Source organism: Rhodococcus sp. IEGM 1379 (genome assembly GCF_030056815.1).
In the GTDB taxonomy this organism is placed as follows: Bacteria; Actinomycetota; Actinomycetes; order Mycobacteriales; family Mycobacteriaceae; genus Rhodococcus_F.
On the sequence record NZ_JASHKR010000006.1, the window covers coordinates 57672 to 114990 of the forward strand.

Genomic DNA, 57319 nt, shown 5'->3' on the forward strand with positions numbered 1-57319 from the left:
AGCCGATTCGTGCCGGTAGACGGCTCGGTCTTGAATGCCCACAATTGGCGGTTGTGGGTTTAATCTGAACCTATGTTGTCTCCCCGGGTGCCGGAACTGAGTGCGCTGGACGTGCTGCGGTCAGTGGCGCGTCTGGGAAGCATGGGAGCAGCCGGTCGCGAGCACGGACTCAGTCAGCAGGCCGTCAGCGCACGGGTTCGGTCCGTTGAGCGGCAACTTGGAATCAAGGTGTTCGATCGAGCCGCCACTGGTGTGCGGCCGACGGCCGAAGGTGGGCTGATCCTCGAATGGGCCAGCCGCATACTCGTCACCGCCGAGGAAATGGCCTCCGGTGTCGCTGCCCTTCGTGGGGAGCGGGACGCAGCAGTCACGGTTGCCGCGAGCATGACCATCGCCGAGTATCTTGTCCCCGGTTGGACCGTCGCGATGCGTCACAAGTTCCCGAATGTCGTCGCATCGGTCAGTCTCCACAACTCTTCCGACGTGTCAGCTCAGGTCCAGGCCGGTAAAGCTGACATCGGCTTTGTCGAGGGACCGGACGTGCCGTCGGCGCTCGCGTCGTGTGAAGTGGCGCGAGATCATCTGGTGGTCGTGGTTCCGCCCGAACACGAGTGGGCGCGCGGCGCACCGGTTCCGATCGCCGAACTCGCGCGCACCCCGCTTATTCAACGCGAATCCGGATCAGGCACCCGCATGACCCTCGAGAATGCAGTGCCTGGCTGCGTACCGCCGATGCTCGAACTCACCTCGTGTACCGCCGTCAAAGCTGCCGTAGTCGCGGGCAATGCGCCGGCGGTGCTCTCGTCCCTTGCGGTCGCGGCAGATCTGACCGACGGCCGGCTCGTTGCCGTCAACGTCGAAGGTCTTCGGATGCCTCGACGCCTCCAAGCCGTGTGGGATCCGGTGCGCGGATTGCGCGGCGCGGCAAGAGATTTCCTCGATATCGCGCTCGGCTCCAACGCTGCCGTTCACTCGCACTGACGGGTTAGACCGCACCCTTGAAGCCGTGCTGACGCCAGGCCTCATACGTCACGAGTGCTGCTGCGTTGGACAGGTTGAGTGACCGTCGGCCGGGAAGCATCGGAATCCGCAGGCATTCGGTGATGTGAGCATCCGCCAATACTTCCTCGGACAAACCCGTCGGCTCGGGACCGAACAGCAAGACATCGCCGGGCTGATAGGCGATATCGGCATACGAGGTAGTTGCGTGCGCAGTGAACGCGAACACCCGCGCCGGGAGGACTGCATCCCAGGCGGCCGCAAGATTCTCGTGAACGGTGACGGAGGCGAGATCGTGATAGTCCAAGCCGGCTCGTTTGAGTTTCGGCTCGGACAGGTCGAATCCCAGCGGGCCCACCAGGTGCAGTTCACAACCGGTTCCCGCGACCATGCGGATCGCGTTTCCGGTATTGGGTGGAATTCGGGGCTCGTGGAACATGACTCTGAACACCACCGGAACCCTACCGTGCGGTGCTGTGCGGGCCACAGGTCGACATTTACCCATTATGACAACAAACCGGACAGTCTATGAGAACCTATCGGCTGCACTCCTCTCAGAATGGACATTTCATGAACCCTCCCGCCGGTTGGAACCCCGATCCCTTCGAGCCCAGCATCGACCGCTACTGGGACGGTCAGCAGTGGACGGGAGAGACCCGGCCCAATGGCGTCGGCGCGTCGACGAGGGTTCCCGGCGCACCGGGTGCACCGGTTCCGGATCCGGAGGCGCCGGCCGGGCAAAAGCGCAAGTGGCCATGGATTGCCGGTGCTGCGGGCGTGGCAATGGCCGGGTTTGTGGCGATCGGAGTTGCTGGCGGATCAGGGGAGTCCGAAGGGTCGACGAAGCCCGTAGTGACCTCTTCTGCGACAGTGGCCGCGACTACGACGAAAACGACGACTGCAACAACGACGAAGGCCACGACTACGGCGACGGTTCCGCCGACCACGACGACTACAGTCCCGCCGACAACAACGACCGTCGCACCAATGCCGTTGGTCCCCCAGGTGCAAGCGACTACGACGACGCCTTACGTTCCACCGGCACCTGCCTATGTGCCACCGCCGACTACCGAACCCGCGTACGTTCCGCCGCCTGCCAAAGCGCCGAATGCCGGAGTGAGCTACGCGAACTGCACTGCGGTGAAAGCAGCTGGTGCCGCACCCATCTACCGGGGCGATCCGGGGTACTCGTCGAAGCTCGATCGTGACGGCGACGGCGTCGCCTGCGAAAAATAGCCGGTTGCGGCGGTGTCGGTGCTTCGGTGCAGTATGTATCTCATGCTCCCCGAAGAAACCGACGTCGTCGGCGAAGACTATTCCGATGCGCGTTTGTCCGGCCAGACCTGGAGTCAGCGCACATTCACCAATTGCAATTTCCGCGATGCAGACCTCACAGGCATCAAGACAGAGTCTGTGGTCTTCACCGATTGTGATTTCACCGGAACCGACCTGGGGGAGTCCGTTCACGTCGGAACGGCGTTTCGGTCCTGCAACTTTGCGCGGACAAGCCTGTGGCACAGCACTTTCCGCAATTGCAGTTTGATGGGTTCAACCTTCGAGGGGTGCCGGATCCGGCCACTGACCCTCGAAGAGGTCGACTTCTCGCTCACCGCTCTGGGCGGCGCCGACCTGCGCAAGATCGACTTCACGTCGTGCCGGTTCCGCGAAGCAAACCTCGTCCGCACGGATATGCGAGGCGCAATTCTTGCGTCGGCAGATCTCACCGGTGCTCGTACCGGCGGTCTCAAGCTCGAAGGTGCAGACCTGCGGGGCGCACGTATCGACGCGAGTCTGTGGACTTCCGCCACAGTCGGAAACGCCAAGATCGAACTGATGCAGGCTGTGTCGTACGCGTCGGCACACGGACTGGTTGTCGATATCTAGCCGGTGTTGCCTAGCGAATGAACTCCCGCGCGAGTAGGTCCAGGAGTAGTCCGTCTTTCCAGACTCCGTGGCGATCGCGGGAGTATTCGCGCATCACTCCGACGTCCTTGAAACCCACGGATCGGTAGCAGGCGATCGCGATTGTGTTGTCGACTTCCGGATCGATGACCAACCGGTGGAATTTCAGGTCGTCAATGAGATGAGCGCACAGAATGCGGATGGTTTCACGGCCGAATCCTTGTCCGTGGACAGCTGGATCGAGGAACAGATCGAGTCCGGCGTGGCGGAAGTCCGGGTCGTCCTCGGCGTACCACTGAATGAATCCGATCAGCTGTTTGCCGTGGAAGACGCTGTATCGGATGGTGCCGGGTTCGGGTGTGCTCGGCCAGTCTGCGTCGACATCCCCTCGCTCCGCTCGACCGTCGGGATTCTGCCACCACTTCACCACGTCGGGGTCCCGGTGAATGGCCCTCAACCGGGAATAATCGTCGGGCGCGATGGGGGTGAGGAGCACCCTCGGACCGCGTAGTTCCGGAGCCGTTGTCACTCACCGACCTTAACCTGGAACAATGGTCGCCGTGACTGCAACGATCCTCGACGGCAAAGCTACCCGCGACGAAATCTTCGAAGACCTGAAGGTGCGGGTGAGCGCGCTGAAAGCAGCGGGCATCACGCCCGGCTTGGGCACCATCCTCGTAGGAGACGATCCAGGATCTGCTGCCTACGTCCGCGGTAAGCACAACGACTGCGCCAAGGTCGGCATCAATTCCTTGCGACGCGATCTGCCTGCGGACATCACGCAGGAACAGCTCAACGCCACCATCGACGAGCTCAACGCCAACCCCGAGTGCACCGGCTACATCGTGCAGTTACCGCTACCCAAGCACCTTGACGAGAACGCAGCCCTCGAGCGCATCGATCCCGACAAGGATGCCGACGGCCTGCACCCCGTGAACCTCGGACGGTTGGTTCTGGGTAAGGAAGCTCCGCTGCCCTGCACTCCGCGCGGAATCCTGCACCTCCTGCGCCGCTACGAGGTCCCGATTGCCGGCGCCCACGTTGTTGTCGTCGGCCGCGGCATCACCGTCGGCCGCCCCATCGGCCTTCTCCTGACGCGCCGCAGCGAAAACGCCACAGTTACTCTCTGCCACACCGGAACTCGCGATCTGGCTGCCGAAGTTCGCCGCGCCGACATCATCGTCGCCGCCGCCGGTGTACCCGGACTGATCACGGCAGACATGGTCAAGCCCGGTGCCGCGATTCTCGACGTTGGTGTCAGTCGGACCGACGACGGATTGCGCGGCGACGTTGCCGCCGACGTCAACGAGGTTGCCGGCTTCGTCTCGCCCAATCCCGGTGGCGTGGGCCCGTTGACGCGTGCGTTCCTGATCACCAACGTGGTCGAGCGTGCCGAGCGAGTCCTGGCCGGAGCCTGAATCTCATGACCTCACCGGTCGGCCTCGTGAAGAAGAATCTGCCCATGATCGTGGTTCTCACCGTGATCGCAGCAGCTTTTGTTCTTGTCCTGGCCGATCGGTGGCGCCGTGGCTCTCTGGTCTTGGGAGTGGCGGTCATCATCGGTGCTATTGCGCGATGGTTTGTATCGCCGGAACGCGTCGGGCTTCTTGCCGTGCGCGGCAAGAAGTTCGACACCGCAGCGATGGGTGTGATGGGCGCATTGATCGTCCTGTTGGCGTTGACGATCGACCCGCTCGGGACAGACTGAGTGAGCTGTCAGCTTCCGTAGAACGTCGATCCATCTATCTCGTGTAGTGGAATCCACTCGCTCTGCGTCTTTGCGGCAGCAGATCGGCGCACACCGGGATTGGCTACTTGGAACAACGACCACAGTTCTTCGAGACGGTTCTCGACAGGTGTTCCGGTCATCGCTACTTTCACGTCAGCGCTCAAGCGGGCCGCAGCCTGTGCTGCCAGCGACGACGGATTCTTGACCTGCTGAGCCTCGTCGAAGATCGCCGAGGAAGGGTGAGATGCGGTGCAAATCGGTTGATCTCGCGTCGCCAGTTTCCGATTACCGAGGTGGGACAGACAACGAGGTGGGGGCCGTGGGCGGCCCTGACCGCGATCATCGAAATGGCTTGCAATGTCTTGCCCCGGCCCATTTCGTCGGCGAGGATGCCACCTCCGGACTCGGTCAACGCTGTCAACCAGGCCACTCCCTGCATCTGATAGGGACGCAGAGTCGCCTGTACCTGGGCTCGATCGAGTTCGTCGCGGACGGTCAGTGCGTGAAGGAAGTGCGTCGCAGTCGACGTCGCACTCTTGATGACGGTGTCGTCGCGGTCGAGAGAGGCGTGCGCCGCCGTCGGCATGGACTGCAGTTCGCGGGTGTCGATCACCCGCTTCCAGGCGAGTACGGACTCGCCGATGCCGGCATGATCGTCGCGCAACGTCCGCAACGACTGCACTGCTTCGGCGAACTCGATCACCTGAACCGCGACTACGGTCGGCGCGATGACATCGTCGATCGGAACTGCCATTCGGTAGGTGGCCGGCGTTCCGACCGGGAGTCCCAAAGTTTCGAGTTCACCAGTCGGATCAGCCACACCCCAGAACGCGAACGCCATGTGTTCAGGCAGTTAGGTTGCCTGCAGTCGATCAGGGCGCGGTTGAGTTACGGGCGCCGATGTTAGCTGGGATCAGTGACCGGGCGCTAACGGATTCGCCGTGAAAAACGCTGATCACGTGTGGTTTTCCCGACATTGACGAAATGTGATAGATCCGCTCTGGCCGTATTGCGATGTTTCGGCTGGGTAACTGGCTAGCATTGTCCGCAGCGTCAGATGGCGCGCGGCTCGCGAACGAGGACAGTATGAAACGATGGAAAGCTTTCTCAGGTCAACACTTTCGAAGTCTGGCTGCGGTTCTTGCGGTCGGTGTCTTGGCACTCACCACGGCCACCGTTGCTGTTGCTGCGCCGGTCGGAGTCCCGGTCAATAATGCCGGCCACATCGCAATGTGGGGTGGAACCACCGAAAGTCAGCGTGACGGACTCCCGACCGGTGGCGGTTTCACCGCAATCGCTGCCGGTGACCATCATTCGGTGGCCTTGACGGCCGACGGTTACATCGCCGTGTGGGGCCAGAGTGTCTGGGGTGAACGTGAGAACGTGCCGACCGGTGGTGGATTCACTGCAATCGCGGCGGGAGAGGATCATGCCGTGGCACTTACCGCCGATGGTCGCGTCGCCGCCTGGGGAAGCGACGAATTCGGGCAGCAGGACGACTTGCCGGTACGCGGCGGTTTCACCAGGATCGCTGCCGGTACCTTCCATGCTCTGGCGTTGACCCCCGAAGGCAAGATCGTGACCTGGGGAAGTAAGGAATTCGAGCAGCGTGACGGTATCCCGACTACGGTCGGGTTCCGTGCGATTGCCGCCGGCAACTTCCATTCGGTGGCATTGACTTCCGATGGCCACGTCACCATGTGGGGCGGCGAGGACGAAGGTCAGCGTGACGGACTTCCGACTGTTGGCGGCTTCACCGCGATCGCAGCCGGTGAAGACAACACTCTTGCGCTGACCGGTGACGGTCACATAGTCGGATGGGGGAACAACGACTACGGACAGCTCGACGGGATACCGCAGGAGGGCGATTTCACCGCGATCGCCGTCGGCTTCCGACATTCCGTGGCATTGACCGCCGACGGTCACATCGTCGTGTGGGGGAACAACGAGAACGGGCAGTTCGACACACTCCCGACCGGCGGCGGCTATACCGCAATCGCCGCCGGTGCGTACCATTCGGTGGCTCTGAACTCACAAACCGAGGCCGCTCCGACGGGAAGCGGATCGCTGGGGAGTCTGACCGGAAGCTGAGTGCTCAGCGTGACGAGCGCGCCAATTCCATTGTCCGACGCAACAGTTCGGCTACGGCGCCGGCTTCCGTGAGAAAACCGTCGTGACCGTCCTTGGAGTTGAGAACTTCGAGGCCGGTGCACTTCGGGATTCCCGCTGCCATTTCTTCCTGAAGGCGCAGGGGGTAGGCGCGATCGGAGTCAACTCCGCCAACAACAACCGGCACGGTGATCGATGCCAATGCAGCAGCGATGCCACCGCGTCCCCGGCCGATGTCGTGGCGATTCACGGCCTCGGTCAGGAGCACGTACGTGCCGGGATCGAAACGCGCCACCAGCTTGTCGGCCTGATGCTCCAGGTAGCTCTGCACTGCGTACCGTCCACCGTCCCAAGGGTTTTCGTTTCCTTCGGCAGCGTTCTCGAAGCGGATGTCGAGTTCAGCCTCGGCACGGTAGGTGAGGTGCGCAACACGCCTCGCGATGCTGAGTCCCGCGCGAGGTGATCGTCCGGTCCCGTGATAATCGCCGCCCTGCCAATCGGGGTCGGACATGATGGCTGCGATTTGTGTTGTCTGCGTACCGATTTGATCGGCCGTAGCGCGTGAACCTGTTGCCAGAATCAATGCGGAGAGCAGGTTCTCGGGGTATGACACCGCCCATTCGAGAGCGCGCATTCCGCCCATCGACCCTCCGACAACCGACGCAAGCCGGTCGATGCCGAGGAGGTCCATCAGCTTCTTCTCCGCAGTGACCTGATCGCGGATGGAGATGGCCGGGAACCGGCTGCCCCACGGTTTGCCGTCTTCGGCAAGCGAACTCGGACCCGTAGTGCCTCGGCAACCGCCCAGGACATTGGTCGCGATGACACACCATTCGCCGGTGTCGACGGGTTCGCCGGGGCCGATCATCCCGTTCCACCAGCCGGGGGAGGGCTGAGTGTCTGTCACCGGACCGGTGACATACGAGTCGCCGGTCAGTGCGTGCTCGACCAGTACGACGTTGTCGTGGTTCGGCGTCAGCTCACCCCACCGTTGGACGGCGAGCGAGACTGAAGGCAGTACCGCGCCGCTTTCGAGTTGAAGCGATCCGATCTCGATGATCCCCATCTGGCCGCCGGCCGGCGGCAGGAGGTCGATTCTGGGCCGCGCTTCGTTTACCGTCACGAGGTTGCCGCCGCTGCCAGGCCGGTTTCGAGGTCGGCGAGGATGTCGTCGATACCTTCGATACCGACAGCGAGACGCACCAGGCCGGGGGTGACGCCGGCGGCGAGCTGCTCTTCGGGGGTGAGCTGCGAGTGGGTCGTCGACGCGGGGTGGATGACCAGGGAGCGGACGTCACCGATATTGGCGACGTGGCTGTGCAGGGTCAGGGCGTTGACGAACTTCTTGCCGGCGTCGACGCCGCCGGGTAGCTCGAAGGTGACGATGGCGCCGGTGCCCTTGGGGGTCAACTGCTTTCCGCGTTCGAACCACGGCGACGAGGGGAGTCCGGCGTAGGAGACGGACGCGACGGTGGCGTGGTTTTCGAGGAACTCGGCGACCTTCTGTGCGTTGGCGACGTGGCGTTCGATGCGCAGGGAGAGGGTTTCGATGCCCTGGGCGATGAGGAATGCGTTGAACGGTGCGACGGCGGCGCCGAGGTCGCGGAGTAGTTGGACGCGGGCCTTGAGGGCGTAGGCGGGTGCGCCGAGGTCGGCGAATTTGACGCCGTGGTAGCTGGGGTCGGGGGTGGTGAAGTTGGTGTGTCGGCCCTGGGTCCAGTCGAAGGTGCCGCCGTCGACGATGACGCCGGCGACGGCGGTGCCGTGTCCGCCGAGGTATTTGGTGGCGGAGTGGACGACGATGTCGGCGCCGTGTTCGAAGGGGCGTAGTAGGTAGGGGGTGGCGACGGTGTTGTCGACGATGAGGGGGAGGCCGTGGTTGTGGGCTACGGCGCTGATGCCGGGGATGTCGAGGATGTGGTTTTTGGGGTTGGCGATGGTTTCGCCGAAGAATGCTTTGGTGTTGGGGCGGATGGCGTCGGCCCACTGGTCGAGGTTGTCGGGGTTTTCGACGAAGGTGGTGTCGACACCGAGTTTGCGCAGGGTGTAGTGCAGGAGGTTGTAGGTGCCGCCGTAGAGGCAGGGGGAGGCGACGATGTGGTCGCCGGCTTCGGCGATGTTGAGGATGGCGAGGGTTTCGGCGGCTTGGCCGGAGGAGAGCAGGAGTGCGGCGACTCCGCCTTCGAGGGCGGCGATGCGTTGTTCGACGGCGTCTTGGGTGGGGTTCATGATGCGGGTGTAGATGTTGCCGGGTTCGGTGAGGCCGAAGAGGGCGGCTGCGTGGTCGGTGCTGTCGAAGATGTAGCTGGTGGTTTGGTAGATGGGTAGTGCGCGCGCGTTGGTGGCGGTGTCTGCGGTTTGGCCGGCGTGGACCTGTTTGGTTTCGAAAGACCAGTCAGCGGTGTTGTCTGTCATTTTGTACTCCAGTGGTCAGACGGATAGATGTCGGACGGGGGCGAATGATCGCCGCCCCGTGCTGGGGCCTATCTACAAGTGCGACACATACTGAAAAACCTCCGTAGGGCTCGGCCCGGTCTGGGGTCCGTCCCTGTCGGACCCGCGCTTGTCGCCTGAAAATGCAGTGGATATGCGCGTGCGCAGACCCACCTCAGGAGACCTGGTCATCACCCGGGGCACCCCACCGCGGTTGGAGGGTTGCCGTCCAGCGAGCCGGGGCTTGACGCTGGTACTCATGACCGAGTCGAATTCTACCGGGAGTGAAGGCGGCGCACGACGCGGGTCGAAGTGCGTGCCGTTACGTGTGGTGGTTGGAAGCGATGTGGCCCACTAGCAGGTAAAAGTTACCGGTCAGTAGAGACAAAGGGAAGGGGCTGCTGGTTGCGACTCTCAGGCTTAGCAGTACGCTTGTCTTGTTTGAGACTCATCTCCCGGGATCAGTCCACACCGTCTAGGTTTGATAATCGAACCGTTCGCGGACTCACTTACAAAGTGTGACCGCAACCGTGTAACCAGGGAAACTTCCTAGGAGGACGCGAAGCACCCATGTCCAAAATTAAGGTTGAGGGCACCGTCGTCGAACTCGACGGCGATGAGATGACCCGCATTATCTGGCAGTTCATCAAAGACAAGTTGATCCATCCGTACCTCGATGTGAACCTCGAGTACTACGACCTCGGTATCGAATATCGCGACGAGACGGATGACCAGGTCACCATCGACGCCGCCCACGCGATTCTGAAGCACGGTGTGGGCGTCAAGTGCGCCACCATCACGCCGGACGAGGAGCGCGTCGAGGAATTCGGTCTCAAGAAGATGTGGCGTTCCCCGAACGGAACGATCCGCAACATTCTCGGCGGCACGATTTTCCGCGCACCGATCATCATCTCGAACGTTCCGCGACTCGTCCCGGGCTGGACCAAGCCGATCATCATCGGCCGTCACGCATTCGGTGACCAGTACCGCGCCACAGACTTCAAGGTCCCCGGCCCCGGCAAGGTGATGATCACCTACACGCCTGAGGACGGAAGCGCACCGATCGAGCACGAACTGGTCAACTTCCCCGAAGAGGGCGGCGTCGTCCAGGGGCAGTACAACTTCACCACGTCCATCCGTGACTTTGCTCGTGCGTCGCTCACCTATGGTCTGCAGCAGAACTACCCGGTGTACCTGTCCACCAAGAACACCATTCTCAAGGCGTACGACGGTGCCTTCAAGGACATCTTCCAGCACGTCTACGAGACTGAGTTCAAGGCTGAGTTCGATGCCGCAGGTCTGACCTACGAGCACCGCCTCATCGACGACATGGTCGCTTCCGCACTCAAGTGGGAGGGCGGCTACGTCTGGGCATGCAAAAACTACGACGGCGACGTCCAGTCCGACACCGTGGCCCAGGGCTTCGGCTCACTCGGCCTCATGACGTCGGTTCTGCTGACACCGGACGGAAAGACCTGTGAGGCAGAGGCTGCTCACGGCACCGTGACGCGTCACTTCCGTCAGCACCAGCAGGGCAAGCCCACCTCGACCAACCCGATCGCGTCCATCTTCGCGTGGACTCGTGGGCTCGAGCACCGTGGCAAGCTCGACAACACTCCTGAGGTCATCGGCTTCGCGCAGGCGCTCGAAGACGTTGTCATCAAGACCGTCGAAAGCGGTCAGATGACCAAGGACCTCGCGATGCTGGTCGGCGGCGACCAGGGTTACCTGACCACTGAGGAATTCCTCGGTGCGCTCGATGTAAACCTGCAGAAGGCAATGGCAGCACGCTAGTTTCACAGCTTCATCGCATGGGACGCCCGGATATTCCGGGCGTCCCATCATGCGTTTGAAGGTGTTTGCGCTCTCACGTGAGTGAACTCACCCGCTCTCACTTGGAAGTTCAACCACCCTCGAGACAACAATTGACCGGTGACTTCGCCTACCGCCTCCGCACCCGCCATTTCTTCCGGTGTTCGTTCCGGCAGGCGCGCGGCCATGCTCGCACTGGCTCTGGGCGGTTTCGGTATCGGCACTACCGAATTTGTCGCTATGGGTTTGCTGCCGGAGATGGCAACAGGTCTAGGCGTCTCCGAGCCCACAGCCGGCCACGTGATCTCGGCGTACGCGCTCGGGGTGGTTGTGGGTGCTCCGTTGCTTGCAGCGCTCACAGCGCGCATCCCACGGCGCACATTGCTGATCGCACTGATGGTCGCCTTCACCGTCGGCAATGCGGCTTCCGTGTTTGCGCCGTCGTACGAGACGCTGATGCTGGCTCGATTTGTTGCCGGTTTGCCTCACGGCGCGTACTTCGGTGTGGCGGCGTTGGTCGCGGCGCACTTGGCCGAGGCAGGCAAACGTGCCAAAGCCGTCGCCATGGTGATGATGGGGCTCTCGGTTGCCAATGTCGTCGGTGTTCCGGCTGCAGCGTGGCTCGGCCAAACTGTGGGGTGGCGTAGCGCCTTCGCGCTGGTCGCGGTGATCGGTGTCGCCACGGTGGTGTCGCTGCTCATCTGGATTCCGCGGCTCGACGCGATGCCTGCCAGTAATCCGATCACCGAGCTCGGGGCGTTGGGCCGTCCCCAGGTATGGATGACCTTGATCGTCGGCATGGTCGGATTCGGCGGCATGTTCGCGGTCTACACGTATGTGAGCACCGCCTTGACCGATGTATCCGGGCTGGGAATCTCCTTGATCCCACTGGCACTGATGATCTACGGGATGGGCATGGTGGTCGGCAATTTCGTCGGCGGTTACCTGTCCGACCGCGCTCTCATGAAGGGCCTGTTCATCTCGATGGCGTCGCTCGCCGTTGTGCTCGCTATCTTCGTCGTCGCGGTCCGCAACCCGTACACCGCGCTGATCTTCCTGTTTCTCATCGGGCTGGCCGGTTCGTCGATGGTCCCCGGTTTGCAGACGCGTCTGATGGACGTCGCCGAAGACGCTCAGACTCTCGCAGCTTCGCTCAACCATGCCGCACTCAACATCGCCAACGCCTTCGGAGCCTGGATCGGTGGTGTCGTCATCGCGGCCGGATACGGATACACCGCGCCGGCGGCAGTCGGATCTCTACTCGCCGTCGCCGGTCTTGTTGTGCTGGCAGCGGCTGTAATCATGGCGCGTAGGGCGGCAAACTGAAAGATCGTCGGCACCATCGGCTACGGTGCTTGCCGTGCCTCAAAAAGCTGACTCCCACATTCTCGCGCCACACACGATCACCTCTGTGAACGTCAACGGCGTTCGCGCCGCTGCCCGCAAGGGAATGCTCGAGTGGCTCGAGAAGACAGACGCGGATTTCATCTGCCTCCAGGAAACTCGGGCGTCGGACAAGCAGTTGCACGAGACTCTCGAACCTGCCTTGTCGAACGGATGGTTCCTCGTCTCGGCTGAGCCGTCGGCGAAGGGACGCAACGGTGTGGCAATCCTCTCCCGCGTCGAGGCCGACGCCGTCCGCATCGGTTTCGGTGACGACGAGTTTCAGGACGCCGGTCGCTACATCGAGGCGGACTTCGCGGATCTGACGGTTGCGAGCCTGTATCTGCCGACGGGGGAAGCCGAAACTCCGAAGCAGGAGGCGAAGGAACGATTCATGAACTCGTTCGCAGCTCACCTGTCGGCCACGGCGTCAGAAGCCGAGACGCTTGGACGGCATGTCGTTGTCAGCGGCGACTGGAACATCGCGCACAAGGAAGCAGACCTGAAGAACTGGAAGGGCAACAAGAAGTCTTCCGGATTCCTGCCCAGCGAGCGTGAGTGGATGGACCTCCTCTTCGCCGAGGCATCTCCCTGGGTCGACGTCTTCCGGACGCTGCATCCCGATGTCGAGGGACCGTACTCGTGGTGGTCGTATCGCGGTAAGGCTTTCGACAACGACTCCGGCTGGCGTATCGACTACCAGGTATCCACCCGCGCATTCGCCGAGCGCGCCAAGGCTGGTGCCGTGGAACGCGCCGAGTCCTATGATCTGCGCTGGTCCGATCACGCTCCCGTCACAGTCTCGTACCGGTAGGCGATCAGATGTCCGAAGGCTCGAAATTGCCGAGTGCGAAGACCCTCAAAGCGATAGTCACCGTCGTCGTCGCGGTGGTGGCGATTGTGCTCGGTCTGGTGTTGTCCTCCAAAGACTCCGACAGTTCCGCATCATCGAACGTAACTGCCGCGTCGCAAGGGACCGGTACCTCGAAGACTGCGGTCACCGCGAGTGCAAAACCGAAACCCGGTGCGGGGCCGACAACAACTGCGAAACAGACGACCGCAAAAGAGTCGAGCAGCGACGCACCATCACGCGTCCTCGCGACCCTGGTCGAGATCGACGCCGGTCGTTGGCCGGATTCCGCGAACTCGGTCGGAACCAAGGGCGGCATCACCTTCCGCAACAGTGAGGGCAGGCTGCCGGCGGTCGGTGCGGGCGGCGGCCGCGTCGTCTATCAGGAGTGGGACGTGAACCCGAAGAAGAACGGTCAGGGCCGTGATGCCGAGCGCATCGTGACCGGCAACGACGGTTCCGCCTGGTACACATTGGACCACTACGACACCTTCATGAGGATTCGCTGATGTGTGATCAACGACGCGTCGATGTGGACCGATGGCTCGATCCGGTATCGGATGTCATATCGGTGGCCGTGCCGGCTGCCCCGGCGGTCCTCGACAGGTTGGCCCGCGACCTACGCACTGCGGACTATGTTGTCCGCATCGTTCGTGGCGCGCGCATGCTGACCATCTCGCAGGTGTACGACGAGTTTGCAGCGGCCTTCCAGTTCCCGTCCCATTTCGGGCGCAACAAAGACGCGTTCGACGACGTCATGCGCGATCTGGACGACGTGCTCGGCCTGGGCGCTGGGTTTGTCGTCCTGGTCAGCGATGCCGAATTGCTGCTGAGCGGCGAACCGGATCAGGTGGCCTGGTTCCGAGAGTCCATGGATTTTTACGCCGAAGAATGGGCCCCGACAGCGTTCCGGACTGCTTACCAGTTCGGTACCGATTGCGCGGATTCCTTTGCCGCCGAACTCGTCGAACTCGACTACCCGGACACCACAGCGCCGCGCTGAAACTACCTCGTGAAAAGATCGGAACCATGTCGACCTCTGCAGAACAGACGCCCACAACCAAGCCTCGCGTGCTTTCCGGCATCCAGCCGACGTCGGATTCTTTCCACCTCGGCAATTACCTGGGCGCGTTGCAGCAGTGGGTACCGTTACAGGACGATTTCGACGCCTTCTACTTCATCCCGGATCTCCATGCCATCACGGTCACGCAGGACCCCAAGGAACTGCGTCGACGCACCAAAGTTGCTGTGGCTCAGCTTCTCGCGATCGGTATCGATCCGGATCGCGCAACGGTTTTTGTTCAGAGTCAGGTTCCCGAGCACGCTCAGCTCGCATGGGTTTTGAACTGCATCACAGGTTTCGGCGAGGCCAGTCGGATGACGCAGTTCAAGGACAAGTCGTCCAAGCAGGGCAGTGACAATGCCAGCGTCGGGTTGTTCACGTACCCGGTTCTGATGGCTGCCGATATCTTGCTGTACCGCCCGCAGCGCGTTCCGGTGGGCGAGGATCAGCGTCAGCACCTCGAGCTGGCACGCGATCTGGCAGGCCGCTTCAACTCGCGCTACGGCAAGGCATTTGTCATCCCTGAACCGCAGATCATCAAGGGCACGGCCAAGATCTACGATTTGCAGGATCCTACCTCCAAGATGAGCAAGTCTGCGGCCAGCCCCGCCGGTCTGATCAACCTGCTCGACGACCCCAAGGTCTCCGCCAAGAAGATCAAGTCCGCGGTTACGGACAACGAGCGTGAGATCCGCTTCGATCAGGAGAACAAGCCCGGCGTCAGCAACTTGCTGACTATCCAGTCGGCTCTCTCGGGTGTCCCGATCGACAAGCTGGTGGCTGGTTACGAAGGAAAGGGCTACGGCGATCTCAAGTCCGATACCGCTGAAGTTCTGGCAGACTTCGTCACCCCGCTCAAAGCGAAGGTGGAGGGATACCTTGCCGACGAAGCTGAATTGGACCGCATCATCGCAGCCGGTTCGCACCGCGCTCGCGAGGTATCGTCGAGCACTCTCGCCACCGTCTACGAAAAGATCGGGTTCCTGACACCCAAGGGCTGATCGGACCGCATACACGACTTGAGGGGGAGCGCAGTGGCCGATGCAGGTGTCGCGGGAAAAGCACGTGTCGCGGAAAATGCAGTTGACGTCGAGAAACCGAGTTTCCTCGACAAACAGCGCGCAGCGCGTCCCTGGCTGGATCATCTGGTGCGGGCAGGTCTCCGATTCCAGAACCAGAAGGGTGACTACTACGCTGCCGGCATCACGTATTTCAGTGTGCTGGCACTGATACCGATCCTCATGGTCGTGTTTGCGGTTGCGGGTTTTGTCTTGGCCGGTCATCCCGAATATCTGGACTCGATTCAGGAACAGATCACCAAATCGATCCCGGGCAGCCTCGGCGACACAATCAACTCCTTGATTCAGTCGGCGATCGATGCCCGCGCCCGCGTGGGTGTGTTCGGTTTTCTCGGCGCGGCCTACGCGGGCCTCGGCTGGATGGCCAACGTTCGGGACGCGCTCACCGCGATGTGGGAGAGCAAGCGTGATTCCAAGGGCTTCGTGCGTACCAAACTCGGGGATGCGGGCGCACTTGTCGGTCTTGGCCTGGCTCTGATCGTTTCTCTCGGTCTGTCTGCATTGAGCAGCGGACCGGTTGCACACCAAGTCATCACGTGGCTCAACCTCGAGAACATCACCGGCGTCGGTGTCGGCCTACGGATCGTCTCGACAGTGCTGTCGCTACTGGCAACGTGGGCTGTGTTCTTGTGGGTAATCGCCCGATTGCCTCGTGAACCGGTCACTCTGCATAGTGCCGCCAGGGCGGCACTGATGGCAGCACTTGTGTTCGAGGTGTTCAAACAGGTTGGTGCGATCTATCTTTCGGCGGTCAGTAGCGGTCCTGCCGGAGTGGCTTTCGGTCCGATCATCGGTCTGTTGGTGTTCGTTTTCACAGCCTCACGAATGTTGTTGTTCTGTACCGCGTGGGCCGCGACCACGAAGGAAAGCCTTGCGCTGGCATACATTCCGCCACCGGATCCGGCAATTATCGCGCCGCGGATCGTTGTCGCGGACGGTGCTTCCTCGTCGCGTACAGCGGCATTGATTGCGACGGGCGTCGTTGCCGGGCTCGGCCTTTCGGGGTTCTTGCGTCGACGCCGCTGAGCGTCAGCGGCGTCGACGGCTCAATACGACAGAACCGAGAATCAACCCGAGAACAACCGCAGCTCCCGAGCCGATAATCGCGGTGCGGGCAGTCGTGCTGAAGTGACTGCCTGGCGTTGCTCCGGCAGTTGACATTTCACCAGGGGGCACCCGCTCGGTCATGGTTGCCACGTCGGATTTGTCGTAAGTAGACGTGAGATCGGTCAAGGTTCCGACGGTCATCGTGGGGGTGAGGCTGAATCCGAAGTCGAGAAGGCGGGCGGCTTGCTCCCACGGGCGGATCGGCTTCGCTTCGCCGCCCATCAACGTGACGAGGAGCGTTCGACCGTTCCGCTGGGCTGCACCGACATACGTGTGGCGGGCATCGTCGGTGAACCCGGTTTTGCCGCCCAAAGCTCCGTCGTAGTTGTAGAGCAACTGGTTGTCGTTGGCGAGAGTGAAGCCGGGGCGGTCCTGATCTTCGGGGATCGTCGGGTCCTTGGGGAATCCCGGAAACTCGACGGTTTCGGTATGGATGAGTTCCGCGAATGTCGGATTCTGCAGTGCCGCATGGAAGATCACTGCAAGATCGTAGGGCGAGCTGCTCATTCCCGGCCCGTCCAACCCTGAGGGAGTCGCCGTACGGGTATCGAGTGCGCCGAGGTCGGCTGCGAGTGCGTTCATCTTCTTGACAGCCGCAGCGTCACCGCCGAGTTGGCGGGCCAGCGCATGCGCGGCGTCGTTGCCCGAAGCCATGACGAGACCCTGCATCAGTTGGCGGTTGGTATAAGTTCCGTCCTTGCCGATACCGACTGCGCTGCCTTCGGCATTGGCATCCTCAGCTGTTGCAGTGACTACAGTGTCGAGGTTCAGTTCGTCCAGGGCGACCAGAGCCAGGAGCATTTTGATCGTGCTGGCCGGGCGGTAGCGGCCGTGAGGGTCCTTTGCGGCAAGTACTTCACCAGTGTTCGCGTCGGCGAGTACCCAACCGGAGGCGGCGATGTCTGCGGGCAAGGGGGGAGCGCCGGCAGGAAGGATGACACCACAGCCGCCGAGCTGATCTCCGCCGACGGGATCGGAAGGAACTGGCATCGGAGCGGGCGCAGTGGTTCCGGGCGAGGGAACCTCGGAGAGGTCGACGGCGGGAGCTGGGCGGCTCGTGAACGGGCAACTGTCGGTATTCGGCGTGGTGAACGGTGCCGACGTCGTTGGTGCTGGTGGGGGAGCAGGCTGAGCCCCGGCGATTCCCGACACCCCTCCGATTCCGGAAAGTACGGTTCCGGCAACAACCACTGCACACGCTCTACGCCACATCATCTCGATTCGAGGGTAGGCGAATTGTGCGCAACCACCGAATCGCCGCACATTCTGCAACAGTGGAACCGTCAGTAGTTCGATCGGTGCGTCTGGCAGGAGATCGGTATGGGCAAGGTTGTGGTGACTGAATTCGTGTCGCTGGACATGGTTATGGAGGCGCCTGGCGGCGAACCTGGCTATGCCCATACGGGGTGGGTGGTCCCGTATCAGGAGGGGGATCAGATCAACTACCCGGCTCTGAAGGGCCAGGTTTGCTGCTCACCGACCTAGCTGGATGCTAGAGCGGTGGCTGCTATAGGCACGGTTGATTGAGCGGCCCAATACTTTTCATGCCCGAGCGCGGCAATATTGCGGGCAGCATTGTGGTCCGCGTGCGCGGTCCACCCACATTCTCGGCACGCGAACCTAGCTTGACTTCTGCGATTCTTCACATCACAAAACCCACACCGCGAGCAGGTTCGGGACGTGTTGCGCGGGTCGATCACCTGCACCGGCACCCCGGCCATCTCCGCTTTGTAGGTGACGAAGTTGCGCAACTGGGCGTAAGCCCACGAATGCACCTGCGCTCGCTGCTTCTTGGCCAGCCGTACCCGATCACGAATCCCCGATAGATCCTCTATCGCGATAGCCCGATCGGTGCGTTGCGCCTGAGCAACAATTGTTTTCGACAACTGATGGTTGACGTCGGTGGCGAACCGTTGTTCCTTCCGTCGCCGAGTCTTCAACTTCCGCTTCGCGGACTTCGTACCCACCTTCTGCAACGCCGTCCGCATCACCTGGTTCTTCTTCCGCCGCGCGCTGACAGCACCGTCGGACCACCGCACATCAAGCTCAGCGGGATCATCGTCGGTAGTGACCGCCAGATTCACGATCCCGAGGTCCACACCCAACCAACCATCGACCGGATCCTTCGCCGGTACGACCTGTGTCGGTGCTGGTTGGTCGATGGTGGCGTACAGATAGAACTGGCCGTCGCGGTAGACCAGATCCGATTCCCCTTTGCGGTCCGCCAACAGCGTCCGCTGCCACGGCGCGCACACGAACCGCACACCCCGCATCCGCCCCGCCGTCGTCCAGATGGAGACGGTCGAGGAGTCCAGTTGCCACGACAGGCACCGATCGTCGAACGGTTGCGCCGCCAGCGGGCGGAAACGAACTGCGGAATCCGCCACACCCGCATACTGCTTCGAACCAGGTCGGCCGTAGTTTCCGGCTTTGAGGTTCGCAGTTCGGGTGGCGTAGGCAGCAGCGACTTTCTTGATCACTCGAACCGCCGGTTGTGCCGACAAACCGAGCGCCTTGATCTGCGTGTACACCGACTCGTGCAACGTGAACGCACGCCGATCAGAGGCAGGTTGAGCGACATCGGAAACGACGTCGGCAGCTCGGTTGCAGGTGAGCAGCGTCTGCTTCAACGCGGCAGCTTGCTCGTCGGTGACGGCGAGCTTGATCATCACGATCCGCTTCACCACGATCACCGCCTTCCTCGAAGGATTCACACTTGGATTGCCGCGGCAACCACTACGAACAGATCATGGCATTGGGGTACGACAGCCAGCCGAATTCAATACGGCGACAGGGACCCTTCGGCGGGCGATTATCTCAGGTACACCGCGACCTGCGGACACAGCACGAGCGATTGCAGGAACATCGGAATCGTGAAAGTTGACGATGCGGATGGGTCTTCTGTCACCGTATAGAGCCAAGGTGGCGTGGATGTGCCAGCCCGACATGCAGTATGTAGATACAGTCACCGGATCTGCGCGGATCTCGAGCCGCCAGAAGAATTTGGTGAATCATGCAGTGTATCAAGCTGAACGGCTGAACAGCGTCGTTGACGGAGGAGTCGAGATACGAGATGGGTAGCTTAGAAAGAAGGAAGCAGCTGTTGATCGGAGGGCGCCGTATTCGCGTCGCCGACCTGATCAAGGCAGGTCTGCTCGAACCGGGGCAGACGTTGGTTTTCTCGAGACCCCGCGCCGGAGAACGGTACGAGGCGATCGTAGAGAAGGACGGTGCGCTGAGAGTGGAGGGGCACCGATACACCAGTCCTTCAAGTGCTGCGTCAAACGTCGCCGAGGTGTCATTGGACGGGTGGCACGCATGGCAGGTCGGGGAGTCCGGTCGATACCTCCACCAGCTTCGTGAACAATTGCTCGAACAGCAGAAATCTCAGCTCGCGGATACGGAGCAAGACAGGCAAATTCGTGAACGGCAGGAATTCCTTGCAGGCGTCGATGGCAAGGGCAAGCCGCTGACAGTACTCGAATTCCTCAAACTCTGGAGGGCGACGACGCGCTCGCAGATCGTCACCGATGAGATCGACGCGGACCTGACCAATCATGACTTGGTCACGACACCGAACTATCTCAAGGTCGGCGTCGAGGACGTGATCGTTCTTCATAAGCGGCGCACAGACACTGACCAAGAGGAGGAAGATGCCGCACGCGATGATCCTCTCGGACTGGACGAGATCGGTATTACTCTCGGCAACATCAGCTCTGCGAATTCCGAAGTGGTGTCGGTGAGTCCGAATTCCTCTCTCGAAGAAGCGATCACGAAGATGTATCTCCACGATTACTCCCAACTGCCGGTGTTGGCCGGACCTAGGACTGTGAAGGGAGCGGTCACATGGCAGTCGATCGCGCGCGCCCGCCATCGCAATGCTGACGCCACACTCCGTGACGCCACGATCGAGGCGCGTGAGCATCCTTATGATAAGGAGCTTATTGACGTCCTGCCTGACTTGCAGAAATTTGACTTCGCACTTGTGCGGGGACCGCAGAATGAGATCTCTGGAATCGTGACAACCGCCGACGTGGTTGCTGCATACGGTGCATTGGCGACTCCGTTTCTCTTGATCGGTGAGCTCGATCAGATCCTTCGTCGGGTATTGATCAACAATGTCGACATAGATACCGTCAGTGCCATCTGCGTCGGGGATTCAGGCCAGGTGATCGAGGGTTTCGGACAATTGACAATGGGTCACTACGAGCGCGTCCTGTCACACGAGGACACCTGGAAGTCGTTGGACTGGCCTTTCGACCGCAAGACCTTCCTAAAGGGGTTGGCTGAACTCCGTAAGGTGCGCAACGACGTTATGCATTTCAACCGGGACGCTGTCCCGCCGCACACCATTACCCAGTTCCGGCAGATGATTGCGTTGCTTCGCGACTATGTCGACCGCTAGACGACAGAAGATGCTGAGACAGAGAATGTCGAATGCTCCAGCGTGACCAAGGCCAAGCCGCAGCGGGCGTACGTCTGATGATTGGGTAGCTTTGTGTCCAGTATTAACGGCTCAATCTGCAGCCATTCAATCTGCAGCTACGGCGTCGTCGGCGTCTGGCTGTAGGTCCGCTTCGCTCAGGCGCCCCTGGTCGCGTAGGCGTACGAGTAGCGGAATATTTGTGAGTCGGCCGAGGAAGTTTTGGTAGTCAGGAACCCGTTCGAGTGGATCTGTTCCGAGATCGAAATCGCGGCGGAGTGCGGCGGTTCCGGCGCGGATGGTGTCGCCAGCGGTGGTGTTGTCGGAGGTCGCGTCGATTCGTCCCAGCATTGCTGCAGCGCGGTCCCTGACGCAACCCGTGGGATGGTCGTCAGAGAAATCCTTGATGATTCGTTCCACGCGCCCTTCGCGTCGGGAGTCGATCTCACGTTCGCGGGCTAGCCGTAGGGTGTCCGTGAGTTTCTCGATGAGGGAGGCGAAGTTTGCATCGAGGTCGTCTACCCCATTGGGTTGGGTCTTATCAGCGTCGTGCTCTTTGAGGTATCCAAGGAGCTCCTTTGCGAAGCCGGCCTTACCGATCTCGGTTCCAAACGCTGCTTTGAAGGCTTTTGCGACGGCATCCCACATCGATTTGTTGGCTGCGTTGATTTCAGCCTTGATGGCAATGTCGGTGAGGCCATTTGCCTCGGTCTCGCTCAGGCTCAGGAGGTGTGTTGCGTAGCGGCGTGCCGAGATGCCCGCCAGCGTCAGCGGAACCAGATCTTCGGGTTCCGTTATGGTCACACCGGATTCGCACTTCGCGCCGACGTCAGATGCCCAGTCGCCAACCATGACGATGAGATCGTCGGTCACGGTGGGTCTTCCCTTGGCTCCGCCCTTCCGGATCTGGGCACGCGCGGTTTCGCCGGCCGGGTCACTATCGAGGAGGACTGCGCAAGCGGGTTTGAACTGATCGCGACCGCGCGCGAGATACAGCATGTACGCGACATTTGAGCCGCCTGGAACGAGAGTGACCTGGTTGAGGTCGAGGCACTTGCTGGGTGCTGTTCCGGCACGGCGGATCCGCGCGTTCATTCCCGCGATCAATATCTGATCAGCGATTCCTTCGACGAATAAGTTATCGCCTCCGATGAATGCGGTTTCAGCGACGAAGGCGCCCAATGATGTTCGGAGAGGCTCATAGTGATTCTGGGTTGCATCCTTGACGAGGCGGGTGCCTTCGTCGCGGGCGCCCTTGTCAACGACACGGACCCGGTGACCGGCGTTGCGGTTGATCAGAAATGGAGAGTGGGTGACATAGACGACCTGGTCGGTCCGGTCGGAGTCCTCTGGATGAGCGTGGGCTTCGAGTACACGCAGCAGGTCCTGTTGACCGAGCGCGGATAAGTAGGCATCTGGTTCGTCCATCAGGAGGACCTCGGGTCGATCCTCGGGTCGATCGTGGGATCGTAGTTGAACGTAGTAGCTGAGGAAGTAGGTGAGTCCGCGGCTGCGTTCACTAAAGGAATAGTCCGTGCCGGTGCGGTCGCGGATGGTGAAAACAAGTTCGTGCTCTCGTGGGGAGACTCGGAGTTGGAAATCTTCGTCCTGGCTCCACCATTTCGAGATGTTCAGGTGGCGGGCTATCGACTTGTTCATCTCCTGGATAAGTGCGTTGACGAGGCCCTCCTTCTCGTTTGCAATTGCCTCTTGGAGATCCCTGAACGCCGACGCGTCGATTCGAGCGACCTTGGTGAGCAGTAGTCGACCCAGTTTCTGCTGTTCAGTCTCGGCCGGATCGGTCGCCGTCAACATCGCGAACAACGCAACCGACCTGGGCGCGATGTCTTCGACTGATCTGATTTCGTTGAGAGATTCGAAGAGCTCGTACCGCTTCTTCCGGCTGGCCATGAGCTCGGTGGTTTGGGCGAGCGCGGCGATGGAAACTGAGTCCGGTTCGCGTTGGCGCTGGACGTAGTCGGTGAGTCCGACAAGATCCCAATGGCATTGGCGGAATGTGTTCTCGTTCCGGCGCTCTCGACGTCCTTGGGAGGCCCCGATCTCGAGTTTGCAGTGAACACGATGCTGGACTGGAGTCGAACGTCTGAGCCGAAGGAGCGCCGCCGGTTGCACAGCTTGGCACAACGATTCCACAGTAGGTTCGCGTGATTCCTGGTGCTCCGCGAATCACAACTCTGGCGGGTGAGGGAATCGTCGCGTATCTCCGGACCGAGTTGGGAGTAGTCCGGGGTACTACTCCCGAAGGGCTCACATGCGAGCTGATCCGAGCCGTGGCTTGGGCCTCGACGGGGGGACATGCACCGGTCAGCACGCGGGGATTGCTTGATCGACTCATGGAGCCGGCCTTGGCGATTGTACAGCGCAAGGGTGGTGTCGATGCGCGGCGCAACGAACTCCGTCGCATGATGAATACGCTGGCGATAGTCGGTGACCTCGTAGAACTACAGCGAGGTCAGTGGTTGTCGGCGAGCGGGTGCATCGTCCGTCTCGACGGGACTCCAACACCGACATACCTACTGATCAGCGGCATTCCACTTCGTGAGTTCGATGAAGGCGCGCGAGCAACTGTCGCAGTCGACGGTACGCGTCGCATCATCCGTGACGTGGGGAGTGTGAGCTTGTTCGGCCTTCCAGTCATCGAGTATCAGAATTGGGCGCGTACACCTCGAACGTCGTTGCAGGACTGGACGTGCGACACTCTTGCCTTGCCGCTTCGCCGACAAAACGACGAGTGGGCTGACGCGTGTGAAATGCAGTTGTATGCACCGCAGTTGGCAGCACTTCACAAGCCGCAGGCGCACCGTTGGACTTCGGTGGACAGGAGTTCTGACGGTAGGACTCTGGCGCGCCTCACGATGTTTGGAGATCCGATATACGCTGTCGTCGATGTCGCACGGGGTGCTGTTGCTGGGCGTCGTGAATGTGCCCCACACGACGTGCGCCGTCTGATGTATGGCCTCGACCAGCAACACGAGAACCCGACATCTGTCACAGTGGTTGACCGTGCAGGCACGACGTCCGTGCGGCTTCGGAATGCGTTGCCGTATGCGGAGGCGCGAGGCCTGCTGGCTCTAGTCGAGGATTCTGCTGACGCGCGTCCACTGGTGACACGACACGGTGCAGCGGTCCGCGCGATGCTCGACGGATTGGGAATTCACGTCAGCGACGGCGGAGGCGCAGAATCGGGATGACGTGAAAATACCAATGCGCGGTTGAAGAGTCCGAAGACTCCTCAACCGCGCACAGGGCAGAAGGGTTAGCGTGCGAACAACAGTGCGCGCTTGACTTCCTGAATCGCCTTGGTCACCTGGATGCCACGAGGGCATGCGTCGGTGCAGTTGAAGGTGGTGCGGCAACGCCACACGCCTTCCTTGTCGTTCAGGATGTCGAGACGCTCGGCAGCGCCTTCGTCACGGCTGTCGAAGATGAAGCGGTGTGCGTTCACGATGGCAGCGGGACCGAAGTAGCTACCGTCGCTCCAGTACACGGGGCACGACGTGGTGCAGCAAGCGCACAGGATGCACTTGGTGGTGTCGTCGAAACGCGCACGGTCGTGAGCACTCTGGATGCGCTCGTTGGTCGGTGCGTTGCCCGTTGTGATGAGGAACGGCTTCACGGCGCGGAATGCGTCGAAGAAGGGTTCCATGTCAACGATGAGGTCCTTCTCGACCGGCAAGCCACGAATGGGCTCGATGGTGATGGTGACCGGCTTGCCGTCCTTGGGGAGCATGTCCTTCATCAGGATCTTGCACGCCAGGCGGTTGACACCGTTGATACGCATGGCATCGGAACCACAGACACCGTGTGCGCAGCTACGACGGAACGTGAGGGTGCCGTCGAGGTAGCCCTTCACGTACATCAGCAGGTTGAGCATGCGGTCGGTCGGCAGAGCCGGAACCTGGAAACTGTCCCAACGCTGGCCGTCGCCCGACTCGGGGTCCATTCGCGCGATCTTGAGAGTCACCATCACAGCGCCCTCGGGGACCGGGGGAAGCTTCGGTGCTTCTGTTGCGTTCTTCTCGAGGGTAGCCATCAGTACTTCCGCTCCATCGGCTCGTAGCGGGTCTGTACCACCGGCTTGTAGTCCAGACGGATGTCGGAGAGCAGGCCGTCGCCCTCCTTGTATGCCATCGTGTGCTTCATGTACTCGGCATCGTTGCGATCCGGGAAGTCCTCACGAGCGTGTCCGCCGCGTGATTCCTTACGGTTGAGCGCGCCGACGACGGTGACCTCTGCCATTTCGAGCAGGAAGCCCAGTTCGATGGCCTCGAGCAGGTCGCTGTTGTAGCGCTTGCCCTTGTCCTGAACCGTGATGTGGTTGTAACGCTCCTTGAGAGCACGCACATCCGCGAGGGCCTGGGTGAGGCGCTCTTCGGTACGGAACACAGATGCGTTGTTGTCCATCGACTGCTGGAGTTCGGTGCGGATGTCCGCAACGCGCTCGTGGCCGTGATCGGACAGGATGACGCCGACCCAGTCTTCGACCATGGTGGCCGGAGCTTCGGGCATGTCGACGAACTCGGTGGAGTTGGCGTACTCGGCGGCAGCGATGCCGGCGCGACGGCCGAACACGTTGATGTCGAGGAGCGAGTTGGTGCCGAGACGGTTTGCGCCGTGCACGGAGACGCAGGCGCATTCGCCGGCGGCGTACAGGCCCTTGACGACCTCGGTGTTGTTGCGCAGAACCTCACCGTTGATCTTGGTGGGGATGCCGCCCATGACGTAGTGGCACGTCGGGTAGACGGGCACGGGCTCCTTGACGGGGTCCACGCCGAGGTAGGTGCGCGAGAACTCCATGATGTCGGGGAGCTTCTCGTCGAGAACTTCCTCGGGGATGTGCGTCACGTCGATGTAGACGTAGTCCTTGTTGGGGCCGGCGCCGCGGCCTTCGAGGACCTCGAGAACCATCGAACGCGCGACGATGTCACGCGGAGCGAGGTCCTTGATGGTGGGGGCGTAGCGCTCCATGAAGCGCTCACCGTCGGCATTTCGGAGAATGCCGCCTTCACCACGAACGGCTTCCGAGATCAGGATGCCCAGACCAGCCAACCCTGTCGGGTGGAACTGGTGGAACTCCATGTCCTCGAGGGGGAGACCCTTGCGGAAGATGATGCCCATGCCGTCACCGGTGAGGGTGTGCGCGTTGGACGTCGTCTTGTACATGCGTCCCGAGCCGCCGGTCGCGAAGATGATCGACTTGGCGTGGAAGATGTGCAGCTCGCCGGTCGAGAGCTCGTAGGCGATGACGCCGGTAGCTACCGGGCCGTCCTCGGTCTCGGTGATGGCGATGTCGAGTGCATAGAACTCGTTGAAGAACTCGACGTCGTGCTTGACGCAGTTCTGGTAGAGAGTCTGCAGAATCATGTGGCCGGTGCGGTCGGCGGCGTAGCACGCACGGCGAACCGGGGCCTTACCGTGATCGCGGGTGTGGCCACCGAATCGACGCTGGTCGATCTTGCCTTCGGGTGTGCGGTTGAACGGCAGACCCATCTTCTCGAGGTCGAGCACCGCGTCGATGGCCTCTTTGGCCATGATCTCGACAGCATCCTGGTCGGCGAGGTAGTCGCCGCCCTTGACGGTGTCGAAGGTATGCCACTCCCAGTTGTCTTCCTCCACGTTCGCCAGTGCGGCGCACATGCCGCCCTGGGCCGCGCCGGTGTGGCTGCGGGTGGGGTAGAGCTTGGTCAGTACGGCCGTGCGGGCGCGGGGGCCTGCTTCGATGGCCGCTCGCATGCCGGCGCCGCCGGCACCGACGATGACCACGTCATAACGATGTTCCTGCATGAAGTCTGTGCTCCCCTAGCTCGCCGAGATATTGGGGTCGAAGGTGAAGATGACGTACGTGCCCAGGGCCATGATCAGAATCATCGAGATGACGAGGATCGTGGTCAGCCAGAAACGCGTCGAATCCTTGCGGGAGTAGTCCGCGATGACCGTGCGCAGGCCGTTGCCGCCGTGAAGCTGTGCCAGCCAGAGCATCGACAGGTCCCAGACCTGCCAGAACGGGCTGGACCAGCGGCCTGCAACGAATGCGAAGTTCAGACGGTGAACGCCACCGTCGAGCATCAGCATGATGAACATGTGGCCCAGGACCAGGACGATCAGGGCAACGCCGGAGAAGCGCATGAACAGCCATGCGTACAGCTCGAAGTTGCTCCGTGACTTGGCACGCGGGGACCGCGGGTTGTCCAAGCTTGCCGGACGGTCGTAAGAGGTACCCAGGGTCTTGGCTTCGGGTCCGTGAGTAGAAGTCGCCATGTCAGTGCTCCGCAAACATGTTGATGAGGATGCGTCCGGCGCCCGGGATCATCACCAGGAACCAGATCGCCAGAATGGTCCAGAGCATGACGCGCTGGTACTTCGGGCCCTTCGACCAGAAGTCCACGAGCATCACACGCACGCCGTTGAGGGCGTGATAGAGGACCACACCGACGAGACCGATCTCCATGAGACCGACAACGGGGTTCTTGTAGGTATCGATGACGGCGTCGTATGTATCGGGGTTGACCCGAACGAGCGCTGTATCGAGAACGTGTACGAATAGGAAGAAGAAAGTTGCGACGCCTGTGATCCGGTGTAGAACCCAGGACCACATTCCGGGGTCGCCCCGGTAAAGCGACCTCGTGCGCTCCTTCTGAGGAGCGGCTTCAGTCGTAGTACTCATCGAGTGCTGTGCCTCCAACGTCATTGGTGGACGCGTCGAGCTTGCAGAGAGCTTCGAGGTACTCAGCCCGGGCTCGACGGGGTCCTGAACCGACTTGACTCAGACTCTAAACCTATGTGAAACGGGGAACTAATCAGCCGTGGGATTCGTACACGCACCAAACCTTTTGTAAGGTTTGCCTTCCCAATGTCACTTTGGCAGTTCCGGTCCGCTTTCTGCATCCATTCAGTCAGCGTGATTGTATTACGGACCATGGGTGAAATTGACTGGGAGTTGTTGCGCGACAACGCGAGACAGGTGATGCGTCGGGCCTATGCCCCCTACTCCGGATTTAGGGTAGGTGCCGCTGCACTGGTAGACGATGGTCGAATCGTCTCCGGATGCAATGTGGAAAATGTCTCATACGGTTTGAGCCTGTGTGCGGAATGTGGACTGGTGAGTAACTTAGCCGCGACCGGCGGTGGACGGTTGATTGCCTTCTCCTGTTGTGATGTCGACGGCAAGATTTTGATGCCGTGCGGCCGCTGCCGGCAACTCCTGCTCGAGCACGGCGGGGGAGAACTCCTCGTCGACACATCTCGAGGGCCGAGACAGTTGGCAGAGTTGCTGCCTGAAGCATTCGGACCCGAACAAGCGGAAAGGCTTCGTCGTGTTTGACGCCGTCTCCATCATCAGGGCCAAGCGTGACGGGCTGGAACTCTCGGGCACGGAGATCGACTGGGTTGTGCAAGCGTTCACCGAGGGCGTTGTCCCGGACGAGCAGATGTCGGCTCTCGCCATGGCGATCTATTTCCGCGGAATGACTCGTTCGGAGACCAGTCGGTGGACCCGAGCGATGATCGAATCCGGCTCCGCGATGGACTTTTCGGACTTGCCCTGCCCGACCGTCGACAAACATTCCACCGGTGGTGTGGGGGACAAGATCACGCTTCCACTCGCGCCGCTCGTCGCGGCGTGTGGGTTGGCCGTGCCGCAGCTGTCCGGACGGGGACTCGGCCACGCGGGCGGAACTCTCGACAAACTCGAAGCAATTCCGGGGTGGCGAGCGGACCTGTCGACTGCCGAGATGGTCGAGATCCTGTCGGACCCGAAGATCGGGGCGGTCATCTGTGCGGCCGGTATGAATCTTGCTCCCGCAGACAAGAAGCTCTATGCACTCCGCGACGTGACCGGATCAGTGGAATCCATTCCGCTGATCGCGAGTTCGATCATGAGCAAGAAGATCGCCGAAGGTACCGGTGCCCTGGTGCTGGACGTGAAAGTCGGGTCCGGGGCGTACATGAAGGAACTCGTCGACGCACGAGAGTTGGCCCGCACCATGGTCGAACTGGGCAACGACGCCGGCGTACGGACAACGGCGTTCATCACCGAGATGGGCACCCCGCTGGGACTCACTGCCGGTAATGCACTCGAAGTTCGGGAGTCGGTGGAGGTACTGGCCGGCGGTGGACCGTCCGACGTCGTCGAGCTGACGCTTGCACTCGCCCGGGAAATGTTGTCCGCAGCCGGAATTGACGACGTCGACCCCGCGCAGAAATTGGCTGACGGGAGTGCGATGGATCGGTGGCGCGCCATGATTGCCGCGCAGGGCGGCGATCCGGGTGCGACGTTGCCGGTGGCCCGACACACCGAGGTGATTACCGCCGAGCGTGACGGCATCCTCACCCGAATGGATGCGATGGGCGTTGGCGTCGCAGCGTGGACACTGGGCGCGGGACGCGAGTTCCAGGGCCAGGTCGTGCAAGCCGGGGCCGGAGTACAGATGCACGCAAAGCCCGGGGACCGGGTACGTGCCGGCCAGCCATTGCTGACATTGCACACCGACACGCCCGAACGCTTCGACGCCGCCCGCCGGAGCCTGGACGGAAGTTGGGCGATCGGCGCCGCCGAGGACTTCGTTGAGGTGCCCTTGCTCATCGAGCGGATATCGGGCGAATCGGGTTAGCTTATGACGCATGAACGCACCGGTGTTGGACTCGATCCGTAGGGCGCCCAAAGTTCTACTCCACGACCACCTCGACGGTGGCTTACGGCCACAGACCGTTCTGGAACTTGCGGAACACCGTGGTTATCAGGATCTTCCCGCCCACACTGCTCCGGAACTTGCACACTGGTTCAGGACCGCAGCAGACAGCGGATCCCTCGAGTTGTACCTCGAAACCTTCGCGCACACCGTCGCTGTAATGCAGACGCCCGAAGGTTTGTCCCGGGTCGCACGCGAGTGCGCCGAGGACCTGGCCGATGACAACGTGGTGTACGCGGAAGTGCGGTTCGCGCCGGAACAACACCTCGAGCAAGGTCTGACTCTCGACGATGTGGTCGAGCACGTACTCGAAGGATTCCGGGCCGGGGAGTCCGCTGCCCGCGCGGTGGGCCGGGAGATCCGGATCGGGTGTCTGCTGACTGCGATGCGTCACGCGGCACGCTCACGGGAAATCGCCGAACTTGCCGTGCGGTTCCGGGACCGCGGTGTGGTGGGATTCGACATTGCCGGCGCGGAAGCCGGGAACCCGCCGAGCCGTCACCTCGACGCCTTCGAGTACATGCGTGATGCCAACGCTCACTTCACGATCCACGCTGGTGAAGCCTTCGGATTGCCGTCGATTCATGAGGCCATCGCATTTTGTGGCGCCGACAGGCTGGGGCACGGGGTACGGATCGTCGACGACGTTTCTGCGGCAGACGACGGAAACCACAAACTCGGTAGGCTCGCGAACTACGTGCGCGACATGCGAATTCCGTTGGAGTTGTGCCCGACGTCCAATGTTCAGACCGGAGTGGTCGCGGCGTTGGCCGACCATCCGTTCGGGCTATTGGCTGACCTACGTTTCCGCGTCACCGTCAACACCGACAACCGACTCATGAGTGATACCAGCATGAGTCGGGAAATGGCGGCGTTGGTGGACACCTTCGGTTACGGCTGGGTCGACCTCGAGCGTTTCACGATCAACGCCATGAAATCAGCGTTCCTGCCGTTCGATCAGCGACTTGCCCTGATCGACGACGTCATCAAGCCCGGTTACGCGGTGTTGATCGGGTAACCGGGCCTGATCGGTAGGTCAGGCCTTGCGCACTTGACTGCTTGCAGGTCAGGCCTTGCGCAGTCGGGCTTCGAACTCGCGATCGAGGGTGCGCCAGGCTTCGGATTCGATGACGAACGGCGGGTTGGGTGCCATTCGTGAGGGGTCGGGATTGAGGAGGTACGAGACGTACCAGCCTAGTTCCGTGGAACCGGCCAAGGCTGAGTCGACGGAGTCGTCGCTCGCGAATTCTGCTGCATCGGTGAATAATTCGACTGCCAGTTCGAGTTGCTCGGCGTCGACGGCCCCGGGGCCCTCGGCCAGGTCGTCGGCAATGCCGGGCAGTACGTAGACGTTTTCGTCGGTGACCTCGATCTCGAGGGAACCGTCCACGGCGGCGTTCTGGATCTCGCCGTAGGTGGCAACCTGCGCCAGATCGTGTTCGTGGTTGTCGGCCAGGTACCGGGCGAGGCTGCGCTCGGACGTGAAGACCGTGATCAGTCCGTTCTGTCCGAGGAAGACTGCGCGATCATTCAGGTAGCAGCGCAGGGTGTAAAGCGTGTCGGCCGACGTGATGATGCGGACCGGATCAACGCCGACGGAGGCCCAGAAAGAGTCGTCGAAGTCGTCGTCTTCCTCTTCCTCGTCGAATTCTTCGTCTTCGCTCTCGTCGGCAACGTCGTCGGCATCAACGGTGTTCTCGGCAGCAGCGAGGAGTTCGGCTTCGGCAACAGCGACGGCGGCAGCATCGACATCGGGCGACTTGACCACAGTGTCGATGGCGTCGAGCACCTTGTCCCAGTCCTTGGCGATGGCAGCCCCGACCTGATCCCACACTTCGAGACCTTCACGGCCTTCGAATGTGCCGGCGCCGGTGGCGAGTGCACTCAGGATCGGGTGTCCACTGAAGAATCGGATGACCGGGTCGAGGTCGCAGACCTCACCGATGTTGCGGGCCATGTTGAGGGTCTCGTCGAGCTCTGCGACGACCAACGATTCAGGGTCACCGGCAGCAAGCTCAGGCACACCCACAAAATCGAAGGTGAAGTTCTCTTCCGGTTCGAGTTCCGCTGCAGAGAGGCCTGATACGACACTCCACGCGGGATGGTCGACCAAGTCGTTGTCGGTATCGGTGCGGATGAACGCTGCGAGTTCAGCGACCGACGCGAACCCGTAGAGGTCTTCCTCGTGACCGAGGAAAGCCTCCCACTCTTCGTCTCCCTCACGCCACCGTGGCGCCCACAAAGTGACGAGGTCTCCGTTGGTGAGCCCGATTTCGATAGGGACGATGTCTCCAGCCATGGGCGGAAGCCTATCCATCGAACCGCCGTAGGGACAGCGCGGGTAGCTCACACCTCGCCGAGTGAGCTGTGGAGCCGGTTCATGAGGCGCTCGCGTTCGATCCCGCTGCGGTGAACAGCCTCGTGGATGGTGGCAATTGTCAGAGCGGCCACTGCGCGGGAGTCCATCGCCGTCACTGCATCCGTGATGGTCAGTCCGACCAGCGTGCCGGTGCCGTTCACACAGGCCACGACGGCGCCGTCGGCACTGGACGCGGTTGTTCGGATAGCGTCGACGTCACCCACCGCGTCCTGCATGAGCCCGCACTGACTTTTGGCGCGTTCCATGATTCGGTCCATCTCGTTCATATCGCACGCATCCATGTCGTCGGGGCATCGGCAGCTTGTTCCGCGGCGTCCTGTGCCTCGGCGAGTTGCTCTCGGGTAGCGAGCCCGAGGGCGGTCAAGATGGCGTCAGGAACGCCGTTTCCTTCCAATTCGATGCGGTGTCGGGCACCGGCTTCGAGTCCGGCTCGACTCGCGAGAGCCAGGATGTTCCGAGCCAGATGAGACCCGCCGTACCGCAGTTCGTCCTGATGGATTCGGAGGTCGATCGGAACGGCCTGCTCGGTAGCTCGAAGGGCGATGGTGCCGCTGCGATTTGCGGCAACGGCAGTGATGGCGGTTGGCTGATGTCCAGGTGAATTCTGCATGTCCCTACTCATTCGGTCGGTCGGTAGAAGCCGTGAAAGCCCATGCCGATGTTGGAAGTTCGGACCGGACTGACGCTCACGGGGTCGCCGGCTTCGACCATCTGGCCGTTACCGATCACCATGGCGACGTGGCCGTCCCAGACTGCGAGGTCACCGGGCAGGAGATTGTTCTGATCGACCGGACTGCCGATGCTCTGTTCCTGAGCCAGTCGCGGAATATCGATTCCGGCTTGGCCGTACGCCCATTGCGTCAGCCCGCTGCAATCCAGGCCGACGCCCGGTGTTGTTCCGCCCCACGCGTACGGAACGCCTTGTTGCGTGAGGGCATTGCGTACCGCGGCTGCAGCCTCGGCGTTGGGGGCCGAAGCAACGGTTCCGTCGGGAAGGTCGATTTGGAGTCCGGCATCCGAACTTCGTGATGTTATGAGGGCGTCGACACTCGGTGCTGTGCCGGTAGCGCCGCTTCCCGACGCGAGGTCAGGAATCGCTACCGACGGAACCAACTCGGACATCTTGTCGGTGGATCCCGAGAGGTCGCCGCGCATCCTCTCGACAACCGAGATCGCTCGACCGAGATGTTCGAATGCGGCCGAAACAAGCATCAACTGGCCAGGCGGGGTCATCAATGACGGGCCGGCTTGCACTGCGAGCGTGAGAAACGACTGAAGGATGTTGTTCAGTTCGTTGACACCGGACGACACCGTTGTTGTCGCTTCGTCGACAATTCCGGCTATCGACGTCCCTCGATCGGTCAGGGCGCGAGTGGATGCCTGCGTCTGCTCGGTCATTGCGCTCGCCGCAGTCATTCCGGCAGTGGATGTTCCGCCGCCGGCAAGTTCGCCGAGCGCGGCGGAGCCCAATTGGTATGCGATTTCCAGGACATCCGACGCGATGCGGATCCCGACGTCGGGGCCGTTGGAGTCCGTGACTCCACTTCCCAGCGTCTGCAACAGGTCGATGATCGGCCGGGCCAGTGCTTCGACGGGGATCATGTTCGCGCCGCTTCTGCGATGGTCCGGCGAACTGTTTCGTCGGTTCCCCGGTAGAGGTCCTGGGCGTCGAATGTGGCTGCCGAGACGCTGGAAATGACGGCAGTGAGCCGGTCGAGGTCGTCGACGTGAGTCCGTTGCGCGTCCCCGGTGACACGAACGAAGTCTTCGGCGATCAACCCCAGGACTGCATTGAGTCCGGTGTGGTTGTTGCGGGCAGCGTCGGCCCGTGCCTGGGCAATGGTGTCGGCGACGATGCCCAGTCGTGAGCCGAACTCTGAAATATCCTCGGTATGAGCTACAAAATTGTCCAACTTCTCTTCCCCCCGTTGCGCGTACTCCCTTTCTTGGACGCTGCCGACGGGCCGGAGGTTCCCGTCTCGGGATGTGGTCAGCGCCGGAGGTTCCCGTCTCGGGATGTGGTCAGCGCAGTCGTTTGCTGAGCAACTATCCTTCTAGTCATGCAAACGCACGTGGTCGACCATCCGCTGGCAGCGGCCCTCCTGACGACAATGCGTGATGCGCGCAGCGACAACTCGACATTCCGGTCGGCACTGCGTCGACTCACACACATGCTTGTCTACGAGGCAATGCGCGACGCCGAGGTCGAGGAATTCCCCGTTGACACCCCGGTCGCAGCGACGACGGGTATCCGTCTGGCGAAGCCCCCGCTGCTGGTCCCGGTTCTTCGTGCGGGTCTGGGCATGGTTGAGCAGGCCAGTGCTTTGATTCCGTCTGCTGGTGTCGGCTTTGTCGGTATGGCGCGGGACGAAGTGACCCATGAGCCGGTGCCCTACTTGGAATCGTTGCCTGCCGACCTGTCGGGAATCCCGGTATTCGTTCTCGACCCGATGCTGGCGACCGGCGGATCGATGGTGCACACAATCGATCTGCTCGTCGCTCGCGGCGCTACCGATGTGACTGCGGTGTGCGTCGTCGCGGCGCCGCGCGGTGTCGACGCTCTGGCCGCGTCGGGTCATCCGGTGCGTCTGGTGTTGGCCAGTATCGACGACGGACTGGACGAGAACGCCTTTATCGTTCCGGGCCTCGGTGACGCGGGCGATCGGCAGTTCGGACCGCGCTGAGCGGCTGCTTTTACAGATTCATCGCGAAGGCCCGGAGCTTTTCAGCCCGGGCCTTTGCTGCTGCCTGGGCTTCGGCGAGCTCACTGCGATTGTTCACCGGAATCACGACTTCGAGATAAAACTTGAGTTTGGGCTCGGTTCCGGACGGGCGGACGACGACGCGCGTCGTAGCTCCGGTGAAGACCATCGCGTCGGTGTGAAGGGGCGATTCGGGGAGGAAAAGGTCTTCGACTACAACCTTTTCGCCGGCCAGTTCGACTGGCGGGTTGGCTCGTAGCCTGCGCATCCTTGCGCTGATGTCAGCCACCCTGCGTGAAACCTGGTCCCCGTGGTGATAGCCGAACTCGAGGGCGTAATCGCCCAGCACATCGAGCAACGTTCTGTTGGTTTCGGCAAGCGTGGCAACCAGATCGGAGACTAGGACGGCAGCGGAAATGCCGTCCTTGTCTCGGACGACGTCGGGGTCGACGCAGTGTCCGATGGCCTCTTCGTAGGCGTAGACGAGGCCGTCGCCGGCTCGGGTCAGCCATTTGAAACCGGTGAGGGTGCACGCGAACCGCGCTCCGCGCGCCGGCGCCAGTTTCGACAGTAATGTCGACGACACAATTGTTGTTGCTACCAAAGAGTTTGGTGGTGCGATGGAGACAACGTGATCGGCGAGGAGTACTCCGGTTTCATCTCCGCGGAGCATTCGCCACCCTTCGCTGTCTCGGATCCCGACGGCGCAGCGGTCGGCGTCGGGATCGAGGGCGATCGCGAGGTCCGCGTTCACCTTCTCGGCGAGTGCCAAAACCGCATCGGCGACGCCGGGTTCTTCGGGATTGGGAAATGTGACGGTCGGGAAATTCGGATCGGGGTCGAATTGTTCTGCTACGACGTGTATGTCGGTGAAACCGGCCGCCTGAAGTGCCGAAAGCGCAGTTTCCCCACCGACGCCGTGTAAGGGGGTGAGTGCGATCCGGATGTTGCGGGCAGATCCATGCGGGAGTGCCGCGACACGGCTTACATATTGCTCGACGAGGGTGTTGTCGGCTGACTTCACCGCGGTTCTCGGCACGTCCGACGCACCGCCGACTCGAGTGATTGCGCTTTCGATTTCGCGGTCGGCCGGTGAAACAAGCTGGGATCCGCCGTCGAGGTACACCTTGTAGCCGTTATCTGTCGCCGGGTTGTGTGAGGCGGTGATCTGAATTCCGGCGGAGGCAGCGAGCCTGCGAACCGCAAAAGCCACAACGGGCGTGGGAAGTGGACGGGGGAGGAGTATCACTTCGAATCCGGCCGCAGCAAGAACTTCGGCGGCAGCAGTAGCGAATGCTTCGGAACCGTGGCGGGCGTCGCGGCCGACGACGACGCGGGATCCGCCGTGGCCGTGCGCGCTCAGCCAAGATCCGAGTCCGGCGGTGGTGCGGATGACGACGGCAAGGTTCATGCCATGAGTGCCGGCGCGTACCGGCCCGCGCAATCCGGCCGTGCCAAATGTCAGCGGTGACGAAAACCGTTCGGCTAGTTCAGTTTCCGTCAATCTTTCCAGTTCTTCCTGGCTGGCCGGATCGGGATCCGAGTTGATCCAGTCCTGTACCGCCTTGTTCACAGTTCACTGACCAATTGGTGCAGCAGCTTTCCCACTCGGGCGGCAGATGCCTTGCCGGCGGCCAGCACTTCTTGATGGTCGAGCGGGGCGCCGGTGATTCCGGCGGCGAGGTTGGTAACCATGGATATTCCGAGAACCCGCGCCCCGAGTGCGCGGGCCGCGATTGTTTCGTGAACCGTCGACATGCCCACGAGGTCGGCGCCGAGTGTGCGCAGCATCCGGATTTCCGCCGGGGTTTCGTAGTGCGGACCGGGAAGTCCGGCGTACACACCGTCGGCAAGATCGGGATCGATGGACCGGGCCAAGTCTCGAAGTTCGGGGGAGTAGGCGTCGACGAGGTCGACGAATTCCGCTCCGACCAGCGGTGATCGGGCGGTCAGGTTGAGGTGGTCACTGATCAGAACGGGCTGTCCGACGGTGTAGTCCTCCCGGATTCCGCCGGCTGCATTGGTCAAGATGACGGTGTCGACGCCGGCTGCAATTGCAGTGCGGACGGGGTGGACGACGACGCCGAGGTCGTGGCCCTCGTACGCGTGTGCACGGCCGAGGAGGAGCAGCACGTTGGTGTTGCCGACGGTGACCGTGCGGATGGTGCCGATGTGGCCCAGAGCGGACGGCGGGGCAAAGCCGGGGAGGTCGGCCATCGACACTTCGGCGGTGGGCTCACCGAACTGGTCGGCGGCGTCGGTCCATCCGGATCCGAGGACTACGGCGACGGTCGGCGACGGGCTTCCCGTCATGGCGGACAGAGCGGCAGCAGCGGCTTCGGCGATCGTTCCCATGTGAGCAACCCTACTGGCGAGTCGGGTCGGTTCGTAGAGTGTGTTCTGGGGCGTTAGTCTCCCATCCATGCCTTATCTCGAACGCGACGGCGACGTATTCATCCTGTACCTCGGCAACGAGGGCGAAACGGACAACGAGAACCGCTTCAGTCCCGAGTGGATCGACGCGGTGCACAGCAAGCTTGACGAGGTCGAGGCGCACGAGGGCCCGGCCGCGCTGGTGACCACGGCAACGGGCAAGTTCTACACGAACGGCCTGGACACGACGTGGATCTTCTCCAACGCCGACGGTCTGCCGGGATACCTGGACAAGGTGCACGCCATCTACAGCCGTCTCCTGGCCTTCCCGATGGCGACTGTGGCCGCAGTCCAGGGTCATGCATTCGGTGCCGGTGCAATGTTCGCGACGGCTCACGACTTCCAGATCATGCGCAGCGATCGCGGTTTCTACTGCTTGCCCGAGGTCAGCTTGAACATGCCGTTCACCGTGGGAATGTCCGCGCTCCTCAACGGCCGCCTACCCAAGCAGACTGCTGTCGAGGCCATGACGACCGGCCGTCGTTTCGGAGGCGTCGACGCGCTTGCTGCCGGAATTGTCTCGGAGACTGTGGACGGTGAGGCAGTGCTCGCGGCAGCCGTTGCCAAGGCCGCTGCGCTGACCGCGACGCACGGTAAGAACCTGGCCGGAATCAAGGCCGGAATTCATCGTGACGTGTTGGCTGATCTTGGACGGGTGACTGACAAGAGCAACTTCTCGTTCGGGTGAGACAATGATCCGGTGAATCACAATGTCGACGGTGCAGTCAGGTCTGTGGAGACCGATCTGATTGCGTTGTCGCATTCGATTCACAGCGATCCGGAGCTTGCGTTCGAGGAATTCCGCAGCTCAGCTAAAGTTTCCGAGCTATTGGGGCAGCACGGCTTTGCGATCGCACGGGGCATTGCCGATCTCCCGACTGCGTTCGACGCGACCTACGGCAGCGGCGAGTTGGTTATCGCGATGTGCGCCGAGTACGACGCTCTTCCGGAAATCGGTCATGCCTGTGGGCACAACATCATTGCTGCCGCCGCTGTCGGTGCCGGTATCGCGTTGGCGTCTGTCGCCGATCAGCTCGGCATCACCGTTCGAGTGATCGGAACTCCGGCCGAGGAAACCGGCGGTGGCAAGGTGTTGATGCTCGAGCGCGGTGCATTCGACGGAGTGGGTGCGGCGATGATGGTGCATCCGGGGCCCATCGATATCGTCGGCGCTACATCACTCGCACTCTCCGACATTGCGGTCAACTATTTTGGTCGCGAAGCCCATGCGTCGGCAGCACCGGAATTCGGACTCAATGCGGCGGACGCTGCGACCCTCGCCCAGGTGGCGGTGGGCCTGCTGCGCCAGCACCTTTTGCCGGGGCAGCAGATTCACGGCATCGTCAGCGACGGCGGCGCTGCTCCGAACATTGTTCCGGCGCGCTCGGAATTGTTGTACTACCTGCGCGCCGAGACGGCGGAGTCCTTGGCAAATCTGTCCGAGCGCGCGGAAGCCTGTTTTGCTGCCGGAGCCTTGGGCACCGGCTGCACACACGAAATCCGCACGGTATCCCCGACATACACGGAACTGACACCCGACCCGTGGCTGGCAGATGTGTACCGCGAGCAGATCGCAGATCTGGGACGGGTGCCGTTGGCGCTCGAATGGGAACGCTCGCGTCCGCTCGGCAGTACCGACATGGGTAATGTCACCAACGTGATTCCAGGAATTCACCCGGTTATCGGTTTGGATTCTGCTGGGGCAGTGACGCATCAACCGGAGTTCGCCGCGGCCTGTGTCACGGAATCTGCTGATCGTGCCGTCATCGACGGTGCAATCGCATTGGCCCGCACTGCTGTCCGGGTAGCGTCCGATCCATCGGAACGCGCCCGCCTGTTGGAAGGAGTAGATCGCCGGTGAACGCGGCAATCGATACTTGGATTCACGCGCATACCGACGATCTTGTCGCGTGGCGACGGCACATTCACGCCAACCCCGAGTTGGCCCGCCATGAGTACGCGACAACGGAATTCGTTGCGACACGACTCGCGGCGGCCGGTCTCGCGCCGAAAATTCTTCCCGGCGGCACCGGTCTGACGTGTGACATCGGTCCGGACGGACCGCGGATCGCGTTGCGCGCCGACATGGATGCCTTGCCGATGCAGGAAGCGACGGGAGCCACATATTCGTCGACCGTCCCTGGTGTTTCCCACGCCTGCGGGCACGACGCCCACACCACGATTCTGTTGGGTGCCGGCCTGGCCTTGGCATCGCTGCCGGAACTGCCGGTCGGCGTCCGCTTGATCTTCCAGCCCGCCGAGGAAGTGATGCCGGGCGGCGCGCTCGACGTCATTGCTGCCGGCGCGCTCGACGGTGTGTCGAGAATTTTTGCTCTGCACTGCGATCCGCGACTCGAGGCCGGACAGGTCGGTATGCGACTGGGTCCGATCACATCGGCAGCCGATACCGTCGAAGTAGTTCTGGACTCGCCGGGCGGACACACGTCTCGGCCACACCTGACCACCGATCTGATCTACGCGCTCGGAACAGTGGTCACAGGCTTGCCCGGAATGCTCAGTCGACGTATCGATCCGCGCACCGGCACAGTCATGGTGTGGGGCGCGGTCAGCGCCGGCCAGGCTCCCAACGCGATTCCGCAGACCGGCATGATGACCGGCACGGTCCGAACCGGTGATCACGAAACGTGGGAACTGCTCGAACCGCTCGTCGAGGAAATCGTGCACGGACTGCTCGCCCCCACCGGCGTTCGCTATCACCTGAACTATCGACGTGGTGTCCCGCCGGTAGTCAACGACGAAGTCTCCACGCGTATGTTCGAGGATGCTATCGGCACGGTCGGGCAGGACGCCTTGGCGGACACCCCGCAATCCGGTGGTGGAGAAGACTTCTCGTGGTATCTCGAGACGGTTCCCGGTGCCATGGCGAGGTTGGGCGTGTGGTCGGGTGAAGGGGATCAACTTGACATTCACCAGCCCACGTTCGATTTGGACGAGCGTGCACTCGGCGTGGGTGTGAAGGTTCTCGCGGGACTGGTTCTAGGGCCTGGCTCTGGGGCCTGATTTTCGGGTCTAGTTCTCGGTTATTGCCGGTTCCCGTCGGGGGCACCGTTTTTCGTTGGGTTCGAGTGAAGGTACGGGCATGTCGATAGGTGTAGGAGTGCGAATCGGCTCAGTGGTGTCGACGGCGGTGGTGGCGTCGAACGACCCAGGTTCTGCTGATCCGGTTGTGATTGTGCGAGATACCGTTCTCAATCAACGCAAGGACGGCGGAACCGTGCTCGGCGGTGAGTCGGAATTGGGCGCGGGTCGCGAATTCGCCGAGAGTTGGAGTGGATTCGTCGGCCGCGTCGGAGATCCCAGCGGTGTTGCGGGAAGCGCTGATACCCGTTATCGCGCTGAGGATCTGGTGGCGACCTCGATTCGGTGCCTGTTGCAGGAATGTGAGCCGCTGCCTGATCGCGGTGGTCGTGACGGCGGTGCGCCCGACATCGTGGCAACGTACCCGTCGCGCTGGGATTCCTCGACGGCTGCGATCCTGCGGGATTCTCTGGTGTATGCGGGCCTCGAGCGCATCACTCTCGTCTCGGATGCCGAAGCGGTGTCGGCGTGGTTCGAATCCGAGATCGCGGCACTGGCCGGAACACTCATCGGGATCTATCACGTCGACGACACGGGAGCGGCCGTCACGCTGGTTCGCTCGGGTGTCGCGGCAGGCCGTGCCTTCGGCTTTGCCGGTGACGGAAGTTCTCCGAGTTCGCGGATCGCGACGGCTCTCGGTGCCTTCGGTTGGATGCCGGAGAACCTCGACGCCGTAGTTGTCACCGGCGACGGGGACATGGCCGGCGATAAAGCCGCGATGACGGCGATTGCCGTCAGTGTTGCTGAAAAGCTCAGTGTGCGTTGTGAACTCGGTCCCGGTCCGGAACAGTCTGCTGCGCTCGGTGCGGCAATCCTTGCGGCCGGCTTCACCTCGACATCACACCAGATCGTGCCCATCGGACTGCCGCCGTCACACGACGTCACCGAAGTTTTCGACAACATTCCTCGAGTTGCCACCGCGACTGCCGTCGCAGTGGAACCGGAAGCTGCAGTCGCCGTGATCGAGCCTGCCAAGCGCAGCTACGCACGTGTCGCGATCGGAGTGAGCGCGGCGTTGGTAGTTATCGCGCTGGCCGCCCTGGCGTACTTCCTACTGCTCTAGTCGGTCAAACCATTCCCGGGGCCCACGTTCCGGCTGTTCCGCGTCCGCAGTTCACGGACGTAGTCGGCCGGAGCGCCGGCGATCTCGGCAGCGTCGGCCATTACTCCGATGTACCGAGCTGACGGAAGGCCGCCCTCGTAGGCGTCCATGACGTACAGCCAGGCGAGTACTGCGCCGTCGCCCGTGTCGACTCGCACCCGGATCTTGCGGTGTAGGCCGAGCTCTGCGCCTTCCCAGCGGTCGAGGCTTACGACGTCCTCGTCGGGGACGTCGTAAAGAACGACGAAGACGCTGGAATCCGGGTCCTCCACCACAGTGGCGAGAGCACCTTCCCAGCCCATGTCCTCGCCGCTGAACGTCAGGCGCCAGCCACGCAACCATCCCGTCCCCGACATGGGGGAGTGTGGGCAGCGTAACAACATCTGCTCGGGGTGCATGTTGGAACCGTATGCAGCATAAATCGACACGGGCGCAAGCCTAAACGGTGGTGCAAGGGTGAAGCGAAGCGGACCACTGCACGCTAGTAATCTGGTGCAAGCACTGCGCGACGTCGTTCGCTGCAATAGCGTGACCCACGCGTGCTCGTTTTAGGTGAGTAGACCGGCGGGAGACCCCTGTCGGTCGCCTGATTACTTGGAGGACACATGACCCGGATCGTGATCATCGGCGGCGGACCTGCCGGATATGAGGCAGCGCTGGTTGCTGCCCAGCACGGCGCAACCGTCACCCTGATCGATTCGGATGGAGTCGGTGGAGCCTGTGTGCTCTTCGACTGTGTGCCGTCCAAGACCTTCATTGCATCGACCGGCATCCGTACCGACATGCGTCGGGCGTCCGATCTGGGCATCACGCTCGATCCCGAGCAGGCTACGGTCTCGCTCCCCAAGATTCACTCCCGAGTCAAGGCGCTCGCATTGTCCCAGTCCTCGGATATTCGCGCTCGCTTGCAGACGGTCGGCGTCGAGGTCCTCTCCGGTACTGCCGAGCTGACCGACCAGGAACTGGGTTTGGCCACTCACCAGGTGCGGGCGACCCTCGCCGACGGTGAGCAGCGCACCATCACCGCCGACGTCGTGCTGATCGCGACCGGTGCCAGCCCCCGGATCATCCCGGGTGCCGAGCCGGACGGCGAGCGCATCATGACGTGGCGCCAGCTCTACGACTTGGATGAGCTGCCCTCGCACCTCGTTGTTGTCGGCTCCGGTGTGACCGGCGCAGAGTTCGTATCCGCGTACACGGAGATGGGCGTCAAGGTCACGCTCGTGTCCAGCCGTGACCGCGTGCTCCCGGGAGAAGACGCCGACGCTGCCCTCGTACTCGAAGATGCACTGGCCGAACGCGGTGTGATCTTGGTCAAGCATGCTCGCGCTGACGCCGTCGAGCGCACCGAGGACGGCATCGTCGTGAAGCTGTCCGACGGTCGTACAGTCGAGGGCAGCCATGCCCTGATGACGGTTGGTTCGGTCCCGAACACGAATAACTTGGGCCTCGACAAGGTCGGCATCGAGCTGGACAAGGGCGGCTACCTTCGGGTCGACCGCGTCTCGCGCACCACGGCCTCGGGTATCTACGCGGCGGGCGACTGCACGGGACTGCTGCCGCTCGCGTCGGTGGCTGCTATGCAGGGCCGCATTGCGATGTACCACGCGCTCGGTGAAGGCGTCAGCCCCATCAAGTTGAAGACGGTGGCGTCGGCAGTGTTCACGCGCCCCGAAATCGCGACAGTGGGCGTGACGCAGGCGGCGATCGACGACGGCGAAGTTCCCGCCCGCACCGTCATGCTGCCGCTCAACACCAACCCGCGTGCCAAGATGTCCGGCCTGCGTCGAGGCTTCGTGAAGATCTTCTGCCGTCCGGCTACCGGCGTGGTTATCGGTGGAGTTGTGGTTGCGCCCAACGGATCCGAGTTGATTCTTCCGCTCGCCATGGCGGTTCAGAACAACCTGACCGTCAACGATCTGGCGCAGACATTCTCCGTGTACCCGTCGCTGACAGGTTCTATCACCGAGGCTGCGCGTCAGCTCATGCGCCACGACGACCTCGACTGATTCCTAGAATCTGAGAACTAGATTTCACATATTGGTGTGATGGTGGGATAGTCGAGGTGCCGGTCGAATCATGGATCGGTACCTCGGCGCTCTCCCTGCCCCGTAGACCCCTCGGCGGCTCAGAGTGTTATTCCTCTGATTTCCTCTTCCCCGTGCCTGGGAGTTTCTATGAAAAACGCCGCGCTGTCCGTTCGTATGGACGGACTCCGTAGTTCTGCAATCCGCGACCTACTCACCTTGACGGCTCGTCCCGACGTGATCAGCTTGGCCGGTGGCCTGCCTGATCCGGATTTCATTCCACGAGAACGTATTGCGCAAGCCGCGCACGATGCCCTCGGTGACGCGTCGTCCGTTCAGTACGGCGAGACCTCGGGCTTACGACGCCTCCGTGAGGTGATCGCCGTCCGTGAATCCGTCAAGATCGGCCGCGTGCTCGAATCTTCCGACGTTGTTGTCACGCATGGCAGTCAGCAGGGTTTGAGTCTGCTGGCTCAGGTTCTGCTCGATGCCGGTGATATCGTCGTCGTGGAAGATCCGGCGTATACCGGTGCGCTGCAGGTCTTTCGGACTGCGCAGGCAGCCCTGGTTCCGGTGCCGGTCGACGAGAACGGCATGGATACAGTGGCGCTGGAAGAACACCTCTTAGGCGGCTTGCGTCCTAAAGTTGTTCATACAGTGAGTAACTTCCACAATCCGCGTGGGTCCGTGCTTTCGGCGGAACGCCGCGCGCATCTCGCGCATCTTGCTGATAGATACGGCTTCTGGGTTCTCGAGGACGACCCGTACGGGGAGCTCTACTTCGATGGACCGCCGCCGCTTCCGGTTGCAGCGTTGTCCGAGAGAGTGATTCGGCTCTCCAGTGCGTCAAAGGTGCTGGCGCCGGCTCTGCGTGTCGGTTGGCTTCACGGTGATCGCCGGGTGTGCGAGGCGGTCGAGTTGATCAAGCAGGGCGCAGACCTGTGTGGTTCATCGCTCACGCAGCAGATCGCCGCCGACTTGTTCTCGGATTACGAGTGGCTCGACGCCCATCTGGACATGCTGCGTGCGTCGTACGGAAGCCGGGCTAAGGCGCTGGTCAGTGCGTTGGAAGACGGCTTCGGTGACACTGCGCGGTTCTCGGCCGTGCGCGGTGGGATGTTCTGCTGGATGGACACCACGGCGGAGGTCGACACCGCGTCCGTGCTCGAGATTGCCGTCGAGCATGGTGTGGCATTTGTCCCGGGCAACGCGTTCGCTGTGGACGCCGACCTGAGTCGATCGGCCCGCCTGTGCTTTGCGACGTATCCCGAAACGGTGCTGCAAGACGCCGCGCAGAAGCTGCGCGATGCCTTCGCTGCCGCAGTTCTGGTCTAGTCCGACCAGTTGTACGTGCGCTCGACGGCCTTGTTCCACTCGGCGTACAGGTGCGCACGTTCGGACTCCGCCATCGAAGGTTCCCAGGTCTTGCCGACGGCCCAGTTGTTTCGGATGTCGTCGGTATCGGCCCAGTATCCGACAGCAAGGCCGGCAGCGTAGGCCGCACCCAACGCCGTCGTCTCGTTGACCACGGGACGGATGACGGGTACGCCCAGGATGTCGGATTGGAACTGCATCAGGGTTTCGTTGACCACCATTCCGCCGTCGACCTTCAGTGCGGAGAGTGTCACGCCGGAGTCGTTGCGCATGGCATCGATGACCTCGCGGGTTTGATACGCGGTGGCTTCGAGGGCGGCCCGCGCCAGGTGGCCCTTGTTGACGAAGCGGGTGAGACCGACGATGACACCACGAGCGTCAGGGCGCCACCGCGGGGCGAACAGACCGGAGAACGCGGGGACGATGTAGGCGCCGCCGTTGTCCTCGACGGTCAAGGCCAGAGGCTCGATGTCCTTGGCACTCTGGATGATTCCGAGATTGTCGCGCAACCACTGAATGAGGGAGCCGGATACGGCAACAGAACCTTCGAGTGCGTAGACGGCCGGGGCGTCGCCCAGTTTGTAGCAGAGCGTCGTCAGCAAACCGTGCTTGCTGTGTACCGGTGTCGTGCCGGTGTTGAGCAGTAGGAAGTTGCCGGTGCCGTACGTGTTCTTGGCTTCACCTTCGGACAGGCAGGCCTGTCCGAAGGTGGCAGCTTGCTGATCGCCGAGGATGCCGGCGACGGGTACTCCGGCAAGGTTTCCGCGCGGGCGACCCTTGCCGTAGATCTCGGAGGAACTGCGAATCTCCGGCAGCATCGACATCGGGATTCCGAAATCGGTGCAGATGGACTCGTCCCACTGCAGAGTCTCCAGATCCATCAGCATCGTGCGTGACGCATTGGTGACATCTGTCACGTGTGTGCCCTCGGTGAGGTGCCACAGGATCCATGTGTCGACGGTGCCGAAGCACAATTCTCCGGCCTCGGCCTTCTCTCTCGCACCGTCCACGTTGTCGAGAATCCACCGGATCTTCGGCCCGGAAAAGTATGTCGACAGTGGCAATCCGGTCTTGGCGCGGTACTTGTCCGGTCCGTCTTCTCCGCCGAGTTCCTGGCAGAGTTGATCGGTACGTGTGTCTTGCCAGACGATGGCGTTGTAGACCGGCTTGCCGGTCTTGCGCTCCCAGACCACCGTTGTCTCACGTTGATTCGTGATTCCGACGGCAGCGATGTCGGCGCGTGTGAGGTCGGCCTTCGCGAGTGCGCCCGCGACCACTTCGCGGGTGTTGGTCCACAGCGCTACCGGGTCGTGTTCCACCCAACCGGCTTGCGGAAAGACCTGCTCGTGCTCCTTCTGAGCAACGCTGACGACGGAGCCGTCGTGATCGAAGATCATGCATCGGCTGGACGTTGTGCCCTGATCGATGGCCGCGATGTACTGGTTCACACGTCTCCTCGGTTCGAGCGCTGTCTTGTCCAACGCTGTCGCAGTATGGGGATGAAGCTACTAGCCTGGATGCGAATTCGTCGTCGACTCACAGGAGACCGGGTTGAGTAAGCAGCAGGGTGCGCAGTTTCTCGGCCCACAGCAGCGCGGCGCTGCCTGGGAACAGCTTCAAAACCAGCAGTTCGACGTCATTGTCGTCGGCGGTGGCGTGGTCGGCGTCGGCGCGGCGCTCGATGCGGCGACGCGTGGGCTCAAGGTCGCGTTGGTCGAGGCTCGCGATTACGCGTCGGGAACTTCTTCTCGTTCGTCGAAGATGTTCCACGGCGGTTTGCGATATCTCGAGCAACTCGAATTCGGTCTGGTCCGGGAGGCGCTCCGTGAACGTGAGCTGTCCTTGACGACGCTTGCACCTCACCTGGTCAAGCCCCTCAAGTTCCTGTTCCCGTTGGCTCACCGCGTTTGGGAACGTCCCTACATGGCGGCTGGAATATTCCTGTACGACCGAATGGGCGGTGCCAAATCGGTGCCCTCGCAGAAGCACCTCACCCGCGCCGGCGCGTTGCGTATGTCTCCGAGCCTCAAGCGCAGTTCGCTGACTGGTGGCATTCAGTACTACGACACCGTGGTCGACGACGCCCGTCACACGATGATGGTGGCTCGTACCGCGGCGCACTACGGCGCAGTGGTGCGCACATCGACGCAGGTTGTCGGCTTCCTTCGTGAGGCAGATCGTGTTTCGGGCGTCCGTGTCCGTGACTGCGAGGACGGCCGCACCGCTGAAATCAAGGGGCACGTGGTCATCAACGCCACCGGTGTCTGGACCGACGAGATTCAAGCCCTCTCACGCCAGCGCGGCCGTTTCCGTGTTCGGGCGTCGAAGGGTGTTCACATCGTGGTCCCGCGGGACCGGATCGTCAGCGAAGCTGCGATCATCCTGCGCACCGAAAAATCTGTGCTGTTCGTGATTCCGTGGGGAAACCATTGGATTATCGGTACGACGGACACCGACTGGAACCTCGATCTCGCGCACCCGGCAGCAACGAAGGCCGACATCGATTACATTCTCGGCCACGTCAATTCGGTGTTGGTGACGCCGTTGACGCATGCCGACATCGACGGCGTGTACGCGGGCTTGCGTCCCCTTCTCGCCGGAGAGAGCGACGAGACGTCGAAGCTGTCCCGCGAACATGCCGTGGCGCGAGTCGCTCCAGGTTTGGTAGCCATCGCCGGTGGTAAGTACACGACGTATCGCGTCATGGCCGAGGATGCCGTTGATGTTGCATCCGAGGACATTCCGGCCAGGGTCGCGTCGTCGATTACCGAGAAGGTGCCGCTCGTGGGTGCCGACGGCTACTTCGCCTTGGTTAACCAGACTATGCAATTGGGTGAGCAGTACGGTCTGCATCCGTACCGGGTCAAGCATCTGCTGGACCGCTACGGCTCACTGATCACCGAGGTGCTCGAACTCGGGCGGGAAACTCCGGAGTTGTTGCAGCCCATCACGGATGCACCGGATTATCTCCAGGTCGAGGCCGTGTACGCCGCCGCAGCCGAGGGCGCCTTGCACCTCGACGACATCTTGGCCAGGCGTCTGCGAATTTCCATCGAGTATGCGCACCGCGGCGTCAACTGCGCTGAGCAGGTCGCGGAACTGGTTGCGCCGGTGCTGGGTTGGGACGACGAGGCCGTTGCCCGGGAAGTCGAAACCTACCGCGCTCGTGTCGAATCCGAAGTGGAATCGCAGGCCCAGCCTGATGACGAAGCAGCAGACGCATTGCGCGCAGCTGCGCCGGAATCGCGGGCCGAGATCCTCGAGCCGGTAGTGGTGGTACCGGACCGCCTCTAGTGTGACTCGAACCGTTCCAGCCGGCCATCACGAGGGAACTGCGGATAAGTTCCCGCCTTGGTAATACGGTCTCGCCTTCACTCAACCCGGCATCGTCGGACTCCTCACGGTGATCGCCGTCGAGGGCCTGCTGATCACGTGCATGGGTATCTTCAACCCGATCAACGCGACAGAGCGTCTGCAGCGCACGCCTGCCCATCACGCTGCTCGAGTTCTCACGGCCTGGAGTGTGAGCAGCAAACTTGCCCAGGCGATCCTTATGGTGGTGTGAGGCGTCCTCGCAACACTCACCGATCCGCTCGCCGCGATCACAGTGCCCGGCGTTTTCTTGCTGTTCACCCCACTCATACTGCCCAGACGGATCCACATGCCCGAACGTGACGCTATCGAGTGGACCGACGATGTCCGGGCGGTGTGACTCGAGGCTCGAAAGTGTGAACCACTGGTCAGTGGAGTGGCCAGCGATGGGATTCGGGTACATCATCGATAGGTGCGTTGCGTCAGATTTTCGGTAAAGCGTGCACGAATGGATCGGTGTGGGCGATGACCGATGTCGACCCGTTCGCGACGCGACGCAACACGACGCGGTCCGGTCGGTCGGTCGCGGCGGAATTAGCCGCGTCCGGGTTCGAGGACGCTCAGGAGATCGGCCGTGGAGGTTTCGGCGTCGTCTACCGCTGCACGCAACCTTCGCTGGACCGCACCGTGGCGGTCAAAGTCCTCACCGCCGACCTCGACGAAGAAAACCGGGCACGGTTCCTTCGGGAGCAACAGGCGGCAGGACGACTGACCGGTCATCCCAATATCGTCACCGTCCTTCACGCCGGTGTCACCGACAACGGTCGGCCGTTCACCGTCATGCCGTACTACTCCCAGGATTCGCTCGACGCACGGATCCGGCACCACGGACCGCTCCCACTGAACGAAGCCCTGAGACTCGGCATCAAGATCGCCGACGCGCTGGAATTCGCTCACCGACACGGAGTTCTCCATCGTGATGTCAAACCCGGGAACATCCTGCTCACCGACTACGGGGAGCCGGCGTTGTCGGACTTCGGTATAGCTCATGTTCCCGGCGGATTCGAAACTGGCACAGGCATTGTGACGGGTTCGCCGGCGTTTATTGCGCCGGAAATCGTGGTCGGCGAGCCCCCGAGTTCGGCCGCTGATGTCTACGGGCTCGGCGCCACGTTGTTCACCGTGATCACCGGTCACGCTGCCTTCGAGCGTCGAAGTGGCGAACAATTGGTCGCACAGTTCCTCCGAATTACTTCAGAACCTGTCCCGGATCCACGCCGGTACGGAATCGCCGAGGACATCGGAGTGATCATCGAAGGTGCAATGTCCGCCAACCCGGGGAACCGTCCCTCCGCTGAGGAACTGGGCCGGCAAATCCGCGAATCGCAACGACGTCATGGTTTCCACGTCGACGAGCCGGCACTGAACGTAGATCCGAGCCTGCCGGCAGACACTCCGCTGGTGGTAGCGAATGCGTTTTCGGAAGGCGCAGTGTCGTCCGGGCGGCGGGAAACGGGGACATCTGTGGCTTCGGATCGAACGAGCGGACTTCCACTGGAGTTGACCAGTTTTGTCGGCCGACGCACGGAACTGGTTGAGGCCGAGAACTTGCTGTCCACTTCACGATTGGTGACATTGACCGGGATCGGTGGAGTCGGGAAGACCCGCCTCGCCGTGCGGGTTGCCACCAAGAGGCAGCACCTTTATGCCGACGGCGCGAGACTGGTGGAGCTGGGGGAGTTGTACGACGCAACGCTGTTGGTAGATGTAGTGGCGGGTGCGTTGGGACTGCGAGACAGATCCGCCAGACCGGTGCAAGTGGTAGTGACGGACTTCCTCGCTTCGCGGGAATTACTGATGGTGCTCGACAATTGTGAGCAGCTGCTGGACGGGGTTGCGCAGCTCGCGGAGAGGCTACTGCGATTCTGTCCCGGCGTGACGATTCTCGCGACGAGCCGTGAGCCGATCGGAATCGCGGGAGAAGCGGTGCTGTTGGTTCCTCCGCTCCCGGTTCCTGACCCGGACCACCTGTCGCGGGGAGCCTTCCGTAACGACTCGATGAGACTGTTCCTCGATCGAGGTGGCGTGGCTGTTCCGGGATTTGCTCTTGTGGAGGACAACAAAGTTGCGATCGCACGGATCTGTCGGAAGGGGAGGCTCCTCGCAGACCAGGCGACAGCCGCTTTGATGCGTGCCCATATCGATCAAGCCGAAGGAACTCTTGCCCTGTTTACGGGGAACTTCGTCGATGCATGTTCACATCTCGAGGATGCAGCCATAGTGTTTGCCGAACAGGAGGACCTTCTCTTCGAAGTCGTGGCCGTCACTGCCTTGGGAATGGCGCGGGAACTGCTGAACGAGACGGACCGGGCAATCGAATGTTACGAGCGCGCGTTGGTAATCACCGAGGCACGCGGCGAAGCCGCGTATCGAGGCTATGCGCTGTGGGCGCTGGCACTTGCCGTGTGGCGCCAAGATGATCGCGTTCGTGCGGTTCGGTTGCTCGAGCAGGCCTTGGAGTTGGGGCGAAGGGTCAACGACAGGTTGCACGCCAGCATGTGCCTGCAAACTCTGGCATGGATCGACTTCGACGAGAAGGACGCTCGACGGGCGGCAGTGCTGATGGGAGCCTCGGAGGAGGTGAGTAAGTCGTTGGGAAGTTCGACGGTCGTCCTGCCCGGACTGTCGGTGTATCAGGAGGCCTGCGAAGCAGAGACTCGACGACTGCTGGGTCCGCAGGCCTTCGCCGCGGCGCAGAAGAAGGGCCGCGCACTCGGATTTCATGGCGCAGTTGCCTATGCCTTGGGTGAGCAGGACCTGCCGACGGGTACCTCGTCTGCCAGTCCCTCGGTGACACCGACCAAGCGTGAGTTGGAGGTGGCCGGGCTGATCGCGGACGGGATGACCAACAAGGAGATCGCTGCGCGCTTGGTAATTTCTCCGCGTACTGCTCAGGGACATGTCGAACATCTGCTGGTCAAATTGGGATTCACATCACGAGCGCAGATCGCCGCGTGGTTCGTGGAATCAAGAAGAAATATATCCGAACATTAAGGCAGCACAGCACTTCTCGGCTGTGGAAGCGGCCTTCCACCAGTTTTCGGACTTTTCCGACTAATTTGACTGTGACCATTGTCTGCGAACATAGTTTCGAATACGGTGGAGGAATGTTCGAGTCGGGAGTGGGAAACTACGGCCTGTCAGCACCGCTGACCGGTACCGAATCCGATTGCGCCCTCATCGATCTCATCTTCGACCTGCATTCCTGTGAAGCGAAGTTGGTCGAGCGCAAACTTGCTGCGATTGCCGAGTTTTTCACCCGTCGCAGTGCCGAGCACACCGCCACCGGCACCTGGTCGTCCACCGCGCACGAATTGGCGGAATCGGAAATCGGCGCGGTGCTCACGATGGGGCGTGCCGGCGCCGGGAAACTTATCGGACTCGGATTCGCGTTGAAAACCCGTCTGCACCGCACCCGGGCGGCGATGGCGCGCGGAGAATTGGATCTTTATCGGGTCTCCTTGATCGAATCCGCGACCGCGAACGTCTCGGACGAGTTGATCGACGAGGTGGAACGCCTTGTCTTGGAACAAGTCTTGGCTCCGGCTGTGGATGGTGGGACGGGGTTGAGGGGTCGGCGGTTGACGGGCGTGATCGATCGGATCGTGGCGCGGGTGGATCCGGAAGGGATGCGGGAGCGGCGACGGCGTGCGTTGGCGGAGAGGTTTATCGGGGTCAGTGCGATGGAGGACGGGATGGCCCGGATCGTGGGGTCAATTCCGGCGGAACAAGCCCGACTGTTCGACGGCCGGTTGCGAGAGTTGGCTCTCTCGGTGTGCCGACATGATTCGCGGACGTACGAGCAGCGTCGGGCGGATGCGTTGGGTGCGTTGTTGGATGGTTCGGTGGTGTTGCCGTGTGACTGTGGGCGGGTGGATTGTCTGCAGGATCGGTCGGGGTTGACGGTGGTGCGGCGTCCGTTGGTGGTTGTGGTGATGGCGGAGTCGACGTTCCAGGGCTCTGACGAGCCGGCGCATCTGGACGGGTACGGGGTGATCAGTGCCGAGCACGCGCGGGACATCACGAAGGATGGGATTGTGCGGGAGGTGCGGGTGCCGGCAGACGTAGTGCCTGAGCCTGCTCCGGAATCACTGCCGGCGTCGGCGTTCGTCTACCGCCCCGGTGCGGCATTGGATACGTGGCTGCGGGCGGCGGCGGGGAGTTGCCAGTGGTTGCACTGCGATGTCCCGGCCTGGAATTGCGATCTCGATCATGGGGTGCCATTCGATCACGCCGATCCCGCTAACGGTGGGAAGACTGTGGCGTCGAATTTGTCGGCGTATTGCCGGAATCATCATCGGCTCAAGCATTCCGGGCATTGGTTGCATACCCCGAACTCCGATCGGACGGTCACGGTGGTTTCTCCGACGGGGCATTGTTACCGAACCCGGGCGGCGGGATTGTTGGCGGGGGTGCCGGATCCGGTTCTGCCGGAGGGTGGGCCGCGGAGGCGCACGAAACTCGAGAACAAGGCTGCCCGGGTTCGGGGTGAACGCCGCCGTCGGCGTGCGCGGATGGATGTTCGGGCCCAGAAGTTGGTTCGGCGGGAGCGGAGGCTGAAAGTTCGGAAGCGGAATCGGCTGTTGCAGCGGTTGATGCGGGTGCGTGCGAGGGTGGTGGGGCGTGGGTTTGTGGTGCGTAGGCGGAAGCCTGTTGATTACGGGGATGATCCACCGCCATTCTGAAATTGAGTATTTTCGGCCTCAGTTCCGGGATTGTGGCCGAGTAGGTGTATTCGCTTCAGGTCCACGGTTTCCCGAATTGCCGAGACCACGGCCGCGACTTCGCGGCGTCGTAGTGATTCTGCGCGGGCAACCAGCCAGTAGGCCAACCGCACCTCGACGTCGGCGGGTAGGACGCGGACAAGATCCTCATGCCGATCGGCCATAAAGCACGGAAGAAGCCCGATTCCAGCTCCCGCACGCGTGGCCTCAATATGGACGAACACGTTGGTGGACGTGACCGCTTCCCTCATGGAGACGGTGAGCTTGCGAGCGAGGTCTAGTTCGTCGACCTGCAACATCGAGTCGATGAAGTACACGAGGGAATGATCGGCAAGGTCGGCTGGGCTCGTGGGAACTGTATGTTGCCGAAGGTATTCGCGAGACGCATACAGTCCCAATGCGTAATCGGCCAAGTGGATGGCCTCGGCGCGGTGGACGTGAGGCTTACCGACAACCACTTCGATATCGAGTCCGGAGCGGATCTGCGAGGCTTTTCGTGTGGCGACGACGATCTCCACGCTTACTCGCGGATGTCGTTTGCGGACTGTCGCACTAGCCGGTGCAGCAATGTACGCGCTGAATCCGTCGGTTGCGGATACTCGGACAACGCCGTCGAGGAGGTGCTGTCCGTTGGGGTCCAGTGCCAAGTCGTTGACGGCTGCCTCGATCCGTTCCGCCGCCGTCAGTGCCTGTTTGCCCAGGTCGGTCAGTTCCCATCCGCCAGACGCACGGACGAGCACTCGTCCACCCAAACTTTTCTCGAGGCCGGCGATGCGCCTCGAGATGGTGGTGTGATTGAGCCCGAGGTCGTCGGCTGCAGTGTTGAAACGCCCCGTGCGGCCTACGGCGAGGAGAACCAAAAGGTCGTCGGGATTCGGTCCGGGATTCATATCTGCATCTTTGCAGTTGCAGACTGCGGTTTTTGTCATTGTTGTGAAACCGATCTGCATCAATACTCATCAGGCCAGAGAAAAGTGTGGGAGCAGTCACATTTGAAAATCACTGCGAACTATGACGAGGGAGTCCACGATGAGCGTCGACAACAGGCCGAAGTCCGAAGCCGAAGCCCCACCATCGGGGTTGAAGAAGGTTGTCGGCGCATCGATGGCGGGGACCGTCGTCGAATGGTACGAGTTCTTTCTGTACGGCACCGCTGCGACCTTGGTGTTCAGCAAGGTGTTCTTCCCGGGCGGTGGCAACGAGTTCGACGCGGTCATCGCGGCCTTCATTACGTACGCTGTCGGATTTGCGGCGCGTCCGTTGGGCGGCATCGTTTTCGGGTACTTCGGGGACAGGTTCGGCCGAAAGCAGCTGTTGCAGTTCAGTCTTCTGCTCGTCGGTGCGGCAACTTTCCTGATGGGCTGCCTGCCGACCTATGGACAGATCGGGTATTGGGCGCCGGCGCTCCTCGTGACGCTCCGATTTATCCAAGGGTTTGCAGTGGGCGGTGAGTGGGGTGGTGCGGTACTCCTTGTCGCAGAGCACAGTCCGAACCGATCGCGAGGATTCTGGTCGTCCTGGCCGCAAGCGGGCGTTCCGATGGGCAACCTCGTCGCGACGGTGGTTCTGCTTATTCTGACCTCGACCCTGTCGGATGAGTCGTTCATGAGTTGGGGCTGGCGCGTTGCCTTCTGGCTTTCGGCGGTGATCGTTCTGGTCGGATATTACATTCGCACCAAAGTTACAGATGCTCCCATTTTCCTTGCCGCGCAGAAGGAAGCAGAGCTGGTCAAGGCGACGTCGTACAGTGTCTTCGAGGTCGTGAAGCGTTACCCGCGCGGCGTTCTGACCGCGATGGGTCTGCGCTTTGCCGAGAATGTCATGTACTACCTCGTCGTGACGTTCTCGATTACCTACCTCAAGCTGGTTGTACATGCCGACACCTCTCACATTCTCTGGTGGATGCTCATTGCCCACGCCGTGCACTTCGCGGTAATTCCTCTGGTAGGCAAGCTGTCCGACACCATCGGTCGCCGCCCCGTTTACATGATCGGTGCCGTCACTGCCGGAACCTGGGGCTTCTTCGCCTTCCCGATGATGAACAGTGGACACAACGCGGTCATTCTCTCGGCGATCATCATCGGCCTCGTGTTTCACGCGTTCATGTACGCAGGCCAACCTGCGATCATGGCCGAGATGTTCCCGACCCGGATGCGTTACTCCGGAGTGTCTTTGGGATATCAGGTGACGTCGATCGTGGCCGGGTCGTTGGCGCCGATCATCGCCACGGCGCTTCTTCGCAAGTTCGATTCCTCGGTTCCCATTGCCGTGTACTTGCTGCTTGCCTCACTGATCACCATCGTCGCGGTCTTCTTTGCTCGTGAGACCAAAGGCATTTCGCTCGAATCTGTCGATGAGGCAGATGCGCAGGTACTCGCGAACGAGCGAGCCGGTGTTCCCGCATGACGCTCGCCGGGAAGTCGGCATTGGTTACCGGTGGTGCAAGCGGGATCGGTGAGGCGTGCGCCCGAATGCTTGCCGCGCGAGGTGCCCACGTCACAGTTGCAGATGTCGATGATGTCGCGGCGAATTCGCTGGCCGACGAAATCGACGGCAGTGCTTGGGCAGTCGATTTCCTCGATACGGATCACCTCGCGACCCTTGCGTTGGAGGCCGATATCCTGGTCAACAGCGCCGGTATTCAACGGGTCAGTCCGATCGAGGACTTCGATATCGAAGACTTCCGCAGGATTCAGAGACTCATGGTCGAAGCGCCGTTCCTTCTCATTCGTGCGACCCTTCCTTACATGTACCGCAACGGTTTCGGGCGAATCCTCAACATTTCCTCCGTGCACGGTCTGCGGGCGTCCCCTTTCAAGAGTGCCTACGTTGCCGCAAAACACGGGCTCGAAGGTTTGTCGAAAGTTGTTGCTCTCGAAGGTGCTTCGCACGGTGTTACCAGTAACTGCGTCAACCCGGGATATGTGTTGACGCCTCTCGTTCAGAGTCAAATCGCTGACCAGGCAAAGGTTCACGGCATCAGTGAATCCGAAGTGGTCGAGAAGGTGATGCTGACGGAGAGTGCGATCAAGCGGATGGTGGAGCCGTCGGAGGTGGCCTCACTGGTCGGTTGGCTGGCCTCGGTCGACGCAGCCATGGTGACCGGTGCGTCGTACACGATGGATGGAGGGTGGAGCGCACGATGACAACCCTAACTGGGTGCGCACGTGCCACCGATGGGTAATTCTTGTGCCCGAGTGCCGATCCACGTGCCGATCTCATCGAGCATCGCCGTACCGTCGGCAAAGGTTCCGGAGTTGGGTTTAGCCGCCATGGCCACAGCGAGTTGACCTGTGCCGCTGGTGATGATCCCGAATTGACGCACCAGGTACCCACCGCCCTGGTCCGGACCCCATCCGCCCTTGAACTGGGCCTGCGGGATCACTCCCAGGCCCCAGTGTTGATCGGGGCTGACGTCACCCATGAAGTCCAGAACTTCGGTGGCGTCGGTGCGACACGGCAAGGTCGCCGCGAATTGCGCTTGATCGTTGAGCGACCACTGTGTTTGCCCGAAAGCGCTGAATTCGGGTCGGAGAACTTGTGATTCGACAGTCGTCGAGACATCGCCCGACGTAGCGAGGACCGATTCGACCTTCGCCGCCGCGCTGGCGGGGTCGCCGAGTTCGGCCCACAGGGCTTCGGCTGATTCGTTGTCCGACATGGTGATTGCTCGACTGATGATGGTCAGTTGATTGCCGTCGACCGTGTCGGCTTCTCTGAGAGCTGCAATAGACAAGGGGACTTTGATGGTCGACCACGCATCACCACTGTGCCAGTCGCCGGCGGCGAGGGACGGACCACCACCCACCGGAACGAGGGTTATTCCCACCGTGCCGTCGAGTGTTTTGCTCAGGGCAGTAAAGCCCGCGAGCGGCCCGGTGCCGTCGAGCGGAACCGGTGCTGCCGGTGTCACTTCCGACGGAACGGCAACGCTTTCGGTGACGGTCTCGTTCTTCGGAATGTCGGCATCGGTGGGAATGGTGCAGGCCGAGAGTGCTGCCGCTGCCACCAGTACGAGGCCGAGGACCAGCCTGGAATCAGTAGACATAGACGACCGCATTGTTGCCGCCAGTGCAGGTGACTACTTTCGTGCCGCTGCAACTCATGGAATAGCGGGTATTGGTGATGGGGCTGACGGCACTGATCCTGACCGTTGTACCGCGCTGGTTCTGATTCACGTATTGGGAGCGCACCGCTTCGGCGAATTCACACGAAGTGACTGTGCTGCCGACGGCAGAATTCGGGAATTCCGTAGTGGAGAAAACCGAACTGCATGGGGATGCGTTACGCGGGAGGGTCTCGCCGGCACCCGGAGCGGCAGCGGTGGTGCGAGGTGCCGAGGGCTTCGAAGTAACCATGGCCGAGGACGTCGCGGCTGCGGACGTATCTGAAGTTCTGTCGAATATCAGCGGGCGGATCCAAACGAGCGCAATTACGACCACGACCGCGAGAACACCGGCAGCGAGGAGTATCCACAACCAGACAGGTGTTCGTGGTGGCGGTACAGGT

56 protein-coding genes and 1 riboswitch (1 of these 57 running past the window's edge) are annotated in these 57319 nt (G+C 61.8%); of the genes, 31 read left to right on the plus strand and 25 right to left on the minus strand.

What is annotated here, in order from left to right:
* Window positions 1-72 precede the first annotated feature (72 nt).
* The gene (locus tag QM600_RS05640; RefSeq protein ID WP_283260491.1) at window positions 73-981 is read left to right on the plus strand and encodes a LysR family transcriptional regulator; all 909 of its coding nucleotides are present in this window, start codon (window positions 73-75) and stop codon (window positions 979-981) included.
* 4 nt (window positions 982-985) lie between these two features.
* On the opposite strand, the gene QM600_RS05645 is transcribed toward QM600_RS05640, so the two are convergent.
* Window positions 986-1450 (minus strand): tRNA (cytidine(34)-2'-O)-methyltransferase, encoded by a 465-nt coding sequence (locus tag QM600_RS05645; RefSeq protein ID WP_169636865.1) that lies wholly within the window; start codon window positions 1448-1450, stop codon window positions 986-988.
* 119 nt (window positions 1451-1569) lie between these two features.
* Between QM600_RS05645 and QM600_RS05650 the strand changes: the two genes are divergently transcribed.
* Window positions 1570-2235 (plus strand): excalibur calcium-binding domain-containing protein, encoded by a 666-nt coding sequence (locus QM600_RS05650; RefSeq protein WP_283260492.1) that lies wholly within the window; start codon window positions 1570-1572, stop codon window positions 2233-2235.
* Window positions 2236-2268: 33 nt separating this feature from the next.
* Window positions 2269-2883: a pentapeptide repeat-containing protein gene (locus QM600_RS05655; RefSeq protein WP_283260493.1), complete on the plus strand. Its 615-nt coding sequence runs from the start codon at window positions 2269-2271 to the stop codon at window positions 2881-2883.
* 10 nt (window positions 2884-2893) lie between these two features.
* Here the strand turns inward: QM600_RS05655 and QM600_RS05660 are convergent, their stop codons facing one another.
* Window positions 2894-3397, minus strand: coding sequence for a GNAT family N-acetyltransferase (locus QM600_RS05660; RefSeq protein ID WP_502942894.1), 504 nt, complete (start codon window positions 3395-3397; stop codon window positions 2894-2896).
* 64 nt (window positions 3398-3461) lie between these two features.
* Here QM600_RS05660 and QM600_RS05665 point away from each other — a divergent pair, with 64 nt between their 5' ends.
* On the plus strand, window positions 3462-4319 hold the full coding sequence (locus QM600_RS05665; RefSeq protein WP_283260495.1) for a bifunctional methylenetetrahydrofolate dehydrogenase/methenyltetrahydrofolate cyclohydrolase: 858 nt from the start codon (window positions 3462-3464) through the stop codon (window positions 4317-4319).
* 5 nt (window positions 4320-4324) lie between these two features.
* A complete protein-coding gene (locus QM600_RS05670) occupies window positions 4325-4609 on the plus strand; it encodes a DUF3017 domain-containing protein (RefSeq protein ID WP_283260496.1) in 285 nt (94 codons plus the stop codon).
* 8 nt (window positions 4610-4617) lie between these two features.
* Here QM600_RS05670 and QM600_RS29775 read toward each other — a convergent pair whose 3' ends face one another.
* Window positions 4618-4908, minus strand: coding sequence for an SNF2-related protein (locus tag QM600_RS29775; protein WP_502942895.1), 291 nt, complete (start codon window positions 4906-4908; stop codon window positions 4618-4620).
* Window positions 4791-5450 (minus strand): SNF2-related protein, encoded by a 660-nt coding sequence (locus QM600_RS05680; RefSeq protein ID WP_283260497.1) that lies wholly within the window; start codon window positions 5448-5450, stop codon window positions 4791-4793. The genes QM600_RS29775 and QM600_RS05680 overlap by 118 nt, the downstream gene beginning before the upstream one ends.
* A 266-nt stretch (window positions 5451-5716) precedes the next feature.
* Here QM600_RS05680 and QM600_RS05685 point away from each other — a divergent pair, with 266 nt between their 5' ends.
* Entirely contained in the window at window positions 5717-6721 is a 1005-nt protein-coding gene (locus QM600_RS05685; RefSeq protein ID WP_283260498.1) for an RCC1 domain-containing protein, read from the plus strand.
* A 4-nt stretch (window positions 6722-6725) separates the two neighbouring features.
* On the opposite strand, the gene metX is transcribed toward QM600_RS05685, so the two are convergent.
* Together metX and QM600_RS05695 are read right to left on the minus strand one after the other, a co-directional pair.
* A complete protein-coding gene (gene metX, locus QM600_RS05690; RefSeq protein WP_502942891.1) occupies window positions 6726-7862 on the minus strand; it encodes a homoserine O-acetyltransferase MetX in 1137 nt (378 codons plus the stop codon).
* Complete coding sequence (locus QM600_RS05695) at window positions 7859-9154, minus strand: bifunctional o-acetylhomoserine/o-acetylserine sulfhydrylase (RefSeq protein ID WP_283260499.1); 1296 nt, start codon at window positions 9152-9154, stop codon at window positions 7859-7861. Before QM600_RS05695 ends, metX begins: the two co-directional genes overlap by 4 nt.
* 169 nt (window positions 9155-9323) lie before the next feature.
* Window positions 9324-9437: riboswitch (SAM riboswitch) on the minus strand.
* A 305-nt stretch (window positions 9438-9742) separates the two neighbouring features.
* Here QM600_RS05695 and QM600_RS05700 point away from each other — a divergent pair.
* From QM600_RS05700 to yhjD, 7 genes are all read left to right on the plus strand, one after another.
* The gene (locus QM600_RS05700) at window positions 9743-10966 is read left to right on the plus strand and encodes an NADP-dependent isocitrate dehydrogenase (RefSeq protein WP_283260500.1); all 1224 of its coding nucleotides are present in this window, start codon (window positions 9743-9745) and stop codon (window positions 10964-10966) included.
* A 204-nt stretch (window positions 10967-11170) separates the two neighbouring features.
* Window positions 11171-12310, plus strand: coding sequence for an MFS transporter (locus tag QM600_RS05705; protein ID WP_283260600.1), 1140 nt, complete (start codon window positions 11171-11173; stop codon window positions 12308-12310).
* 25 nt (window positions 12311-12335) lie between these two features.
* Window positions 12336-13181: an exodeoxyribonuclease III gene (locus tag QM600_RS05710; RefSeq protein WP_283260501.1), complete on the plus strand. Its 846-nt coding sequence runs from the start codon at window positions 12336-12338 to the stop codon at window positions 13179-13181.
* Between the two features lie 8 nt (window positions 13182-13189).
* Window positions 13190-13726, plus strand: a complete 537-nt coding sequence (locus QM600_RS05715; RefSeq protein ID WP_283260502.1) for a guanyl-specific ribonuclease — start codon at window positions 13190-13192, stop codon at window positions 13724-13726.
* Window positions 13726-14220 carry a barstar family protein gene (locus QM600_RS05720; RefSeq protein WP_283260503.1) on the plus strand — a complete coding sequence of 165 codons (495 nt, stop codon included), beginning with the start codon at window positions 13726-13728 and terminating at the stop codon, window positions 14218-14220. The genes QM600_RS05715 and QM600_RS05720 overlap by 1 nt, the downstream gene beginning before the upstream one ends.
* Before the next feature lie 26 nt (window positions 14221-14246).
* Window positions 14247-15281, plus strand: coding sequence for a tryptophan--tRNA ligase (trpS, locus tag QM600_RS05725; RefSeq protein WP_283260504.1), 1035 nt, complete (start codon window positions 14247-14249; stop codon window positions 15279-15281).
* Between the two features lie 33 nt (window positions 15282-15314).
* Window positions 15315-16385 carry an inner membrane protein YhjD gene (gene yhjD, locus QM600_RS05730; protein ID WP_283260505.1) on the plus strand — a complete coding sequence of 357 codons (1071 nt, stop codon included), beginning with the start codon at window positions 15315-15317 and terminating at the stop codon, window positions 16383-16385.
* A 3-nt stretch (window positions 16386-16388) separates the two neighbouring features.
* On the opposite strand, the gene QM600_RS05735 is transcribed toward yhjD, so the two are convergent.
* The gene (locus QM600_RS05735; protein WP_283260601.1) at window positions 16389-17681 is read right to left on the minus strand and encodes a D-alanyl-D-alanine carboxypeptidase family protein; all 1293 of its coding nucleotides are present in this window, start codon (window positions 17679-17681) and stop codon (window positions 16389-16391) included.
* Window positions 17682-17947: 266 nt separating this feature from the next.
* The gene (locus QM600_RS05745) at window positions 17948-19153 is read right to left on the minus strand and encodes an RNA-guided endonuclease InsQ/TnpB family protein (RefSeq protein ID WP_502942892.1); all 1206 of its coding nucleotides are present in this window, start codon (window positions 19151-19153) and stop codon (window positions 17948-17950) included.
* A gap of 416 nt (window positions 19154-19569) precedes the next feature.
* Between QM600_RS05745 and QM600_RS05750 the strand changes: the two genes are divergently transcribed.
* On the plus strand, window positions 19570-20871 hold the full coding sequence (locus QM600_RS05750; RefSeq protein ID WP_283260506.1) for a restriction system modified-DNA reader domain-containing protein: 1302 nt from the start codon (window positions 19570-19572) through the stop codon (window positions 20869-20871).
* A 126-nt stretch (window positions 20872-20997) separates the two neighbouring features.
* Here the strand turns inward: QM600_RS05750 and QM600_RS05755 are convergent, their stop codons facing one another.
* Window positions 20998-22800 (minus strand): ATP-dependent nuclease, encoded by a 1803-nt coding sequence (locus QM600_RS05755; RefSeq protein WP_283260507.1) that lies wholly within the window; start codon window positions 22798-22800, stop codon window positions 20998-21000.
* 455 nt (window positions 22801-23255) lie between these two features.
* On the opposite strand from QM600_RS05755, the gene druD reads away from it, so the two are divergent.
* Window positions 23256-24101, plus strand: coding sequence for a Druantia-type antiviral defence protein DruD (druD, locus tag QM600_RS05760; protein WP_283260508.1), 846 nt, complete (start codon window positions 23256-23258; stop codon window positions 24099-24101).
* Between the two features lie 65 nt (window positions 24102-24166).
* On the opposite strand, the gene QM600_RS05765 is transcribed toward druD, so the two are convergent.
* From QM600_RS05765 to sdhC, 4 genes are read right to left on the minus strand one after another with little or no spacing between them, the layout of a single operon-like run.
* Window positions 24167-24943, minus strand: coding sequence for a succinate dehydrogenase iron-sulfur subunit (locus QM600_RS05765; protein WP_283260509.1), 777 nt, complete (start codon window positions 24941-24943; stop codon window positions 24167-24169).
* Window positions 24943-26694, minus strand: a complete 1752-nt coding sequence (gene sdhA / locus QM600_RS05770; RefSeq protein ID WP_094272015.1) for a succinate dehydrogenase flavoprotein subunit — start codon at window positions 26692-26694, stop codon at window positions 24943-24945. Before sdhA ends, QM600_RS05765 begins: the two co-directional genes overlap by 1 nt.
* A gap of 15 nt (window positions 26695-26709) precedes the next feature.
* Window positions 26710-27168: a succinate dehydrogenase hydrophobic membrane anchor subunit gene (locus QM600_RS05775; RefSeq protein WP_094272016.1), complete on the minus strand. Its 459-nt coding sequence runs from the start codon at window positions 27166-27168 to the stop codon at window positions 26710-26712.
* Window position 27169: 1 nt separating this feature from the next.
* On the minus strand, window positions 27170-27574 hold the full coding sequence (gene sdhC / locus QM600_RS05780) for a succinate dehydrogenase, cytochrome b556 subunit (protein ID WP_072782401.1): 405 nt from the start codon (window positions 27572-27574) through the stop codon (window positions 27170-27172).
* A gap of 252 nt (window positions 27575-27826) precedes the next feature.
* Here sdhC and QM600_RS05785 point away from each other — a divergent pair, with 252 nt between their 5' ends.
* From QM600_RS05785 to QM600_RS05795, 3 genes are read left to right on the plus strand one after another with little or no spacing between them, the layout of a single operon-like run.
* On the plus strand, window positions 27827-28231 hold the full coding sequence (locus QM600_RS05785) for a cytidine deaminase (RefSeq protein WP_283260603.1): 405 nt from the start codon (window positions 27827-27829) through the stop codon (window positions 28229-28231).
* Window positions 28224-29519 carry a thymidine phosphorylase gene (locus QM600_RS05790; protein ID WP_283260510.1) on the plus strand — a complete coding sequence of 432 codons (1296 nt, stop codon included), beginning with the start codon at window positions 28224-28226 and terminating at the stop codon, window positions 29517-29519. Before QM600_RS05785 ends, QM600_RS05790 begins: the two co-directional genes overlap by 8 nt.
* Window positions 29520-29529: 10 nt before the next feature.
* Window positions 29530-30615: an adenosine deaminase gene (locus QM600_RS05795; protein ID WP_283260511.1), complete on the plus strand. Its 1086-nt coding sequence runs from the start codon at window positions 29530-29532 to the stop codon at window positions 30613-30615.
* Window positions 30616-30663: 48 nt separating this feature from the next.
* On the opposite strand, the gene QM600_RS05800 is transcribed toward QM600_RS05795, so the two are convergent.
* Genes QM600_RS05800 through QM600_RS05820 form a run of 5 tightly spaced genes read right to left on the minus strand, consistent with a single transcriptional unit; the run spans window position 30664 to window position 33890 of the window.
* A complete protein-coding gene (locus tag QM600_RS05800) occupies window positions 30664-31896 on the minus strand; it encodes a SatS C-terminal domain-containing protein (protein ID WP_283260512.1) in 1233 nt (410 codons plus the stop codon).
* 47 nt (window positions 31897-31943) lie between these two features.
* A complete protein-coding gene (locus tag QM600_RS05805) occupies window positions 31944-32243 on the minus strand; it encodes a YbaB/EbfC family nucleoid-associated protein (RefSeq protein ID WP_283260513.1) in 300 nt (99 codons plus the stop codon).
* Entirely contained in the window at window positions 32240-32587 is a 348-nt protein-coding gene (locus QM600_RS05810; RefSeq protein ID WP_283260514.1) for a hypothetical protein, read from the minus strand. Before QM600_RS05810 ends, QM600_RS05805 begins: the two co-directional genes overlap by 4 nt.
* Before the next feature lie 8 nt (window positions 32588-32595).
* Window positions 32596-33579, minus strand: coding sequence for a C40 family peptidase (locus QM600_RS05815; RefSeq protein WP_283260515.1), 984 nt, complete (start codon window positions 33577-33579; stop codon window positions 32596-32598).
* On the minus strand, window positions 33576-33890 hold the full coding sequence (locus tag QM600_RS05820; protein WP_283260516.1) for a type VII secretion target: 315 nt from the start codon (window positions 33888-33890) through the stop codon (window positions 33576-33578). The genes QM600_RS05815 and QM600_RS05820 overlap by 4 nt, the downstream gene beginning before the upstream one ends.
* A 147-nt stretch (window positions 33891-34037) precedes the next feature.
* Between QM600_RS05820 and upp the strand changes: the two genes are divergently transcribed.
* Window positions 34038-34661, plus strand: coding sequence for a uracil phosphoribosyltransferase (gene upp / locus QM600_RS05825; protein ID WP_283260517.1), 624 nt, complete (start codon window positions 34038-34040; stop codon window positions 34659-34661).
* Window positions 34662-34671: 10 nt separating this feature from the next.
* Here the strand turns inward: upp and QM600_RS05830 are convergent, their stop codons facing one another.
* Window positions 34672-36252 carry a phospho-sugar mutase gene (locus QM600_RS05830; protein WP_283260518.1) on the minus strand — a complete coding sequence of 527 codons (1581 nt, stop codon included), beginning with the start codon at window positions 36250-36252 and terminating at the stop codon, window positions 34672-34674.
* Window positions 36249-37034 carry a purine-nucleoside phosphorylase gene (locus tag QM600_RS05835; RefSeq protein ID WP_283260519.1) on the minus strand — a complete coding sequence of 262 codons (786 nt, stop codon included), beginning with the start codon at window positions 37032-37034 and terminating at the stop codon, window positions 36249-36251. The genes QM600_RS05830 and QM600_RS05835 overlap by 4 nt, the downstream gene beginning before the upstream one ends.
* Before the next feature lie 67 nt (window positions 37035-37101).
* Here QM600_RS05835 and QM600_RS05840 point away from each other — a divergent pair, with 67 nt between their 5' ends.
* From QM600_RS05840 to QM600_RS05855, 4 genes are all read left to right on the plus strand, one after another.
* A complete protein-coding gene (locus tag QM600_RS05840) occupies window positions 37102-37800 on the plus strand; it encodes an enoyl-CoA hydratase/isomerase family protein (RefSeq protein ID WP_283260520.1) in 699 nt (232 codons plus the stop codon).
* Window positions 37801-37812: 12 nt separating this feature from the next.
* On the plus strand, window positions 37813-38973 hold the full coding sequence (locus QM600_RS05845; protein WP_283260521.1) for a M20 family metallopeptidase: 1161 nt from the start codon (window positions 37813-37815) through the stop codon (window positions 38971-38973).
* Window positions 38970-40133, plus strand: coding sequence for a M20 family metallopeptidase (locus QM600_RS05850; protein WP_283260522.1), 1164 nt, complete (start codon window positions 38970-38972; stop codon window positions 40131-40133). Before QM600_RS05845 ends, QM600_RS05850 begins: the two co-directional genes overlap by 4 nt.
* A gap of 79 nt (window positions 40134-40212) precedes the next feature.
* Complete coding sequence (locus QM600_RS05855; protein ID WP_283260523.1) at window positions 40213-41274, plus strand: hypothetical protein; 1062 nt, start codon at window positions 40213-40215, stop codon at window positions 41272-41274.
* On the opposite strand, the gene QM600_RS05860 is transcribed toward QM600_RS05855, so the two are convergent.
* The gene (locus QM600_RS05860) at window positions 41271-41741 is read right to left on the minus strand and encodes a gamma-glutamylcyclotransferase family protein (protein ID WP_283260524.1); all 471 of its coding nucleotides are present in this window, start codon (window positions 41739-41741) and stop codon (window positions 41271-41273) included. The two genes, QM600_RS05855 and QM600_RS05860, sit on opposite strands and share 4 nt — an antisense overlap.
* A 177-nt stretch (window positions 41742-41918) precedes the next feature.
* Here QM600_RS05860 and QM600_RS05865 point away from each other — a divergent pair, with 177 nt between their 5' ends.
* Window positions 41919-43322, plus strand: a complete 1404-nt coding sequence (locus tag QM600_RS05865; protein WP_283260525.1) for an NAD(P)H-quinone dehydrogenase — start codon at window positions 41919-41921, stop codon at window positions 43320-43322.
* 168 nt (window positions 43323-43490) lie between these two features.
* Window positions 43491-44675, plus strand: coding sequence for an aminotransferase-like domain-containing protein (locus tag QM600_RS05870; RefSeq protein ID WP_283260526.1), 1185 nt, complete (start codon window positions 43491-43493; stop codon window positions 44673-44675).
* Here QM600_RS05870 and glpK read toward each other — a convergent pair.
* Window positions 44672-46162 (minus strand): glycerol kinase GlpK, encoded by a 1491-nt coding sequence (glpK, locus tag QM600_RS05875; protein ID WP_283260527.1) that lies wholly within the window; start codon window positions 46160-46162, stop codon window positions 44672-44674. The genes QM600_RS05870 and glpK overlap by 4 nt on opposite strands.
* Before the next feature lie 103 nt (window positions 46163-46265).
* Between glpK and QM600_RS05880 the strand changes: the two genes are divergently transcribed.
* The 4 genes from QM600_RS05880 (at window position 46266) to QM600_RS05895 (ending at window position 52771) form a co-directional block, all read left to right on the plus strand.
* Window positions 46266-48008, plus strand: coding sequence for a glycerol-3-phosphate dehydrogenase/oxidase (locus QM600_RS05880; RefSeq protein ID WP_283260528.1), 1743 nt, complete (start codon window positions 46266-46268; stop codon window positions 48006-48008).
* Window positions 48009-48117: 109 nt separating this feature from the next.
* Window positions 48118-48279, plus strand: coding sequence for a hypothetical protein (locus tag QM600_RS05885; RefSeq protein WP_283260529.1), 162 nt, complete (start codon window positions 48118-48120; stop codon window positions 48277-48279).
* A gap of 272 nt (window positions 48280-48551) precedes the next feature.
* Window positions 48552-51080, plus strand: a complete 2529-nt coding sequence (locus QM600_RS05890; RefSeq protein ID WP_283260530.1) for a protein kinase domain-containing protein — start codon at window positions 48552-48554, stop codon at window positions 51078-51080.
* 113 nt (window positions 51081-51193) lie between these two features.
* The gene (locus QM600_RS05895; RefSeq protein WP_283260531.1) at window positions 51194-52771 is read left to right on the plus strand and encodes an HNH endonuclease signature motif containing protein; all 1578 of its coding nucleotides are present in this window, start codon (window positions 51194-51196) and stop codon (window positions 52769-52771) included.
* On the opposite strand, the gene QM600_RS05900 is transcribed toward QM600_RS05895, so the two are convergent.
* A complete protein-coding gene (locus QM600_RS05900) occupies window positions 52744-53700 on the minus strand; it encodes a LysR family transcriptional regulator (RefSeq protein WP_283260532.1) in 957 nt (318 codons plus the stop codon). The two genes, QM600_RS05895 and QM600_RS05900, sit on opposite strands and share 28 nt — an antisense overlap.
* 139 nt (window positions 53701-53839) lie before the next feature.
* Between QM600_RS05900 and QM600_RS05905 the strand changes: the two genes are divergently transcribed.
* Window positions 53840-55216, plus strand: a complete 1377-nt coding sequence (locus QM600_RS05905; protein WP_283260533.1) for an MFS transporter — start codon at window positions 53840-53842, stop codon at window positions 55214-55216.
* Window positions 55213-55956: a 3-hydroxybutyrate dehydrogenase gene (locus QM600_RS05910; RefSeq protein ID WP_283260534.1), complete on the plus strand. Its 744-nt coding sequence runs from the start codon at window positions 55213-55215 to the stop codon at window positions 55954-55956. The genes QM600_RS05905 and QM600_RS05910 overlap by 4 nt, the downstream gene beginning before the upstream one ends.
* Before the next feature lie 5 nt (window positions 55957-55961).
* Here QM600_RS05910 and QM600_RS05915 read toward each other — a convergent pair whose 3' ends face one another.
* Both QM600_RS05915 and QM600_RS05920 read right to left on the minus strand, forming a co-directional pair.
* A complete protein-coding gene (locus QM600_RS05915) occupies window positions 55962-56858 on the minus strand; it encodes a serine hydrolase (protein ID WP_283260535.1) in 897 nt (298 codons plus the stop codon).
* Window positions 56848-57319, minus strand: the 3' portion of a protein-coding gene (locus QM600_RS05920; protein WP_283260536.1) for a serine/threonine protein kinase. Its footprint extends 131 nt past the window's final position; only the last 472 of its 603 coding nucleotides appear in the window; its start codon lies beyond the right edge, outside the window; the stop codon is at window positions 56848-56850. Before QM600_RS05920 ends, QM600_RS05915 begins: the two co-directional genes overlap by 11 nt.

Bases quoted from the DNA above. Each gene is read 5' to 3' on its own strand.
- QM600_RS05640 (WP_283260491.1), top strand. From the start codon at position 73: ATGTTGTCTCCCCGGGTGCCGGAACTGAGTGCGCTGGACGTGCTGCGG.
- QM600_RS05650 (WP_283260492.1), top strand. From the start codon at position 1,570: ATGAACCCTCCCGCCGGTTGGAACCCCGATCCCTTCGAGCCCAGCATC.
- QM600_RS05655 (WP_283260493.1), top strand. From the start codon at position 2,269: ATGTATCTCATGCTCCCCGAAGAAACCGACGTCGTCGGCGAAGACTAT.
- QM600_RS05670 (WP_283260496.1), top strand. From the start codon at position 4,325: ATGACCTCACCGGTCGGCCTCGTGAAGAAGAATCTGCCCATGATCGTG.
- QM600_RS05685 (WP_283260498.1), top strand. From the start codon at position 5,717: ATGAAACGATGGAAAGCTTTCTCAGGTCAACACTTTCGAAGTCTGGCT.
- QM600_RS05695 (WP_283260499.1), bottom strand. From the start codon at position 9,154: ATGACAGACAACACCGCTGACTGGTCTTTCGAAACCAAACAGGTCCAC.
- QM600_RS05700 (WP_283260500.1), top strand. From the start codon at position 9,743: ATGTCCAAAATTAAGGTTGAGGGCACCGTCGTCGAACTCGACGGCGAT.
- QM600_RS05705 (WP_283260600.1), top strand. From the start codon at position 11,171: ATGCTCGCACTGGCTCTGGGCGGTTTCGGTATCGGCACTACCGAATTT.
- QM600_RS05715 (WP_283260502.1), top strand. From the start codon at position 13,190: ATGTCCGAAGGCTCGAAATTGCCGAGTGCGAAGACCCTCAAAGCGATA.
- QM600_RS05720 (WP_283260503.1), top strand. From the start codon at position 13,726: ATGTGTGATCAACGACGCGTCGATGTGGACCGATGGCTCGATCCGGTA.
- trpS (WP_283260504.1), top strand. From the start codon at position 14,247: ATGTCGACCTCTGCAGAACAGACGCCCACAACCAAGCCTCGCGTGCTT.
- QM600_RS05735 (WP_283260601.1), bottom strand. From the start codon at position 17,681: ATGATGTGGCGTAGAGCGTGTGCAGTGGTTGTTGCCGGAACCGTACTT.
- QM600_RS05755 (WP_283260507.1), bottom strand. From the start codon at position 22,800: ATGGCCAGCCGGAAGAAGCGGTACGAGCTCTTCGAATCTCTCAACGAA.
- QM600_RS05765 (WP_283260509.1), bottom strand. From the start codon at position 24,943: ATGGCTACCCTCGAGAAGAACGCAACAGAAGCACCGAAGCTTCCCCCG.
- sdhA (WP_094272015.1), bottom strand. From the start codon at position 26,694: ATGCAGGAACATCGTTATGACGTGGTCATCGTCGGTGCCGGCGGCGCC.
- QM600_RS05775 (WP_094272016.1), bottom strand. From the start codon at position 27,168: ATGGCGACTTCTACTCACGGACCCGAAGCCAAGACCCTGGGTACCTCT.
- sdhC (WP_072782401.1), bottom strand. From the start codon at position 27,574: ATGAGTACTACGACTGAAGCCGCTCCTCAGAAGGAGCGCACGAGGTCG.
- QM600_RS05785 (WP_283260603.1), top strand. From the start codon at position 27,827: ATGGGTGAAATTGACTGGGAGTTGTTGCGCGACAACGCGAGACAGGTG.
- QM600_RS05795 (WP_283260511.1), top strand. From the start codon at position 29,530: ATGAACGCACCGGTGTTGGACTCGATCCGTAGGGCGCCCAAAGTTCTA.
- QM600_RS05800 (WP_283260512.1), bottom strand. From the start codon at position 31,896: ATGGCTGGAGACATCGTCCCTATCGAAATCGGGCTCACCAACGGAGAC.
- QM600_RS05805 (WP_283260513.1), bottom strand. From the start codon at position 32,243: ATGAACGAGATGGACCGAATCATGGAACGCGCCAAAAGTCAGTGCGGG.
- QM600_RS05810 (WP_283260514.1), bottom strand. From the start codon at position 32,587: ATGCAGAATTCACCTGGACATCAGCCAACCGCCATCACTGCCGTTGCC.
- QM600_RS05815 (WP_283260515.1), bottom strand. From the start codon at position 33,579: ATGATCCCCGTCGAAGCACTGGCCCGGCCGATCATCGACCTGTTGCAG.
- upp (WP_283260517.1), top strand. From the start codon at position 34,038: ATGCAAACGCACGTGGTCGACCATCCGCTGGCAGCGGCCCTCCTGACG.
- QM600_RS05835 (WP_283260519.1), bottom strand. From the start codon at position 37,034: ATGGGAACGATCGCCGAAGCCGCTGCTGCCGCTCTGTCCGCCATGACG.
- QM600_RS05840 (WP_283260520.1), top strand. From the start codon at position 37,102: ATGCCTTATCTCGAACGCGACGGCGACGTATTCATCCTGTACCTCGGC.
- QM600_RS05855 (WP_283260523.1), top strand. From the start codon at position 40,213: ATGTCGATAGGTGTAGGAGTGCGAATCGGCTCAGTGGTGTCGACGGCG.
- QM600_RS05865 (WP_283260525.1), top strand. From the start codon at position 41,919: ATGACCCGGATCGTGATCATCGGCGGCGGACCTGCCGGATATGAGGCA.
- QM600_RS05870 (WP_283260526.1), top strand. From the start codon at position 43,491: ATGAAAAACGCCGCGCTGTCCGTTCGTATGGACGGACTCCGTAGTTCT.
- QM600_RS05890 (WP_283260530.1), top strand. From the start codon at position 48,552: ATGACCGATGTCGACCCGTTCGCGACGCGACGCAACACGACGCGGTCC.
- QM600_RS05895 (WP_283260531.1), top strand. From the start codon at position 51,194: ATGTTCGAGTCGGGAGTGGGAAACTACGGCCTGTCAGCACCGCTGACC.
- QM600_RS05900 (WP_283260532.1), bottom strand. From the start codon at position 53,700: ATGAATCCCGGACCGAATCCCGACGACCTTTTGGTTCTCCTCGCCGTA.
- QM600_RS05905 (WP_283260533.1), top strand. From the start codon at position 53,840: ATGAGCGTCGACAACAGGCCGAAGTCCGAAGCCGAAGCCCCACCATCG.
- QM600_RS05910 (WP_283260534.1), top strand. From the start codon at position 55,213: ATGACGCTCGCCGGGAAGTCGGCATTGGTTACCGGTGGTGCAAGCGGG.
- QM600_RS05915 (WP_283260535.1), bottom strand. From the start codon at position 56,858: ATGTCTACTGATTCCAGGCTGGTCCTCGGCCTCGTACTGGTGGCAGCG.